The sequence below is a fragment of the Roseibium sp. ROS1 genome (assembly GCF_054658215.1).
The window spans coordinates 287,042-344,712 of sequence record NZ_BAAGIG010000001.1; the positions used below are offsets into that span (position 1 = coordinate 287,042).

Annotated in this window: 42 protein-coding genes (2 of these 42 running past the window's edge); 20 read left to right on the top strand and 22 right to left on the bottom strand. The window is 59.3% G+C overall.

Annotated features, from left to right (window positions below):
• Both ACYQ6M_RS01280 and gndA read left to right on the top strand, forming a co-directional pair.
• Positions 1 to 689 carry the 3' portion of a LysR family transcriptional regulator gene (locus tag ACYQ6M_RS01280; protein WP_460071671.1) on the top strand. 151 nt of this gene lie to the left of the window's left edge, so 689 of the gene's 840 nt are visible here — the last part of the coding sequence; its start codon lies beyond the left edge, outside the window; its stop codon occupies positions 687 to 689.
• 102 nt (positions 690 to 791) lie between these two features.
• Positions 792 to 2,216 (top strand): NADP-dependent phosphogluconate dehydrogenase, encoded by a 1,425-nt coding sequence (gene gndA / locus ACYQ6M_RS01285; protein ID WP_208992384.1) that lies wholly within the window; start codon positions 792 to 794, stop codon positions 2,214 to 2,216.
• A 125-nt stretch (positions 2,217 to 2,341) separates the two neighbouring features.
• On the opposite strand, the gene ACYQ6M_RS01290 is transcribed toward gndA, so the two are convergent.
• The 3 genes from ACYQ6M_RS01290 to ACYQ6M_RS01300 form a co-directional block, all read right to left on the bottom strand.
• On the bottom strand, positions 2,342 to 3,160 hold the full coding sequence (locus tag ACYQ6M_RS01290) for a sugar phosphate isomerase/epimerase family protein (RefSeq protein WP_228871386.1): 819 nt from the start codon (positions 3,158 to 3,160) through the stop codon (positions 2,342 to 2,344).
• 85 nt (positions 3,161 to 3,245) lie between these two features.
• The gene (locus tag ACYQ6M_RS01295) at positions 3,246 to 4,193 is read right to left on the bottom strand and encodes a 2-hydroxyacid dehydrogenase (protein ID WP_460071674.1); all 948 of its coding nucleotides are present in this window, start codon (positions 4,191 to 4,193) and stop codon (positions 3,246 to 3,248) included.
• Positions 4,190 to 4,603: a VOC family protein gene (locus tag ACYQ6M_RS01300; RefSeq protein WP_023003365.1), complete on the bottom strand. Its 414-nt coding sequence runs from the start codon at positions 4,601 to 4,603 to the stop codon at positions 4,190 to 4,192. The genes ACYQ6M_RS01295 and ACYQ6M_RS01300 overlap by 4 nt, the downstream gene beginning before the upstream one ends.
• A 90-nt stretch (positions 4,604 to 4,693) precedes the next feature.
• On the opposite strand from ACYQ6M_RS01300, the gene ACYQ6M_RS01305 reads away from it, so the two are divergent.
• From ACYQ6M_RS01305 to ACYQ6M_RS01320, 4 genes are all read left to right on the top strand, one after another.
• The gene (locus tag ACYQ6M_RS01305; RefSeq protein WP_460071677.1) at positions 4,694 to 5,566 is read left to right on the top strand and encodes a LysR family transcriptional regulator; all 873 of its coding nucleotides are present in this window, start codon (positions 4,694 to 4,696) and stop codon (positions 5,564 to 5,566) included.
• A 478-nt stretch (positions 5,567 to 6,044) separates the two neighbouring features.
• Entirely contained in the window at positions 6,045 to 7,037 is a 993-nt protein-coding gene (locus ACYQ6M_RS01310) for an ABC transporter substrate-binding protein (protein WP_055661242.1), read from the top strand.
• An 82-nt stretch (positions 7,038 to 7,119) separates the two neighbouring features.
• Complete coding sequence (locus tag ACYQ6M_RS01315) at positions 7,120 to 8,004, top strand: ABC transporter permease (RefSeq protein WP_055661243.1); 885 nt, start codon at positions 7,120 to 7,122, stop codon at positions 8,002 to 8,004.
• Complete coding sequence (locus ACYQ6M_RS01320) at positions 7,997 to 9,028, top strand: quaternary amine ABC transporter ATP-binding protein (protein WP_055661244.1); 1,032 nt, start codon at positions 7,997 to 7,999, stop codon at positions 9,026 to 9,028. The genes ACYQ6M_RS01315 and ACYQ6M_RS01320 overlap by 8 nt, the downstream gene beginning before the upstream one ends.
• A gap of 163 nt (positions 9,029 to 9,191) precedes the next feature.
• Here ACYQ6M_RS01320 and ACYQ6M_RS01325 read toward each other — a convergent pair whose 3' ends face one another.
• From ACYQ6M_RS01325 to ACYQ6M_RS01335, 3 genes are read right to left on the bottom strand one after another with little or no spacing between them, the layout of a single operon-like run.
• Positions 9,192 to 10,532, bottom strand: coding sequence for an HlyD family type I secretion periplasmic adaptor subunit (locus tag ACYQ6M_RS01325; protein WP_055661245.1), 1,341 nt, complete (start codon positions 10,530 to 10,532; stop codon positions 9,192 to 9,194).
• Positions 10,533 to 10,583: 51 nt separating this feature from the next.
• Positions 10,584 to 12,770: a peptidase domain-containing ABC transporter gene (locus ACYQ6M_RS01330; RefSeq protein ID WP_023003358.1), complete on the bottom strand. Its 2,187-nt coding sequence runs from the start codon at positions 12,768 to 12,770 to the stop codon at positions 10,584 to 10,586.
• Between the two features lie 9 nt (positions 12,771 to 12,779).
• A complete protein-coding gene (locus tag ACYQ6M_RS01335) occupies positions 12,780 to 14,435 on the bottom strand; it encodes a peptidase domain-containing ABC transporter (RefSeq protein ID WP_460071681.1) in 1,656 nt (551 codons plus the stop codon).
• A gap of 285 nt (positions 14,436 to 14,720) precedes the next feature.
• Here ACYQ6M_RS01335 and ACYQ6M_RS01340 point away from each other — a divergent pair, with 285 nt between their 5' ends.
• Positions 14,721 to 20,882 carry a cadherin domain-containing protein gene (locus ACYQ6M_RS01340; RefSeq protein ID WP_460071683.1) on the top strand — a complete coding sequence of 2,054 codons (6,162 nt, stop codon included), beginning with the start codon at positions 14,721 to 14,723 and terminating at the stop codon, positions 20,880 to 20,882.
• Between the two features lie 54 nt (positions 20,883 to 20,936).
• Here the strand turns inward: ACYQ6M_RS01340 and ACYQ6M_RS01345 are convergent, their stop codons facing one another.
• Together ACYQ6M_RS01345 and ACYQ6M_RS01350 are read right to left on the bottom strand one after the other, a co-directional pair.
• A complete protein-coding gene (locus tag ACYQ6M_RS01345; RefSeq protein ID WP_209010335.1) occupies positions 20,937 to 22,427 on the bottom strand; it encodes a TolC family outer membrane protein in 1,491 nt (496 codons plus the stop codon).
• Positions 22,428 to 22,623: 196 nt separating this feature from the next.
• Positions 22,624 to 24,663 (bottom strand): putative bifunctional diguanylate cyclase/phosphodiesterase, encoded by a 2,040-nt coding sequence (locus tag ACYQ6M_RS01350; protein ID WP_228866408.1) that lies wholly within the window; start codon positions 24,661 to 24,663, stop codon positions 22,624 to 22,626.
• 674 nt (positions 24,664 to 25,337) lie between these two features.
• Here ACYQ6M_RS01350 and ACYQ6M_RS01355 point away from each other — a divergent pair.
• The gene (locus ACYQ6M_RS01355) at positions 25,338 to 26,006 is read left to right on the top strand and encodes a GntR family transcriptional regulator (protein ID WP_055656419.1); all 669 of its coding nucleotides are present in this window, start codon (positions 25,338 to 25,340) and stop codon (positions 26,004 to 26,006) included.
• On the opposite strand, the gene ACYQ6M_RS01360 is transcribed toward ACYQ6M_RS01355, so the two are convergent.
• The gene (locus ACYQ6M_RS01360) at positions 26,007 to 27,050 is read right to left on the bottom strand and encodes a LacI family DNA-binding transcriptional regulator (protein WP_152505564.1); all 1,044 of its coding nucleotides are present in this window, start codon (positions 27,048 to 27,050) and stop codon (positions 26,007 to 26,009) included. It abuts the gene before it with no gap.
• A gap of 249 nt (positions 27,051 to 27,299) precedes the next feature.
• Here ACYQ6M_RS01360 and ACYQ6M_RS01365 point away from each other — a divergent pair, with 249 nt between their 5' ends.
• The 4 genes from ACYQ6M_RS01365 to ACYQ6M_RS01380 all read left to right on the top strand — a co-directional run bounded on the left by ACYQ6M_RS01365 (position 27,300) and on the right by ACYQ6M_RS01380 (position 32,326).
• Positions 27,300 to 28,667, top strand: a complete 1,368-nt coding sequence (locus ACYQ6M_RS01365) for an ABC transporter substrate-binding protein (RefSeq protein WP_023001179.1) — start codon at positions 27,300 to 27,302, stop codon at positions 28,665 to 28,667.
• Positions 28,668 to 28,811: 144 nt separating this feature from the next.
• A complete protein-coding gene (locus ACYQ6M_RS01370; protein WP_055656417.1) occupies positions 28,812 to 30,053 on the top strand; it encodes a carbohydrate ABC transporter permease in 1,242 nt (413 codons plus the stop codon).
• A complete protein-coding gene (locus ACYQ6M_RS01375) occupies positions 30,053 to 31,201 on the top strand; it encodes a carbohydrate ABC transporter permease (protein ID WP_460071688.1) in 1,149 nt (382 codons plus the stop codon). The genes ACYQ6M_RS01370 and ACYQ6M_RS01375 overlap by 1 nt, the downstream gene beginning before the upstream one ends.
• Positions 31,202 to 31,234: 33 nt before the next feature.
• Entirely contained in the window at positions 31,235 to 32,326 is a 1,092-nt protein-coding gene (locus ACYQ6M_RS01380; RefSeq protein ID WP_023001182.1) for an ABC transporter ATP-binding protein, read from the top strand.
• A 283-nt stretch (positions 32,327 to 32,609) separates the two neighbouring features.
• On the opposite strand, the gene ACYQ6M_RS01385 is transcribed toward ACYQ6M_RS01380, so the two are convergent.
• The 5 genes from ACYQ6M_RS01385 to ACYQ6M_RS01405 all read right to left on the bottom strand — a co-directional run bounded on the left by ACYQ6M_RS01385 (position 32,610) and on the right by ACYQ6M_RS01405 (position 37,296).
• A complete protein-coding gene (locus ACYQ6M_RS01385) occupies positions 32,610 to 33,173 on the bottom strand; it encodes a copper chaperone PCu(A)C (protein ID WP_460071691.1) in 564 nt (187 codons plus the stop codon).
• A 26-nt stretch (positions 33,174 to 33,199) separates the two neighbouring features.
• Positions 33,200 to 34,522 (bottom strand): FtsX-like permease family protein, encoded by a 1,323-nt coding sequence (locus ACYQ6M_RS01390; protein WP_460071693.1) that lies wholly within the window; start codon positions 34,520 to 34,522, stop codon positions 33,200 to 33,202.
• Positions 34,515 to 35,195 (bottom strand): ABC transporter ATP-binding protein, encoded by a 681-nt coding sequence (locus ACYQ6M_RS01395; RefSeq protein ID WP_460071695.1) that lies wholly within the window; start codon positions 35,193 to 35,195, stop codon positions 34,515 to 34,517. Before ACYQ6M_RS01395 ends, ACYQ6M_RS01390 begins: the two co-directional genes overlap by 8 nt.
• 9 nt (positions 35,196 to 35,204) lie before the next feature.
• Positions 35,205 to 35,663: a hypothetical protein gene (locus tag ACYQ6M_RS01400; RefSeq protein ID WP_460071697.1), complete on the bottom strand. Its 459-nt coding sequence runs from the start codon at positions 35,661 to 35,663 to the stop codon at positions 35,205 to 35,207.
• Positions 35,664 to 35,793: 130 nt separating this feature from the next.
• Entirely contained in the window at positions 35,794 to 37,296 is a 1,503-nt protein-coding gene (locus ACYQ6M_RS01405; RefSeq protein ID WP_460071699.1) for an alkaline phosphatase, read from the bottom strand.
• A 456-nt stretch (positions 37,297 to 37,752) separates the two neighbouring features.
• Here ACYQ6M_RS01405 and ACYQ6M_RS01410 point away from each other — a divergent pair, with 456 nt between their 5' ends.
• The 7 genes from ACYQ6M_RS01410 (at position 37,753) to ACYQ6M_RS01440 (ending at position 46,596) form a co-directional block, all read left to right on the top strand.
• Complete coding sequence (locus tag ACYQ6M_RS01410; protein ID WP_023001188.1) at positions 37,753 to 38,559, top strand: DeoR/GlpR family DNA-binding transcription regulator; 807 nt, start codon at positions 37,753 to 37,755, stop codon at positions 38,557 to 38,559.
• Positions 38,556 to 39,644: an ABC transporter ATP-binding protein gene (locus ACYQ6M_RS01415; protein ID WP_083660758.1), complete on the top strand. Its 1,089-nt coding sequence runs from the start codon at positions 38,556 to 38,558 to the stop codon at positions 39,642 to 39,644. The genes ACYQ6M_RS01410 and ACYQ6M_RS01415 overlap by 4 nt, the downstream gene beginning before the upstream one ends.
• 67 nt (positions 39,645 to 39,711) lie before the next feature.
• Complete coding sequence (locus tag ACYQ6M_RS01420; RefSeq protein WP_168685256.1) at positions 39,712 to 40,995, top strand: ABC transporter substrate-binding protein; 1,284 nt, start codon at positions 39,712 to 39,714, stop codon at positions 40,993 to 40,995.
• Positions 40,996 to 41,115: 120 nt separating this feature from the next.
• Positions 41,116 to 42,006 (top strand): carbohydrate ABC transporter permease, encoded by an 891-nt coding sequence (locus ACYQ6M_RS01425; RefSeq protein ID WP_460071702.1) that lies wholly within the window; start codon positions 41,116 to 41,118, stop codon positions 42,004 to 42,006.
• A complete protein-coding gene (locus ACYQ6M_RS01430) occupies positions 42,003 to 42,824 on the top strand; it encodes a carbohydrate ABC transporter permease (RefSeq protein WP_055656402.1) in 822 nt (273 codons plus the stop codon). The genes ACYQ6M_RS01425 and ACYQ6M_RS01430 overlap by 4 nt, the downstream gene beginning before the upstream one ends.
• Positions 42,825 to 43,018: 194 nt before the next feature.
• Positions 43,019 to 43,927: a sugar kinase gene (locus tag ACYQ6M_RS01435; protein WP_460071704.1), complete on the top strand. Its 909-nt coding sequence runs from the start codon at positions 43,019 to 43,021 to the stop codon at positions 43,925 to 43,927.
• Between the two features lie 248 nt (positions 43,928 to 44,175).
• Positions 44,176 to 46,596 (top strand): methyl-accepting chemotaxis protein, encoded by a 2,421-nt coding sequence (locus ACYQ6M_RS01440; protein ID WP_460071706.1) that lies wholly within the window; start codon positions 44,176 to 44,178, stop codon positions 46,594 to 46,596.
• 237 nt (positions 46,597 to 46,833) lie between these two features.
• Here ACYQ6M_RS01440 and iolB read toward each other — a convergent pair whose 3' ends face one another.
• The 8 genes from iolB to ACYQ6M_RS01480 form a co-directional block, all read right to left on the bottom strand.
• Positions 46,834 to 47,637, bottom strand: a complete 804-nt coding sequence (gene iolB / locus ACYQ6M_RS01445; RefSeq protein WP_062487170.1) for a 5-deoxy-glucuronate isomerase — start codon at positions 47,635 to 47,637, stop codon at positions 46,834 to 46,836.
• Positions 47,634 to 48,530, bottom strand: coding sequence for a myo-inosose-2 dehydratase (gene iolE / locus ACYQ6M_RS01450; RefSeq protein ID WP_460071709.1), 897 nt, complete (start codon positions 48,528 to 48,530; stop codon positions 47,634 to 47,636). Before iolE ends, iolB begins: the two co-directional genes overlap by 4 nt.
• Before the next feature lie 208 nt (positions 48,531 to 48,738).
• A complete protein-coding gene (gene iolD / locus ACYQ6M_RS01455; RefSeq protein WP_460071711.1) occupies positions 48,739 to 50,580 on the bottom strand; it encodes a 3D-(3,5/4)-trihydroxycyclohexane-1,2-dione acylhydrolase (decyclizing) in 1,842 nt (613 codons plus the stop codon).
• Positions 50,577 to 52,535, bottom strand: a complete 1,959-nt coding sequence (locus ACYQ6M_RS01460) for a bifunctional 5-dehydro-2-deoxygluconokinase/5-dehydro-2-deoxyphosphogluconate aldolase (RefSeq protein ID WP_209170107.1) — start codon at positions 52,533 to 52,535, stop codon at positions 50,577 to 50,579. Before ACYQ6M_RS01460 ends, iolD begins: the two co-directional genes overlap by 4 nt.
• Positions 52,536 to 52,563: 28 nt before the next feature.
• Positions 52,564 to 53,343, bottom strand: coding sequence for an ATP-binding cassette domain-containing protein (locus ACYQ6M_RS01465; protein WP_023003004.1), 780 nt, complete (start codon positions 53,341 to 53,343; stop codon positions 52,564 to 52,566).
• Position 53,344: 1 nt separating this feature from the next.
• Positions 53,345 to 54,472: an ABC transporter permease gene (locus ACYQ6M_RS01470; RefSeq protein WP_229004845.1), complete on the bottom strand. Its 1,128-nt coding sequence runs from the start codon at positions 54,470 to 54,472 to the stop codon at positions 53,345 to 53,347.
• A gap of 169 nt (positions 54,473 to 54,641) precedes the next feature.
• Positions 54,642 to 55,583, bottom strand: a complete 942-nt coding sequence (locus ACYQ6M_RS01475) for a sugar ABC transporter substrate-binding protein (RefSeq protein ID WP_297835314.1) — start codon at positions 55,581 to 55,583, stop codon at positions 54,642 to 54,644.
• A gap of 145 nt (positions 55,584 to 55,728) precedes the next feature.
• Complete coding sequence (locus tag ACYQ6M_RS01480) at positions 55,729 to 56,595, bottom strand: MurR/RpiR family transcriptional regulator (RefSeq protein ID WP_460071714.1); 867 nt, start codon at positions 56,593 to 56,595, stop codon at positions 55,729 to 55,731.
• Between the two features lie 117 nt (positions 56,596 to 56,712).
• On the opposite strand from ACYQ6M_RS01480, the gene iolG reads away from it, so the two are divergent.
• Positions 56,713 to 57,671, top strand: the 5' portion of a protein-coding gene (iolG, locus tag ACYQ6M_RS01485) for an inositol 2-dehydrogenase (RefSeq protein WP_023003008.1). The gene runs 40 nt beyond the window's last position; the window shows 959 of its 999 coding nt (coding positions 1-959); the start codon lies at positions 56,713 to 56,715; its stop codon lies off the right edge, out of view.

Consider the following 57,671-nt stretch of genomic DNA (forward strand, 5'->3'; position numbering starts at 1 on the left):
GCACGACCAGGCAGGTGCGCCTGACGGTGGAGGGCGAGGCCTACCGGGAAAAAGTGCAGCCGGCCTTGCGGGATCTGGAGGAGGCCGGAGAACAGCTGAAATCGGCGCAGGTACCGCAGGGGATGGTGCGTGTGTCCGTCCCGGTCGACCTGCCGCTGGATGTTCTGGCAGAGGCGATGGCCAGCTTCAATTTGCGATATCCGGAAGTCCGGATCGAAGTGCATGTCAGCGATCGCCCCGTTGATCTGACCGGCGAGCGGTTCGACTTCGCCCTCCGCGGCAACCGGGTTGCATCGGAAAGTGTCATCGTCCGCAAGATCGCCTCCAGTTTCCTTGTTCTTGTTGCCCGGCCGGAGCTCATGGAAGAGGCGTCGTTCGGCGAGCTGTTGAAGTCAGGACGGGTGATCGATCCCGCCGAAGTGCTGGAGGAAGCGGGGCAAGGAGGAGGCGCCCCTGTTTACAGGACGCGGAACCTGCAGCTTGCGCTGGCCCTGGTGCTGAATGGCGGTGTGGCGGGTATCTTGCCGAAATCGATGTGTGCCGAATTCCTGGCGGATGGACGCTTGGCCGAGGCTGCGTGTCCGGTCGATCTGCCGGAGCTGCCGCTCTTTGCGGTCCTGCCGTCACGACGGTTCATCCCCAAGCGCGTTCGCCTGCTGGTGGATCATCTGTCAAGTGCTTTCGGCTGATCGGATTTTACACGGTCTTGCCCCAACCAGACATTGCCGTTGGGCAGCTTGTCGGCTATCACCGCCCCACCAGACATTAATCGATTTATGAAAGGCATGTTCATGAGCTCAAACGGCGCGGCCGCGGAAATCGGCCTGATCGGTCTCGGTACCATGGGTGGCAACCTTGCGCTCAATATTGCCGAACATGGCTTTCAGATCGCGGTGTTCAACCGGACCACGGAGAAGACCGACCAATTCATGGCGAAGGCCGGGGAACTCGCGCCGAAACTGGTTCCGACCAAGACGCTGGAAGACTTCGTTGCATCCATCAAGACCCCGCGCGCGGTGATCCTGATGGTTCCGGCCGGTGAAGCGGTCGATGCACAGATCGAGGCTCTGCGGCCGCTGCTCGATGCAGGCGATCTCATCATCGATGCGGGCAATGCCAATTACCACGACACGAACCGCCGCGCGGCGGAAGCCGCCGAAAAAGGCCCTCGCTTCATGGGGATCGGTGTTTCCGGTGGCGAGGAAGGCGCGCGCTTCGGTCCGTCCATCATGGGCGGCGGTGCGAAGGACGCCTGGGATCAGGTCGGCCATATTCTGGAAGCGATTTCCGCCAAACACGAAGAAACGCCCTGCGCGGCCTTTCTGGGTGAAGCGGGCGCGGGTCATCTGGTCAAGACAGTCCACAACGGCATCGAGTATGCCGACATGCAGATGATTGCCGAAGTCTACGGCGTCATGCGCGACGGTTTCGGCATGTCGGCTTCAGAGATCGGGGATGTCTTCGAGAAGTGGAATGGCGGCATCCTGCAGTCCTACCTGATCGAGATTTCCGGCAAGGTTGCCAAGACGGCGGATCCGGACACCGGCAGACCGATGCTCGACATCATCCTGGACAAGGCCGGCCAGAAAGGCACCGGTCGCTGGACGGCCATCGAGGCACTGATGCTGGGCACCCCGGCAAGCGCTATCGAGGCGGCCGTTGCCGTGCGCAACATGTCCGCGCGGTATGAGGAGCGCAAGGAAGGCGAAGCCGAATTTGGCGCGGCTCCGAGCGGCATGGACCGCGAGGCCGTGACGATCGATGCGCTGGAAGCAGCTCTCGTTGCCGGCAAGATCATCTGTTATGCGCAAGGCTTCGGTCTGATCCTGGAAGCGGCCAAACAATATGGCTGGGCAATGCCTCTGCCGGAAATCGCCAAGATCTGGCGTAACGGCTGCATCATTCGCTCGTCCATGCTGAACGACATGTCGTCCGCACTATCCGACGATGCTGAACGCAACCTGATGCTGGCGCCGTTCTTCTCGGCAAAGCTGAAGGAAACCGAAGCGATGCTTCGCCAGGTCGTTGCCCAGTCCGCGCTGCATGGTTTGCCGGTACCGGCCCTTTCGGCGGCGCTGTCCTATTTCGACATCATGCGCACAGGCCGTTCCACCGCAAACATGCTTCAGGGCCAGCGCGATTTCTTCGGCGCGCATGGCTTTGAACGCACCGACAAGGACGGCGGCGGCTACCACGGCCCCTGGGCGATGGGCTGAGGCCAAAAAATCAGACGCTCAGGCTTTCGCCTGGGCGTCATTGCGGCTCGGCGTGCGCCCTGCGAAGCACTTGTCCGCAAAGACGGCGCACGGATATGCGCCGCCTCGCAGTGCCGTCCTGGTGGTTACTGCGCCAATCCAAGTGCCGCCATGTTTGCAATTGATGCCGGCAGGCCGGAATGGTCGCGCAGTTCAATGATCAGGCGCGGATCACTCTCGAGTTTGGAAAGCGCGCCGAACACGGAGTGCCAGTTGATGGTGCCCTGCCCAAGCGTCCAGTGGCGGTCGGCGTATCCATCCGCGTCCTGCAGGTGGATATGGCGCAGACGATTGCCGGCGGCCCTGACGTAGTAATCGACCGGCGGGGCGCCAGTCGTGCCATGAGCATAGTGAGCGTGTCCGGTATCGATAGAGATTTTCACCGCCTGTGAACCGAAGCTCTCGGCAAGCTCTATCCGGGCATAAGGGTCCTTGTCCTCGATGTTCTCGATGACGAGTTCGCAGCCGATATCTTCCGCCCGCTTGACTGCGTCGCTCATGGTCAGGTGACAGAGCTCTATCTTGCGCTGCCGGGCATTTTCATAATTGTCGAGGTTGTTGAAGTCCCAGGTCGTATAGGGGCTGTGCACGACCATATGGGTGCCACCCAGTGCCTCGCAGACTTCCAGCCCCTGCAACAGGCGCTTGCGTACGATCTCGCGGACATCCACGTCCATGCTGTCGACGGTGAAGCCGAAGAAGGGGCCGTGAATGCCGACACGGCCCTGATGGCCGTCCAGCAGTTTTTGGGCCTTCTCGACAATCGGTTTCCAGTCACCGTTCAGCACTTCGGCCGGCCAAAAGTCCTGAAGTTCCAGATCCCGCGGTTTGTCCAGCATCAGATTGCGATGGGTTTCCAGCGCGTCGACTGTCAGCGCGGCACCAAGAATTGGGAGATCGGTCATGAAACACCTTTGAAGGAGACGAAACGGTTGTCGCCTGATTAGAGGCTGATCCTTGACACTATTGCGACGGAGAGCGGATCAAATTTCAGTATCCACGGTCCCGGTCGACGGCTGGGGGAACCGTACCGTCTTCAAAATACCGGCCGATGTTGTCTGCCACGATCCTGGACGCTGTGCTGATGATGGTCGGGGCGGATATGTGCGGCAGCACCGTGACCTTGTCATGATCCCACAGCGGACTTGACGGTGGCAGGGGCTCTTCATCGAAGACGTCGAGAACGGCATGGCCGAGCGGGCCGTTGTCGAGTTTGTTGATGAGAGCGGCAGTGTCGATAATAGGGCCTCGGGCGAAGTTGATGATCGAGGCGCCCTTCTTGCAGGCGCTCAGCTCGTCCTGGCCGAGCAATCCGCGTGTTTCATCCGTCAGCGGCATCAGCAGGACGATGAAATCGGACTGGCCGAGCACCTCCAGAAGCCCGGCGCGACCATGCCGGCAGGCTATGCCTTCAATTGATTTTTCGGTACGGCTCCAGCCGAGCACGTTGAAGCCGTTGGCTTTCATCCGCATGGCGGCGGCTGCGCCGAGCTTGCCAAGACCCAGAACACCAACCGTGCGTTCCTGTGGACGTTCGAGTACATGGTCCTGCCAGACCTTCTGCCGCTGCTGGGCAATGTATCGGGGCATGCTCCTGTGCAGGTAAAGCGTCCAGGCAAGAACCGCTTCCGACATGGTTTCCGCCATTTGCGGATCCGTCAGGCGGACGATTTTCGGACCGTTTGCGGGAAGCTCACCCATCAGGCGCTCCACCCCGGCCCACAGGCTTTGTACCCAGACCAGATTGGGAAGTGCCGCCACATTGGCGGGGTCGGGATTGGCGACGATGGCAACGCGCGCTTCAGATCGTTGGTCTTCCGTCAGGTCTTCGAACAGCTTGACCTCGGCGATGCCGTCGAGCGCCTTCGGCAGTGCTTCGCGCCAGCTCTGGCGCTCATCAGGGCTTGCAGAGGAAACAAAGGGAACGACGGGCCTCATGCGGCGAAAACCCCGGCTTCATCGGCAAAGCCCTTGATTTCGATTGGGTTGCCGGAAGGGTCCTTGAAAAACATGGTGCTCTGCTCGCCGGGTTGGCCCTCGAACCGGACGGTCGGGGCGATGACGAAGGCGAGGTTAGCGTCTGTCAGTTTTTGCGCAAGCGTCTTCCAGGTCTCCATGTCCAGCACCACGCCCAGGTGCGGCATCGGCACCATGTGATCACCGACCTTGCCGGTGTTGGTCGTCTCGAAAGGCTTGCCGAGATGGAGGGACACCTGATGGCCGAAGAAGTTGAAGTCGACCCAGGTCTGCGTGCTGCGGCCTTCCTTGCAGCCAAGCAGGCCGCCGTAGAACGCGCGGGCTTCGTCCAGATCGGTTACGTGATAGGCAAGGTGAAAACAGGGTTGCATCGCTCGGCTCCTTTGAAAACGGATGTTGAGTAGCAGATCCGATTCAAAACATTTAAGATGTTTTTCTGCTTCTGAGCGAAGGAAAATGTTTTGGACACCCGATTTCTTGAAAGCCTGCTGGCCGTTGCCGAAACCGGATCCATTGCTGCGGCTGCGCGGCAGCAGGGGCTCACGGCCGCTGCCGTCAGCCAGCGTATTCGTGTGCTTGAAGCCGAATTGGGGGCAATGCTTCTCAACCGAACGGCACACGCAGCCCTGCCGACCGAAACCTGTTTCCGGCTGTTGCCTGCAGCACGTCGCCTTGTGCGGGACGCGGAGCAGCTGACAAACCGCATAGATGCTGATGGGTTAAGCGGTCCATTTCGGCTTGGGGCGGTATCGACGGCCCTTTCGGACAACGTGCCCGCGGTCATCCAGCAGTTCCGGCAAAAGGCGCCTCAGGCGGTGCTGACCGTTCGGCCCGGCACGTCGGCCGATCTTTACGAAGGATTGCGCAGCGGGGCGTTGGACGCGGCCATTACGGTTGCCGCCCCATTTGAATTGCCCAAGGACATCATCTGCAGAACACTGGAGGCTCAGGCTATCGTTCATGCCTTGCCGCCCGAACGCGATCTATCCAAAACCGAGGCCGGAAAGCTGCCCTGGATTGTCTATGACAGGCAATCGTGGGGCGGCCGCAAACTCTGGGCGGATTTTGGCGCGTTGGTTGGCGAAGAACACATCCTTTGTGAGCTCGATGCTCCGGAAACGATCGCGCAGATGGTGTCTCAGGGAGCAGGACAGGCGATTTTGCCCGTCTGGCAAGGGTTGCGGATGCATGGTCCGGAAATGACCTTGAAAGATCTTCAGGGCGGGGCCGGACGCGAAATGGTTTTCTTGCGAAAGCACACTTGTGCCGCACCGGTACTTGCCGACCTCGTGCACAAGGTGTTGCGCGATCAGGTCATCAGTACATATGGTTAAATTCGGCACTTACTGGTTGATCTTATTGAGTTTAAACACCTTTTAAGGGTGAAAAGAATCACTGTCATAGTAAGAAAATTATGTGTCATGACGAATACCGGCACTAAAATGTCGTTTGCAGGCATGTTCACGAAATTTGACGTATGAATGGTATGGGAATTGCGACTATACTGTTGTGCTAGGAGCCTCTTAATGCAATTGTATTGGTCGTTGGGCCTGAGCTCGGTACAAATACCGAGTATGACCTTCTTCTCAAGTAGAGACGGCGGTCAGGCTTATTTCGAGCAAGAACAACGTATATGCGTCAAATGAAGGCTGAATTAATAAGATTTAATCTAGAAGCCTTCACGGCTCAATTCTGTTCTCAACTCGTTATTCTTTTCCATTGGACGCGCAGGGAGGTGATTGCTTTCACGGAAGCTTTCGCGCGCCGCGCCCAATTCAATCTCAAGCAAACAGACTGCACAGGAGCATCCTCATGAAGAAGTTGTTTGTCTCGGTCGCCGCGACCGCTCTTATCGGCATGGCCTCGTCCGCCATGGCAGAAGAGTGCGGCACGGTCACCGTTGCGGAAATGAACTGGGCGTCGGCAGGTGCTATCGCGCAGATCGACAAGATCATTCTGGAAAATGGTTACGGCTGCGACGTCGAACTGGTCACAGGCGACACGATGCCAACCTTCACCTCCATGAGCTCCAAAGGGAAGCCGGACATGGCGCCGGAACTCTGGATCAACGCCGTGCGCGAGCCTCTCGACAAGGAAGTTGCCGAAGGCTCCCTGATCATTGGCGGTGAAATCCTGAACGAAGGCGGTGTCGAAGGCTTCTGGGTTCCGACCTATATCGCCGAAGAGCATAATATTTACACAGTGAAGGACGCTCTTGCACATCCAGAACTGTTCCCTGGCGCGGAAGACGAAAGCAAGGGTGCCTTCTTCACGTGTCCGACCGGCTGGAACTGCCGCATCACAACCGGAAACCTGTTCCGTGCCTTCGGCTTCGACAAGGGCGGTTTCGAACTGGTTGATCCGGGTTCTGCTGCCGGTCTCGATGGCTCACTCGCAAAAGCCAACGAGCGCAAGGAAGGCTGGCTCGGTTACTATTGGGCACCGACCGCGATCCTCGGCAAGTACGACATGACCCTGCTCGACTTCGAAGTCCCGCATGACAAGGAAGAGTGGGACACCTGCACCGTGATCGAGGACTGCCCGGAGCCTAAGCCGAACTCTTGGGTGAAGTCTGAAGTCTTTACCGTCGTCACCGACGACTTTGCCAACAAGGCAGGCCCGGCCATGGAGTACATCAAGGGCCGCACCTGGGATAACCGGACGGCCGGCAAGGTTCTTGCCTGGATGACCGACAACCAGGCGACCAATGAAGATGGTGCCTACTACTTCCTCGAAAACTTCGAGGATGTCTGGACCAAGTGGGTTAGCCCGGAAACGGCCGAAAAGGTCAAGTCGGCACTCTGAGCCGGCAATAAGTAGAAGGGCCGCCCCAGCAGGTGCGGCCCTTTCCATATGGGGCAAAAAGAATACCATCAGGATTGGTTAGATGGATTGGATTGAATTTCCTTCGTTAAGCAGGGGTACGTTGCGAGACATTCGCGTGACGATCGACGGCACAGTTGACACTTTTCTGGGGGCCTATGGCGAAGCGATCGAACACGCTTTCGATCCCCTGAAAGATTTTCTCATCTGGCTGGAAGACCTACTGATTTCGTCACCTTGGCCAATTGTGCTGGCTGTTCTTCTCAGCATCGTCTTCCTGATGAGCCGGAACTACAAGATCGTTGCCGGATCACTCTTTTCACTCGTCCTGATCGGTGTATTCGGTATGTGGGAAGACACCATGCGGACCATCGCCATGGTCACGGTCTGTACCATGTTGGCTATTCTTTTGGGAATCCCGCTTGGCATTTTGATGTCGCGCTCGGAACGGGTTCAAGGCTGGATCAACCCCATTTTGGACCTGATGCAGACGATGCCGAGCTTCGTCTACCTCATTCCGGTCGTGATGATTTTCGGAATTGGTAAAGTTGCCGGCCTGATCGCGATCGTTGTGTATGCTATCCCGCCGACTATCCGATTGACGAATCTTGGAATCCGCCTTGTCGATCAGGATGTCCTTGAGGCTGCCGATGCGTTTGGATCCAGCCCATGGCAAAAGCTAGTCAATGTTCAGTTGCCCTTGGCGCTACCAACCATCATGGCGGGGATCAACCAGACAATCATGATGGCACTGGCCATGGTTGTTGTCGCGGCCCTGATCGGGGTCAAAGGGCTTGGGCAGCCTGTCCTGAACGCTATCGCAAACCAGTATTTCTTCATGGGGGTTCAGAACGGTCTAGCGATTGTCGCGATCGCTATCATATTCGACCGGGCAACACAGGCATATGGAAAACGCCTTCAAAAACATTCGGAGGTGCTTCATGGCTGAGGCAACGGGTATCGAGATCAAGAATCTCTACAAGATCTTCGGATCGAACGGCAAGGAGATGGTCAAGAAGGTCAAGGACGGCATATCCAAGTCCGAGTTGAACGAGAAATTCAACCATGTGCTTGGCCTCAACGACATCAACATCTCCATGCCGGGTGGCAAGATCCAGGTAGTGATGGGCCTTTCCGGCTCGGGCAAATCCACCTTGATCCGCCATATCAACCGGTTGATCGACCCGACCGATGGCGAAGTGCTTTATGGCAACGATGATGTCTGCAAGATGTCTCAGGCAGAGCTTCGGGAATTCCGCCGCCACAAGACGGCGATGGTGTTCCAGAAGTTCGCGCTGCTGCCACACCGCACGGTGATGAAGAACGCCATCTATGGTCTGGAAATCCAGGGTGTGCCGGTCAAGGAAGCTGAAGAGCGTGCGGCCCGCTGGATTGCCCGCGTCGGGCTGGAAGGGTTCGAGAACCACTATCCCAACCAGCTGTCCGGCGGCATGCAGCAGCGTGTGGGGCTTGCGCGCGCACTCACCAACGATGCTGACATTCTGCTGATGGACGAGGCGTTCTCGGCGCTCGACCCGCTAATCCGCATGGACATGCAGACCGTGCTTCTCGACCTTCAGGAAGAGCTGCACAAGACCATCGTCTTCATCACCCACGATCTGGACGAGGCGCTGCGCCTTGGCGACAGGATCGCGATCCTGCGCGACGGGGCAGTCGTGCAGCAGGGGACCGGGCAGGAAATCGTTCTGAAGCCTGCGGACGCCTACATTGCCGACTTCGTCAAGGAAGTGAACCGTGGCCGGGTGATCCTGGTCGATACGGTCATGGATACGTCCCGGACGTTGGAAAACGGACCGACGATTTCCAGCGGCATCCTGCTGGAAGAAGCGGCCCGGACCTTTGCCGACACGGGCGAGGGCGAGGCAAACATCGTCAACAGCGATGGCCGTCCGATCGGCGTGCTCAACGTGCATGACACGATCTATGCGATGGTGACGCCGGCAACCCACTGAGCCAATGAAGTGTGAAAACATCAAAACCCCGGAGTTCGCTCCGGGGTTTTTTGTATCCTGGGCGGCGACCTCCACTCTTTCTCGGAAGAAGCCTGGGTGTACCTGCAAGAAGAAAAAGCCCCGGAGTGTTTCCGGGGCTTCAGGATTTCCGGAAAACTCGACTTCAGCGCTCTGTGAAGATCGTTCGTGCCGCACGTGTTACAGGGTGCAGCAGGTAAAGGAGGATCGATTTCGATCCGGTGACCACTTGGGCGTTGACCTGCATGCCAGGGCGGATCGGCCGTTCGTGTGAACCGGCGCCGATGACCTGGCCGGGAAAGGCGAGGGTTGCCTTGAAGTAGTATTCGCCGAATTCGTCCTGGAAACTCGAGGCGGAAATGGTCTCCACTTCCGCGGCCACGGTTCCATAGATGTTCGGGTCGTAGCTGGTGATCGTGATGTCGGCCCTGTCGCCGATGTTGATATGGCCGACGTCCTTCGGATTGACCTTCACCTCGGCAACGAGGTTTTCGGACAGGGGGACGATCTCGGCAATCAGATCGCCGGGATTGACGACCGCACCACGACCGGTCGGGCCAAGGCTCTTGACGTAACCTGCCACCGGCGCCTTCACGAACAGGCGGTCCTGCCGGTCTTTCAGTTTGGCGATTTCCTGTTTCAGTTCGTCGCGCTCCTGGGCAATCCTGGCGCGCTCGTCGGCGACATCCCGGTTCACTTCGGCGCCGGCCTGACTGAGGCTGGCCTGGGCTTCGGTCAGCATTTCACGGGCCTGTGCGAGATTGCCGAACAGCTGTTCCAGTGTGACCTGCGACCGCTGAAAATCCCCCTTGGCCTCCAGGAAGCGGCGACGCGACGTGTAGCCGTCTTTCAGCAAACCTTCCTGGATCTGGAATTTTTCCTTTTCCAGTTCGACCTGTGATTTTTGAAGTTCGACCTGTGCCTCCAGGCTGACCACTTCGGCACGCCTCTGGGCGACACGCGCGGTGTAGGCTTCCTGTTCGTCGGCAACCGCCTTGCGGTTGGCGGTCAAGGCAGCCCGTTGCTGGGTGCTCAGGCCATCCACCGACGGGTCCAGGCGCAGGCCAACGGTGTTGGCATCACTGTATTCCTGTGCAAGCAGACGGCGTTCCTCAAGTTCCAGATAGCTGAGACGGCTTTGAATGCGGGCGAGTTCCGTGGTCGTATCCTGTTTTTCCAGGTGGGCGAGTGGGTCTCCGGCCTGTACCAGCTGGCCTTCCTCAACAAGGATCTCCGAGACGATGCCGCCTTCCAGGTGCTCCACTTTCAAAATCTGGCCGGCAGGCGCTATCTCCCCGATCGTGTTGGCCACTTCCCGGATCTGGCCGATGGCAGCCCACAGCAACAGGAAGCCGGTAGCGATGGTCAGTCCCATGAGGAGGCGTGAATAAAAGGCTGGGGGCACGCCGTCTTCCAATTCCAGCGGAAGGCCGACGCGGCCGTAGACCGCCTTGCGGAGTGTGTCGGGATCGTCTTTTGCTGCCATTGGAAAGTCCTCGGCGGTTGTCTTGCGGCGGGCCGGCGGCGGCCCCTTACGTTATTTCGATTGCTGCTTGAGCACGTCTTCAAGGATGTCCTTCGGGGCTCCGGCTATCGCCACCATGCCGTTCTGCATGTAGACGAGGTTGTCTGCCATGCGCATGTGGCTGGGGCGGTAGGTCGTGATGACGACGGTCGACTTGCCGCGAACCTGGTCGATCTTCTTCATCAGGAACTTGTCGCCTTCGAAATCCAGATTTCCGGCAGGGTTATCGAGCAGATAGATCGGGGCAGGGCGCATGAAGGCTCTGGCCAGCAGCAGGCGTTGTTTGACGTTGTCCGGCAGCACTTCGATCAGCTGGCCGGTCAACCGGGTCTCCACACCCTGGGGCAGAAGCTCGCCATAGGCGTTGAGGCCGAATTCCTCGAAGGCCTTGCGAACCTGATCGTTGTCCGCCTGCGGATTGGCCATGCGGAAGTTCTGCGCAATCGTACCGTAGAAGAAATCGTGATGTTCCGGTGCGTAGCCGATGGAGTTGCGCCATTCGCCCGGGTCGAGCTGGCGGATGTCGAGATCGTCGACAAGGACAGCGCCCATCTGGGGTCGATAAAGCCCGAGCACGGCCCGCACGAGCGAGGTCTTGCCGCAACCGCTCGGGCCTGTGATCGCGGTTACGGATCCCTGCTCCATCTGAAGCGAAAAATTGCGCAAGGCCGGTTCCTGGCGGGAAGGGTAGCGCAGCACGACGTTGGAAAAGCGGATCGTGCCCTGGAACTGGCGGTGCAGGCTCGGCAGCCTGCCGGGCTGGCGTTCCATTTCGATTTTCAGAAGGCTGTTGATCCGTTCGATCGTCTGCTGGGCCTGGCCCAGTTGCGATACGCTGAGAAAGGCCTGATGCATCGGGCTGAGCGCACGCCAGGAAAGGGCCATGACAGCAATGAGCGCGCCTTGAGAAAGGTCCTGGTTCATGACCAGAACGGCTCCGAAACCGAGGACACCGATGCCGCACAGGGTCATGAACATCTGCGAGACCACTTGCATGACCTGCGACAGTTGCCTCGTCTTCAGGTTCTTCAGCGCAAAGTCCGCGGAAATCGCCCGGTATTTCTCGACCCAGATGTCGTCGGCGGACAGTTCCCGGATGGCCTTTCGCTTCGACAGGATCTCCACGGTGATGTTCTGCATGCGCGACTTTGCATCGCCGGCCTGATTGATTGCCTGTTTCATGCGCGGAACGATGAGCATGGCCGACAGGACATAGAGCACCAGCAGCCCAGCCGGCAGCAGTGCAAGCGGCCCGCCTATGAAGCCGAGAACCATGACGAAAATCACCGAGAAGGGAAGGTCGATCAATGCATTGGCGAGATTGCCGTGAAAGACGTCACGCACACCGTCGAACTGCTTCAGACGGGTGATCTGCGCTCCGATGGGGGCGGACGAAATCAGGGGGAGCGGCAGATGCAAGAAATGGCGGAAGGTGGTGTTGGCGACCACCGCGTCGAGCCTGGCGCCCAGGTAGGCCTGGAGATGCGATTTGGTGCCTCTGACCATCCAGTCCATGATCAGCACAAGTGCAATGCCGATCAGCAACGTGACCAGCACGGAAACGGATTTGGCGCCGATAGCCTTGTCGTAAACGCTCATGACAAAGAGCGGCAGACCGAGCGCCAGGATGTTCGACAGCAGGCCGACGGTCATGATCGACAGCACCGTGCCTCTGAACTGATGGAACAGGCGGGAAGACCAGTGCTGGAAACCGGCGCTTTCGGTGCTGTCATCCGGCTCGATCACGAAGATCTCGGCATCCTTGAGTTCGCTGAAGGCAATGGCGACCGTGCGATGAGCCTCGCCGCTGTAGGCCTGGAACCGGCCGTCGCTCGTGCGCCCCAGGCCGACCAGTAGATTGTCTCCGTGTTTCACCAGGCAGGGAAACTGTTCCGCGGTCAGCTGCTTTGCGGACCGTCCGGTCGGAGTGACCCGAAAGTTCAGCCGGGTCAGCACGGCGCGAAGGTCGAAGATGCCCTTTATGCCTTCAAGGTGAGGCAGGGCTTCGAAGAGATGGCGTTCCATGCCATCCCAACCGAGAGCTTCCAGCAGGGGCAGCAAACAGGCCTCTGCCGGAGACGCGCGGTCGATCGTACTGCCTGAATGCTGCTGGACACGGGTTTCCAGGTTCATCCGGCTCTCTGCCGGGTTCAGGTTCTGAAAGATCGAGTCCGCGTTTTCAAAAGCCGCCAGGGACATGTTCAGCTCCTAAGCCTGCTTTTTGGTGTCGGCAGGCTCGCGCCGCCGCAATTTGTATCGAGGGGTGTTCGGCGTGTCCGGCAAGGCGCTAATCCGGCCGTGCTCCATCAGAAACTGCTTGTCGGCAATGGCGCGGAAAGAAGGGCGGTGGCTGACGATCAACGTCGTCAACTGGCCTTTGAGCCGCTTCAACGCTTCAACGAGCTGGGCTTCGCTCTTGTGGTCGAGAGCGCCGTTGGCATCGTTGAGGATAAGGATCTTCGGTTCGCCTGCGAGCGCGCGCGCAATGGCAATGCGCTGTACCATGCTGTCGGTGAGATTTTCTTCAATCGCGTTGCCGAGCATTGTGTCGTAGCCCAACGGCAGCAGGTGAATATCCTTTTCAAGGCCGATCAGGTCCGCCGCCAATCGGGCTTTTTGCGGGCTCGCGCGAGATCCGAAGAGAGTCAGGTTCTGCAGGATCGTGCCGGCGAACATCTGGGCGTCGTTGCTGACGTAGGCGATGTGCCGGCACAGATACCGGTGGTCGACACCGTACAAATCCTGTCCGTCTATCATGACCTTGCCGGAGGTCGGTTCGATATCACCGGAAATCAGGCGAGCAAGCGTCGTTCGGCCGCTGCCGTCGCTGCCCTCAAAGGCAACGGTTTCTCCGGCATTGATCGTCAGGCTCAGATTCTGGACAGGTACGATCGCATCGCTGCGCGCGGCGAAGCTGGCATTTTGCAGCTTGATGTTGCCGACAATTGTCAGGTTCCTGTTTCCTGATCGCTCTTCCTTTGGCAAATCGAACAGGGCGCGCGCTTCGCGGAAATCATGTTTGACCCGCTGCATGTCCGTCCAGTGGTTGATGCCGCGCAGCAGGGGCTGCACAACCTGACCTGCCAGCAGGGTGCAGGCCGCAACCGCCCCGACACTGATGAACCCGGACATGACCATGAGGGCCCCGGCCGACACCACGCAGACCGTTGTGAGGACGGTGAAGAACCCGGAGGAATTCCGTGCCCGGTTGGTGAGATCGATATAGTCGTAGCCAAGGCGAGAATTTTGCGTCTGCAGGCGTTCAAACCTTCGCAGGATGACGGGCTCGAAGGCCATGGCCTTGATGGTGTTGAGACCGGACAGGACCTCGAAGATGAAATCGTATTTACGCTGATCCTGCTCTGCGCGTTTTTCAATCAGGCTGTCGATCCTTGTATTTAGAGCGGCGGTTCTCAGGGCAAACAAGGCCAGGAGAACAAGCGGCACGAAGCCGATCGGCCCCCCGATAAGAAACAGGACGGCAAGAAAGAGGAGGCTGGCGGGAAGGTCGATTGCCAGGAGGCGGGCCTGACCACCGTAATGGTCGCCCATTGCCTGCAGTGAGCGCAGCGAGTCCAGGTGTTTGGTGACTGTCGCCTCAGAGTTGATGTCCGCTCTGGAGTGCAGAAGACGTCTGGCTGCTTCGACGTTGGCCTGGTGGGTGAAAGAGGCTGCAAGCCAGCCCGTCAGATACGACCGTGTCGTTTTCAGAACGGCATCGATCACCAGAACGAAACCCAGTCCTGCGATCAGGATGACGAGCGTGTCGGTCGACTTGTTCGGCAGAATCCGGTCATAGACCTGCAAGATGGTCAGTGGCATCGCCAGACCGAGGATATTGATCAGGATGGAAGCGGTTACCACTGAGCGCGGGAGTTTCGGTGTTGATACTTTTTCTCCGGTTTCGGAGGAAAAAAACTCCAGTTGTGGCAGTTTGATACTGGAAAAAGTATCAGTGATAAAAGATGCCATAGTAAGCGCCTCCTTGAATACATTAAGGCGCGTAATTGTTTCAAAATCGTTTACCAAAAATACCACAAATTCTAAATTTACATCAAGTTATACATGTAATTCGAAGATTGAAGTTGGTTTTTATTAAGGTAACCCTGCGTGTGATGACGTTAGGTTTTAACGGAGCACGTGCAAGTCATGGCCGACACCGATACTTCAGCGAATGCAGGCAAGCCCGGCGTTTCTTCTTCAACGGAGACCGCAGCAAAGTCCAACGGCGGATCAGAACCGTCGCCTGCACGCATGGAGGCTCAAGCAGGCGATCCCTACCGCCCGGCCGGTGGCAATGATTATTCCTTGTCCATGGAACCGGAAGATACCGGTGAAGCAACCTTGGCGAACCTTTACCAGGCTGTGCCCCTCGAAGATCGAGGATCTGATGCTTCAACCCAGGATGCCGAGGGACTTGGCGGCGACGGTGGCAGAGATGGCCAGGGTGCGCATGGGGGGCTGGGTCAGGGATTGGGCGGAGCTGGAACCGGTGACACGCTACTGCCGGACGGCGGTACCGAAGTGGCCGAAACCGCCGATGGTGGTCCAAACGATGACGGCGGCCTTGGCGACGGTGCCGTTCCGGAAGCGCGTGGTCTCGACCCGACGTTGTCTCAATTCGATCTGGGCGGCGATGGCATTCAGTCATCGGGCTCCCAGGTTGGTGACGGAACCAGCGGCGGAGGCGGAGGTGCTGGTGAAGGCGGCGATGGTGGGAACACCGAGGTCGGCCCTGTCGAGGACGTCGACAGCACCGACAATTTTGTAACGGAAAACGCCGCAGGGGGTACCGTTGTCGGCGTGGTCGCCTTTGCGAATGATCCGGATGCGACGGATACGGTCACCTATTCCATCACCGATAGTCGGTTCGATATCGACCCGGATACGGGCCTTATTACCGTTGCCGATGGCGCGGTGATTGACCGCGAAACGACGCCCTATATCGATATTGAAGTCACTGCCACCTCGACAGATGGCTCGACTTCGACCGGAACCTTCCGAATTACAGTTGGTGATGAAAACGAGTTCGATATCGGTCCGGTGACGGATGTGGACGGAGCCGACAACTTCGTTCAGGAGAACTCCGTGGGCGGCACCGTTGTCGGTGTGACGGCGTTCGCCGAGGATCTGGATGCGACCGACACGGTCACCTATTCCATCACCGATAGTCGGTTCGATATCGACCCGGATACGGGCGTTATTACCGTTGCCGATGGCGCGGTGATCGACCGCGAGACGACGCCTTTTATCGATATTGAAGTGACGGCGACGTCAACGGATGGGTCAACCTCGACAGGAACCTTCCGGGTCACTGTGGGCGACGAAAACGAGTTCGATATCGGTCCGGTGACGGACGTTGATGGAGCCGACAACTTCGTCCAGGAGAACTCCGCCGGTGGCACGGTTGTCGGTGTGACGGCGTTCGCCGAAGATCCTGATGCGACGGACACGGTCACCTATTCCATTACAGACAGCCGGTTCGAGATCGACCCGGATACGGGCGTTATTACCGTTGCCGATGGTGCTGTGATTGACCGCGAAACGACGCCTTTTATCGATATCGAGGTTACAGCCACCTCAACGGATGGCTCAACTTCGACCGGTATCTTCCGGATCACGGTGGGCGACGAGAACGAGTTCGATATCGGTCCGGTGACAGACGTTGATGGAGCCGACAACTTCGTCCAGGAGAATTCTGCCGGTGGCACGGTTGTCGGTGTGACGGCGTTCGCCGAAGATCCTGATGCGACCGACACGGTCACCTATTCCATCACCGATGGTCGGTTCGATATCGACCCGGATACGGGCGTTATTACCGTTGCTGATGGCGCGGTGATTGATCGCGAGACGACCCCCTATATCGATATTGAAGTGACGGCGACGTCAACGGATGGGTCAACCTCGACCGGGACCTTCCGGATCACGGTGGGCGACGAAAACGAGTTCGATATCGGTCCGGTGACGGACGTTGATGGTGCCGACAACTTCGTCCAGGAGAATTCTGCCGGTGGCACGGTTGTCGGTGTGACGGCGTTCGCCGAAGATCCGGATGCGACCGACACGGTCACCTATTCCATCACCGATGGTCGGTTCGATATCGACCCGGATACGGGCGTTATTAGCGTTGCTGATGGCGCGGTGATTGACCGCGAGACGACGCCTTTTATCGATATTGAAGTGACGGCGACGTCAACGGATGGGTCAACCTCGACCGGGACCTTCCGGATCACGGTGGGCGACGAGAACGAGTTCGATATCGGTCCGGTGACGGATGTGGACGGAGCCGACAACTTCGTCCAGGAGAACTCCGCCGGTGGCACCGTTGTCGGTGTGACGGCGTTTGCTGAAGACCCGGATGCCACGGACACGGTTACCTATTCCATCACCGATAGTCGGTTCGAGATCGATCCGGATACGGGCCTTATTACCGTTGCCGATGGCGCGGTGATTGATCGCGAGACGACGCCTTTTATCGATATCGAGGTCACTGCCACCTCGACAGATGGCTCGACTTCGACCGGCACCTTCCGGATCACGGTGGGCGACGCGAATGAGTTCGATATCGGTCCGGTGACGGATGTGGATGGAGCCGACAACTTCGTTCAGGAGAACTCCGCCGGTGGCACGGTTGTCGGTGTAACGGCGTTCGCCGAAGATCCTGATGCAGCCGACACGGTTTCCTATTCCATCACCGATAGTCGGTTCGATATCGACCCGGATACGGGCGTTATTACCGTTGCTGATGGCGCGGTGATTGACCGCGAGACGACCCCCTATATCGATATTGAAGTCACTGCCACCTCGACAGATGGGTCAACCTCGACTGGCACCTTCCGGATTATTGTGGGCGACGAAAACGAATTCGATATCGGGCCGGTGAGCGACATCGACCCGGCAGCCAACAGCATTTCAGAGACTGCCAATGGCGGTGAATATGCCGGGATCACCGCCTTCGCCGAGGATCCTGATCCGGCGGACAGTGTCTCCTACCAGCTGACTGGTGACGACAGGTTCGAGATCGATCCGGACACAGGTGTCATCACCGTAAAGGATGGCGCGCAGTTCGATGCGGAAATAGAACCTTCCATCGAGATGACTGTCACCGCAACGTCAACGGATGGCTCTTCCTCAACTAAGACCTTCACCGTGGCCGTGACAGATAACAATGAAGCACCGGATCTGATCGTTCATCTGGAAAACGGCTCAGAACAGTTTGTCGTCAACGGCAGCTTCGAAATCTATGACGGGGTTCACGGCGGACCAGCCGGGTCCGGCTGGTACGAAAATCCAACTTCGATCGAGGGTTGGACCTACGACAACGTCGATGTGCATGAGGCGGGGCACAATAGTTACGGCGCGACAGACGGCGGTCATCATCTGGACCTTGCAGCCATGAACAATGGCTGGGCTTCTCAGCAAATAGAGGGGCAGCTTGATGGTCAAGTCTATCATCTGACATTCGACATGAAGTCGCGCGGCGGCGTGGGGGAAAGTGTCGCCGAGGTCTATTGGAACGGCGAGTTGATCGACACGATCGACCCGGCCACTACGGGAACGGGCTGGCAGGCCTATGCCTATGACATCGTTGGCGGATCCGGCGACGGCTCCAATACGCTGACATTCGTTGAGATCGGTTCCGATAACCTGGGTGGTGCGCTGATCGACAGTGTGTCCATTGTTTCCGACAACCGCACTGCGGTCGTCGAGGAATATTACGGCGCTGAGATTGCGCCCTTGTCAGTATTCGATCCGGATGTGGGCGATACGCATACATTCACTGTTTCGGACGACCGGTTTGAGGTGGTCGTTTCCGGCGACCGATACCTTCTCAAATTGAAGGACGATCAGGCCTTCGATTACGAAACCGAAACTCAGGTGACGCTTGAGGTGACGGCAACCGACCAGGGCGGTCTTTCCGACACGGAGATCGTGGTGATCGACGTGATCGATATCGACGACACCAATTCTCCCATCGGTCCGCTCGCCGACATTGATGCCAGCGCAAACCAGGTTCTTGAAAACGCCGCTGCAGGTGCCGTCGTGGGTCTGACTGCCTTTGCAAACGATCCGGATGCAGGTGATAGCGTGAGTTATCAGCTCAGCGGTGACACGCGCTTCGAGATCGATCCGGTGTCGGGGGTGATCACCGTTGCCAGTGGGGCAAGCTTCGACAAGGAAACCGAACCGGAAATCGATATTCTGGTGACAGCTACTTCGACTGACGGATCAGTCTCAACCGAAACCTTCACGATTGCGATTGCCGATGCCAATGAGGCGCCGGACCTCGACTTCGATCCGGAACTTGGGCCGGGTGTTTCCGTGACGCTGACCTTTGTCGAGGAATACGCCGGCCACAGCAATGTGCTTGGTGTCTTCTACGTGGACGGCAACGGCAATCCCATGGCCGGCGAAATCGTCTGGGTCAACCAGAACCAATTGACGCCGGGCGATACGGCGACCCTCTATCTGGAAGGCGTCGAAGCGAGCGAAATCGGCTATTTCCTGATCCCGGATGGTGCAGACACGAACAATGGTCTTCTTGCCGGTGACAAGGTGACGTTCCAGAAAGACGGGCAGGGGAACTGGCAGGCTGTCGGACCCGACGGGACGCTGCTGGTTGGGGCCGAGGCCAATGTTCTTTTCTCTGGCAACGGGTCACTCAATCCGGATGGATACGACTATACGGTGGAAAGCGGCATCAGGATCGGCTTTGAGGACATTGCCGGCGGGGGTGACGAGGATTTCGACGACGTCGTCTTCGACCAGACAACTTTCGAAACCACGGCTCGTGCCGCGGTCTATGAAGAAGATCCGGGGGCGGAGATCGGTACCTTGTCGGTATTCGATCCCGATGTCGGCGATACGCACAGTTTCACGGTTTCCGATAGTCGCTTCGAGGTCATATCGATCAACGGTGAGAACATTCTCAAACTGAAGGACGGTGTGGCGCTCGATTATGAGACCGAGACCCAGGTGAGCGTTGAGATTACCGTTACCGATAGCGGCGGGCTGTCGGACACGGAAACCATCGTGATCGACGTCATCGACGTGGAGCCGGAAGGGCCTGCCGACGACAATGAGCCGATCGGGCCGGTCAGGGATGTCGATACGGCCCAGAATCTGGTTGCGGCGACAGCTGCTGCCGGAATGGTGATCGGCCTGACGGCATTCGCGGAAGATGCTGACGCCGGAGACACGGTGACCTATTCCATCGACGACAGCCGGTTTGATATCGACGCAGACACCGGTGTGGTGACCCTCGCCAGTGGTGCAGCGCTGGTTGCAGGCGAGACCATCGACGTGACGATCACCGCCACATCAAGTGATGGATCCCAGTCGAGCGCGGTATTTCCCGTGACGGTGACTTCGGGTGTGACTGAGAACGCCCCGCCTGATCTGATCGTCGGCAACGCGATCTACCGGCCGGACCAGGGCAACAAGCACTGGGACGATCATCATGATGGCCATTGGGGGCATATCCAGGACGGGGAAACAGGACACTATCATGAAGATGACGGCGTCCACGGTCAGACCTATCACGGCCACGACGACGACTGTACGGGCAACGAGTATCACGTTCCGGAAAACCAGACAGGTGTCGAACTTATAGAGCTTTCGGTAGTGGACCCCGATATCGGCGACACGCACACCTTCACGGTGTCGGATGACCGGTTTGAAGTCGTGAGCAACGGCGACAGTTATCTGCTGAAGCTGAAGGATGATGCGGCAGTCGACTACGAAACGGAGCAAAGCATCACGATAGACGTTACCGCGACGGACAGCGGAGGCTTGTCGGATACCGAGACAATTACCCTGGACGTGGTCGACTTTGATGATGTGCCCCTGTGCGAGGTCGGGACAAGTAATGCCGATACGATTGTTGGGGGCGATTTCGTGGACAGCATTTCCGGACTTGGCGGAAATGACATCCTGCTGGGTCAGGGGGGCAACGACCTCATCTATGGCGGGGCTGGTGACGATGTGATCCGGGGTGGCGCGGGCGACGACGTTCTATCCGGCGGTGACGGGTCGGATCTGTTCGCCTACATGCTCGGCGACGGGCATGACAGCATTTACGGCGGTGCCGGCGGGAGCTGGATCGATATCGTCGATCTGAGCAAGGCCGCCGATGGCACCGATATCGGAACCTATGGTGTCGACTGGTCCATCACCATGACGGAAGGTTCCATCGAGAGCATCGATGCAGCGGCGGGCGAGATCACCCTTTCGCAGGATTCGGGGGGCTACATCGAGTTTGCCGATGGCGGACGCATCGACTTCACGGATCTGGAAGGCGTTCAGTACTGATCAGCAGGAAGGCACAAAAAGCGGGCTTGTTACGCCCGCTTTTTGTGTTGCCGGTTATTGAATCGGAGGCAGTGGTTCTGTCTCGATAAAGACCGTGTCGCTGGTCACGACCTCGACGACGGTCGACTGGAAGACATCGTTTTCCGACGGTCCAAGGCGCAGGTCCCAGGTATTGAACTCAGGCATGAGGCGCGGGACCGGTGCCGGCCGTTCCTCGATGATCCCGAAATGCTGCGGCGCCAGCCGGCCAATGTTGGCCAGCAGGAAGAAGTCCGCAATGCGGCTGTCATAGCGTGCCCGGACATGGTCGACCTTGCTGAGCAATAGTTCGCGCTCGCCGTCCAGAACATCGAGCAGGGACCGCTGACCGCTGTCGAATTCCACCTGCAGGCCCTTGACCGCACGCTGGTTGGCCTCAATCGCGCGCTTTACAGCCTTGACCTTCAGCCTTGAGGCAGCCCGCTGCTTCATCGCGCGGACAACGTTCTCGCGGATGATCTGTTGGGTGTCGTCCAGCTCGTATTCCTGTTGGGCTGCCGTGAAGTTTGCGCGTTTGACCGCTGCAATGTTGCGGCCACCGGTGAAGAAAGGGGCCGTGACGCGCACGCCAAAGCGGAAGTCTTCTTCGTCCTGATTGCCAAGGTTGCCCTGGTAACCTGTTTGCCATTCGCTTTCCAGCGAGACGCGCGGCAGCATGTCGCCGACTGCGGCGCGTGCGGCGTAACGTGCGGCCCTTGCATCTGCCGTTGCGGCGCGGATGGACGGATTGTTCTGCAGCGCGACGTTGATCGCGTCATCCAGACCGGCGGGCTCGATTGTCTGCGGAATGCCAGGCCAGCCGAGCTTGCCCGGCTTTTGTCCGGTCAGGCGCTCATAGACAGCCTCGGAGGCTTCCAGATCGCCGACCGCCTGGTCCGAATTCCCCTGCGCTTCACCGAGACGGGCAAGCGCCTGTTCGATATCGGTGCGCGTTGCGTCTCCCGACTTGTAACGGGCGCGGGCGGCGTTCACCTCCCGTTGCACCACGTTGGTATAGGCCCGCAGGTGAGCGAGGATCGCCCGATCGCGAACAACGCGCAGATAGGCATCAGCTGTATTGAACAGCAGCGTCTGTTCGGCGCCAATGAGCTGGTTGCGACCGGAATTCGCTTCCTCATGAGCCTGGTTCAGCCGATTGACACCCGCAAAACCCTGAAACACCGTCTGGGACATGGAAATGCCCAGCTCGTGGAAGAACGACCTGTCGCTGTTGCCACTGCGCTCGCTGCGGAAGGCGTTCTGTTCTCCCAGGTAGGTGCCGGTAACCGTCGGCAGAAACTCGGACCTGGCGGTCCAGACGTCCTGGTTGGTCGCTTCGTAACGCGACCGTTCCGCCTTGAGGCCCGGGTTGATGGCGTAGGCCGACCCCATGGCTTCTTCGAGCGACTGGGCGGATACAGTTGCGCTGGCGAAGGACAGGCTGATCAGTGACGCGCCTGCCAGCAGACCGGCAAGGCGGGTTTTCAATCCATGCATCAGTTTGGCAGGGGCAGGGAAGGTCGTCATTGCAGCACCGTGATCGTTGTCTGCCCTTAAGGTAAAATTTTATAGTTAATCAAAAGTAAGTTGAGATTAGAGAATATGGCCAAGAGTTTTCAGTAATTACCTAGGGTAATCTTTGTTTGGCGTCACTTCTTTTAGGATATTGATATTAATATCAAGGTTTAATTTGATAATAATTTAAGTTGAATTCAGTGATAAGTCAGCTTCCCGTTCGGTCTAAACTCGGGTGAAACTTTTTGATCTGCGAAGGCAGTAGATGTTTCCCGAATAGAAAGCCCTGCACCTGCAGGCATCCGGCTTGTTGCAGGAATTGCAGCTGTCGTTCCGTTTCGACACCTTCGGCGATTACTGGGATCTTGAAACTATGGCCGAGCAGAACGGCAGAGCGCAGGATTGCTCTGGCATGGGGGTTGGTTTCCAGCGACTGGGTAAAGGCTCTGTCGACCTTGATCTTGTCGAAGGGAAAGGCTTGCAGCGTGTTGAGCGAGGAATAGCCCTTGCCGAAGTCGTCCATGGCAACGCGCACGCCCATTTTGCGCAGCGAGAGGATCGTCTCGTGAACCCGTTCGTGATCCTCGATCGGGGTGGATTCGGTGAGTTCTACTTCCAGGCGTTCCGCCGGCAGGCCTGTCTTCATCAGCACGGTGGAAACGAGACCGGCAAAATCGCAACGGGAGAACTGCAGCGGGGAAGCGTTGACCGACAGCGTTACCGGGTTTTCCCAGCAGGCAGCTTCCTTGCAGGCTGCTTCCAGGACCCAGTTGCCGATATCCAGGATAATGCCTGACCGTTCGGCAATCGGAATGAAGTCCTCCGGCGGAATCGGGCCTTTTTCCGCGTGGCGCCACCTGACCAGAGCTTCGTAGCCAATCAGCTCGCCGGTCTTTGTCAGGTTCTGTTTCTGGAAGACCAGGTTGAGCTGGTTTTCGAGCGTTGCATTGCGCAAGTCAGCCGCCAGGCCCGCCTCCCAGCGATTGGTTTCCTCCATGCCCGTGACATAGGGCTGGATCAGGTTGCCGCCGATCGATTTTGCTTGCTTGGCAGCAAGGTTAGCCCTTTGCACCAGCTTGTTCAGGTCCTTGCCGTCGCGCGGAAACACGGCAAGGCCAATACTGGAGCGGATGGACAGGCGGTAGGAATTCCACTGAACCGGCCTTCGGGCAAGGGAGCGAACCAGACGGGCGAAGTCCACGGCGTCATCCAAAGTGTCGAGCGACGGATTGATGACCAGAAATTCGTCGCCGTAGAAGCGGGAGATGAAGACCCTGTCGCTCAGGTTGTTTTTCAGCGTATTGGCCAGGGTGCACAGGACAGTGTCGCCGACTTCGTAGCCGTGAAGGTCGTTGATGGCCTTGAACTGGTCCAGGCTGATCAGCACGACGGCGCATGTCTTGCCTTCCAGTTCGGCCTTTTCCAGAAGGTCTGCCGCAGCCTTCTGTACAAAATGCCGGTTTGGAAGTCGTGTCAGAGAATCCTGCAGCGACAGGTGTTTATAGGCTCGCCTGGCCGCGTTTTTCCTGTACCGGTCGAGCAGCGCACCAGTTGCAGCCACAAAGGTGCATAGACCGAAAATGACCAGCGACATCACCATCATGTGCCTTTCGGACATGAGCATGATTTCGCGCGGGAAACTGACTTCGCGAAGGGGCGTGGCCGGGGAATGCACCGGCATGTGTATCGAAACTGCCGACAGGAAAAGGAACAGCGTTGCACTTACATATGCGCGCCTGGACTGCAGCTGCGGAACGAAACTCATTGCAATTGCCCCAAGGCACGTTCCGAACAGAAATGTCCAAAGTCCGAAGGCTTCGCTCGTATCAGGTAAACCGGCGATCTCCCTGGCCGTCGTCAGCGTCAGACCCATTCCTGCAATGGCAAGGCCAAAGAGGATGCCGCCAAGTTCCGGTGCGAGCCGGATGTTTCGCCGCACAGCAAGTGCATAACCTGACAGGAGGCCGGCAAAGACGACAAGCAGGGCAAGCAGAGCCGTTTGAAGCCGGTACCCTGATTCCGCGGGAAGCTTTACCGAAGAAAAGGCGATGATCTGGGCCGCCCAGATTGCCGAGGCGCCGACGAGTGCAGACCAGATGAGCCAGATGACCCGTGCAGGGCTTGCATCGCGGTCAACCTTCGCAAGGAGCAGGAAGGAAAAGGCGCATCCGAAGAGACACGTTGCGATCGCAAGTGTCAAAAGAGCATGGTCATGCTCAAAAGACAAAACTGTTGCGACGCGTTCCATAAAAGCTCCCACCGACGGTTGATTTCATGAAAGCTTAAAAAGCATAACAAACTGTGTTTTTTCGGAGTATTTCAAGTATTGCTCTTTGTTTAATCTGGTATTGTTGTAATTGCGCATGAAGTATCCGGTCAATTGGTGGCTATTATTGTCAGTATTGACCTATTTTTCGAGCGGCTTTGGGGTGCATAGGTGCCGCTGCCGGTTTACCTGCGTGCAATTGGAGCGGAAGAGCTGCTTCTGAAGAGCGTGGCAAAACCTGCCCTTTGTCTGAGCCAGGCAATTCGTAAACATCTGCCGCCAAAAGCGCGGCATTTTCAGGAAGTGGCGCGTTCTGCAGCACTGACTTGACGCTTCGGTAACTGGAGCATGTCCTTAAGTCACCGTAATTTTTGACAATATTTTTTCAGCCTCAAGAAAGCCCGAAATTCGTGCAAAATCCAGCAAATGAGCGGATCCGGAAGGTCGCGACTCTGCCCGGGTGCCCTGAGGGCATGGGGATGGATAAAATTCTATCGATATAATTAGCAATACGGCATTGATTTGCTTCCAAAACAGGGCGGCCGCGCCGGAGGGCAATGCCTTCAGCGATCAGAAATGCCGCTCCGGCCTCGAGCGAGAGGTGCGGGACAATGCAAATTGTTTAAGACACGTCAGGAGAACGGGTGCATCCCGCAATGCCAACGAAAGCCAGATCCACTCGCGTCGACAACGCTTATGAACGCTTGAAAACCGAGATCCTGAACGGGCAATTGCCGCCCGGATTTCAGGCGCCGGAACCGGACATCGCGACACGGCTGGGCATGAGCCGGACGCCGGTTCGCGAAGCGCTTATCCGGCTGGAGGCTGACGGTCTGGTGGACCTCGTGCCCCGCCGGGGAGCAAAGGTTCTGCCGATTTCGCTGCAGGACATCTGCGAGATCTACCAGATCCTTTCGGCGCTTGAAGCCCTCGCCGCAGGCACCGCTTGCCGCAAGGCGGGCGACGAGACGCTCGCGGAAATCGAAGAAGTGCTCAACGAGGCCGATGATGCGCTGGAACGTCAGGATATCGAGGCCTGGGCCGTTCACGATGACAGGTTCCACAGGCTGATGGCCAAGGCGAGCGGCAATCTGCGTCTGGAAGCGGAAATCGAGGGGTTTCTCGATCAGGTCTACCGGGCCAACACCGTGTTGCTGCGCCTGAACAAGGCACCGGCCTCAAATGCAGCCGATCATCGCAAGATTGTGCAGGCGATCCGGGACGGCGACACCGACGGCGCCACGGAGACGGCGCGATTACACCGTCTCAACGGAATGCTCAGGATGAAGGATGTGCTGCAGGACTGCGGTCTCAGCCACGTTTGATCATTTTGGCGCAGCTGGGGCCGGGCCGGTGGACTGTCCGATGATCAGCTCCGCGTCCAGATGCAGGGAAGCCGGTTTGCTGGCCGGATTGGAAATCATGTTCAGGAGCAGCTCGGCAGCCTTTTCCCCGGCGTAGCGAACCGAGGAGCGGGTGCAGGTGAAAATTGGCACTTCGCCGCTGTTGGGCAGGAAAGACAGGGCATCGTCATGGGTGATGATGGACACGTCCCTGCCTGTCTTCAATCCGCACTGGCCGACAGCGCGGGCGACGCCGATCGCTGATATCATGGACGAAATCAGGAAGGCGGTCGGCGGATTGTCGCTCTTCAGCATCTCCATCGCATTGTCGCAGCCGTAGGGTTCGGTCATGTCCGCACTGCGCATCAAGGCCGGGTCCGGTGTCAGGCCCCGTGCTGCCAGCGCTTCCTCGAAGCCGCGCCGGCGCCGGTTGGCGAAGTCCATATGTTCCAGACCGTTCAACAGTGCGATCCGGGTGTGGCCGAGGTCCAGCAGCAGGTTCGTCGCCCGTTCGAAGGCGCGCCGGTTGTTCATGTCGATCCAGGAGGTTTCGTCCTCGGCGCCGGGAATGCGCCCGTGCACGACGAAGGGCAGATTGAGTTCTTTCAGAAGCCTGTGCCTGCGCTCGTCATTTGCGGGGCCGTGAATGATCACGCCGTCGGCCTTCTTGCGTGAGGCGATCTGCCGGTAGGCGTCTTCTTCCTTGGCATCGTCGACGACGGAGATGATCATGTCGTAGCCGTGGCGCGAATAGGTCTCCCCGGCGCCGGCTATGAACTCCAGAAAGATCGGGTTCATCATCTCGTGAATTGAGCGCGGTATGACATGGCCGATGGCCATTGCGCGGCCGGTTGCAAGCCGCCGCGCCTGGCTGTTGGGCGCGTAGCCGAGCTTGTCGGCCATCTCGGTCACGCGTTTGCGCGTTTCTTCGCTGACTTCCGGATAGCCGTTGAGTGCGCGGCTTACCGTGGTCTGAGACAGGTTCAGCCGTTGCGACAGTTCTTTCAGGTTTACGCCATTGCTCATTCTGGCCCAAAACGCTTTGAAAGCGCCCTCCCAACAGGCTGTTATTGAAATGCAACATTAATTCGCGAGTTGCGCGCTTGACAAGGCCGAAGCCTGAAGACATGGTTAGGGCCAAATCCAAAGCGGTTTGGATAAAGGGTTCTGGTAGAATTGCCGACCTGGAAAAACGGGTAGGTATTGCTGCAAGGTGGCGAGGTATGCCACCTTGGGTGGAGTGTTCCAGCATAGGGACAATCTGGGAGGACAGATATGAAACTACGTTTGAAAGCCTGCACGGCAGGTCTGGCGCTTGCCATCGGGCTTGGCGCGGGCTCTGCATCCGCGGCTGACCTGAAATTCGCTCCGGGCGAAGGCCCGTTCAACTGGGACAGCTACAACGCATGGGCTGAGAGCGCGCCTGACCTGAAGGGGCAGACCGTGACGATCGCCGGCCCGTGGCTGCAGCCGGAAGACGGCTATTTCCGCAACGTGCTAGCCTATTTCACCGAAGCTACCGGCGCTGAAGTCATTTACACCGGTTCGGATTCCTTCGAACAGCAGATCGTGATTGATGCCGAAGCCGGCGCCGCACCGAATATCGCTGTCTTCCCGCAGCCGGGCCTTGCCGCCGACATGGCTGCGCGCGGCCTGCTGAAGCCGCTCCCGGAAGGCATGGCCGACTGGGTCGCCAACAACTACGGGGCCGGCGAAAGCTGGGTGAACCTCGGCACCTACAAGGATGCCGACGGCCAGGATCAGCTGTTCGGCTTCTTCTACAACGTCAACGTCAAGAGCCTTGTCTGGTACGTGCCGGAAAACTTCGAGGACGCCGGCTATGAAGTGCCGACGACCATGGAAGAGCTGAAGGCGCTGACCGAGCAGATCGTTGCCGATGGCGAAACACCCTGGTGTATCGGTCTGGGTTCAGGTGCTGCCACGGGCTGGCCGGCAACCGACTGGGTCGAGGATCTGATGCTGCGCACGCAGCCGGCTGACGTCTACGACCAGTGGACCACCAACGAGATCCCCTTTGACGACGAGCGTGTCGTTGCCGCGATCGAGGAATTCGGCTGGTTCGCTCGCGACGATGCCAAGGTCGCGGGAGGCGCGGGAGCCGTTGCTTCTACCGATTTCCGTGACAGCCCGAAGGGTCTCTTCTCCTCGCCGCCGCAGTGCTACCTGCACCGCCAGGCATCCTTCGTGCCGGCCTTCTTCCCGGATGGCGTCGAGTTCGGCACCGATGTCGACTTCTTCTACTTCCCGGCCTACGCGGAAAAGGATCTCGGCAGCCCGGTTCTCGGTGGTGGCACGCTGATGGCGATCACCAATCCGTCCGACGCGACCAACGAACTGATGAAGTTCTTCGAACTGCCGCTCTCGCATGAAGTGATGATGGCCCAGACCGGCTTCCTCACGCCTCACAAGGGTGCCAACCCGGCAGCCTACAAGGACGACACGCTGCGCGGTCAGGGCGAGATCCTGGTCAATGCCAGCACCTTCCGTTTCGATGGCTCCGACCTGATGCCGGGTGCCGTTGGAGCGGGCACGTTCTGGACCGGAATGGTCGACTATACCGGCGGCAAGGACGCAAAAGCCGTCGCCGAGGAAATCCAGAAAAGCTGGGACGCCCTCAAGTAATCCTTCAGGCGGCCGGTCTCCCCAGGGAGGCTGGCCGTTCTTCTGACGGATCGGCGAAAACGTCCAAGAAACAAAGTTCCTAAACGCAGGAAGCCCCCGGTCTTCCGGGTGCCTCCCCATAATCAATAATGGGAGGGAACGGCCATGCTATCGGACAATCCGGCACTGTTAGGGCTCTTTACCATCGTCGTTGGCGTTGGAGCCTGCCTTGCCTATTTCTTCTTTTCGAATGTCTTTCTCGACAAGGTCCTGTTTCCGGCGCGCGGCCCCAATGCAGGAAAGAACATCAACCGGGCCAACATGATCCGGCCCTGGCTGTTCCTGTTCCCGGCCTTGTTCGCGCTGACGCTGTATCTTGCCTATCCGGTCTTCGAGACCTTGCGGCTGTCGCTGACAGACCGCTCCCAGGGAGGGGCTTTTGTCGGCCTTGCCAACTATCGCCAGATGATGAACGAGGCGAAGTTCTGGGAAGCGGTGCGCAACAACATGCTGTGGCTGATTGTCGTGCCGGCTGCCTCGACGGCTTTCGGGCTGCTGGTCGCCCAGCTCACGGACCGGATCAGATGGGGCAACTTCGCCAAGTCGCTGATCTTCATGCCGATGGCGATCTCTTTCGTTGGCGCATCGGTCATCTTCAAGCTGATCTACGATACGCGCGCCGCCGATCAGAACCAGATCGGCGTTCTGAACGCGATCTGGCTGAAGTTTGACGGTGGCATCGGCTCCGTTGTCTTTCTTCAGCTTCTGCCGACCCTTCTCCTGCTGGCATTCGCTGTTGTTGTTGCCTATGTGGCCTGGACCTTCGTGCGCGGCATTGTCGCCCGGGGGGAGGACAAGTCGATCTGGCTTCTGCCCCTGCGCCTTCTGGTCGCCGTTGGCGGGATCTGGCTGATCTGGATTTCGCTGAATTCCGCGCTCGGTGTCTGGATTGCCGAGGTGCCCTACGGCGAACCGCAGACCTGGCTGACCTTGCCGCTGTGGAACAACTTCTTCCTGATGGTGGTGCTGATCTGGATCCAGACCGGCTTTGCCATGGTGATCCTGTCCGCGGCCCTGCGCGGCATTCCGGAGGAAACCGTGGAAGCTGCGATCGTTGACGGTGCCAATCCGTTCCAGATCTTCTTCAAGATCAAGGTGCCGCAGATCATGGGGACCATCGTGGTGGTCTGGACCACGATCACGCTCACCGTGCTCAAGGTGTTCGACATCGTTTTCGCGATGACCAACGGCCAGTGGGAGACGCAGGTTCTGGCCAACTACATGTACGACAAGCTTTTCCGTGCCAACGATTGGGGAGTGGGGTCGGCGAGTGCCATCATCATCATGCTGCTCGTCACGCCGATCCTCGTCTGGAACGTTTACAACGCCCGGAAGGAGATGAAGTGATGGCCAGTATTGCTGGGAAAAAATCCGGCCTGACCTGGGCCGTTCAGATCTCCGTCGCAGCGCTCGTTCTGTTGTGGCTGTTCCCGACCGTCGGGCTGTTCGTCTCGTCCTTCCGGACCGCGGACCAGATCTCCAGCTCCGGCTGGTGGGCGGCGCTGTTTCCGGCGGAACAGAACGAGGTCTACCGGACTTCGGATCCGGACGAGACCCGTGTTGCCGACGGAGACCTTTTCACCGTGTCGGGCAACATCTTCGAAGGCGAGCCGCGCGAGATCCGCTCGTGGGGCGTCTCGTCCAGAGACGTGTCTGCTTACCAGTCGGGCGAAACGGCGGATATGGGCGATGGCGAAAGCCTGACGCTCCAGGCCGACGGGTCCTATGTCTGGAAGGGCAATGACAAGCAGATCTCCGGGCGTGGCCAGCGTGTTTTCGTGACCGCGACCGTGCCGCCGGAATTCACGCTGGAAAACTACCAGACCATCCTCTTTTCCGGCACCGGACAGGACAACATAGGCAAGGCGTTCTTCAATACGCTGACGGTCACCATTCCGGCGACGATCATCCCGATCGTCATTGCGGCTTTCGCAGCCTATGCGCTTGCCTGGATGGAATTTCCCGGCCGCGCCCTCTTGATCGCCGCCGTCGTGGCGCTGCTCGTCGTGCCGTTGCAACTGGCGCTCATTCCGCTGCTGCGGCTTCATCTCGCCGTCGGTATCGGCAAGGGATACATGGGGGTCTGGCTGGCCCATACGGCCTTCGGCATGCCGCTCGCGGTCTATCTGCTCAGGAACTACATGGTCGGATTGCCACGGGACATCATCGAGAATGCCAAGGTGGACGGGGCGACGGATTTCCAGATCTTCACCCGCATCATCCTGCCGCTCAGCTTTCCGGCCCTGGCGTCCTTCGCCATCTTCCAGTTCCTGTGGACCTGGAACGATCTGCTGGTGGCCAAGGTGTTCCTGATCGATGCCACGGGCTCTACCACGGTGATGACCAACCAGATCGTCGAACTCCTGGGAACGCGCGGCGGCAACTGGGAAATTCTCGCGACGGCGGCTTTTGTGTCCATCGCCGTGCCGCTCTTCGTGTTCTTCGCGATGCAGCGCTACCTCGTACGCGGCCTGTTGGCCGGGTCTGTGAAATAACATGAACAAAATCAACAATCGGGAGCAGCCGGCATGACATCGTTGTCCTTGAAGAATGTCAGCAAGTCCTATGGATCGGTCGAAGTTCTGCGTAACATCAACATGGAGATCAACGCAGGCGAGCTGATCGTTTTCGTCGGTCCGTCCGGGTGCGGAAAGTCGACATTGCTGCGGATGATCGCAGGACTTGAAAAGATCACCGGCGGAACGCTGGAGATCGACGGCGTGGTCGTCAACGATGTGCCGCCGGCACAGCGCGGCATTGCCATGGTGTTCCAGTCCTATGCGCTTTATCCGCATATGACGGTCTACGACAACATGGCCTTCGCCCTGAAGCTGGCGGGCAAGTCGCGCGACGAAATCGACAAGGCTGTGCGGGCGGCTGCGGACAGACTGCAGCTAACTGCCTATCTCGACCGCCTGCCGAAAGCACTGTCCGGCGGTCAACGCCAGCGCGTTGCCATCGGCCGCTCGATCGTGCGGGATCCCAAGGTATTCCTGTTCGACGAACCGCTGTCGAACCTTGATGCCGCCTTGCGTGTTGCCACCCGGATCGAGATCGCACAGCTGAAGGAGAGCATGCCGGAAAGCACCATGATCTACGTCACCCACGACCAGGTGGAAGCGATGACCCTCGCGACCCGGATTGTCGTGCTGCATGGTGGAGACGTGGAACAATTCGGTGCACCGCTGGACCTTTACGAGCGTCCCGCAAACACGTTCGTTGCCCAGTTCATCGGCTCTCCCGCGATGAACCTCGTCGATGCCAAGGTGACGGCGACCGGCCAGATGACATCTGTCCAGATGTCCGATGGCGGTCACGCGGATGTGCCAATTGCCTCGCTCGATAGCGACAAGGGTGCGCGCGTCAAGCTGGGCGTGCGTCCGGAAGATCTCAGCGTTACCGAAGGTGACGATTATCTGGTCGCGGCGAATGTCGAAATCGTGGAAGCCCTCGGCGAGACAACAGTGCTCTATTTCGCGCCGAGAGAGGGCCACGATGCTTTCATTGCCAAGATCCCGGGTATCTACAAGGTCGAAAAGGGCACGGAACTGCGCCTGACGGCCCCGCCGGAAAAGCTGCATCTGTTCGATGGCGAGGGGCGGTCGTTCCTTTACCGTTGATATTCCCGGCAGGGTTGGGTGTTTTTGGTAACGCTGTTGCCCCCCCCCACCCCTAACCCCTCCCCACAAGGGGGAGGGGGACTAATGCTTTACCGCGCCACTATGTAGGTGCGCTGAAACCCGCTGTCCCTTTTCAGGTATTCGGGAAGACAAGTGAGATCTTTTCAATCTGCACGGACTGATCCCCTTCCCCCTTGTGGGGAGGGGTTAGGGGTGGGGGTAATCATCGACTGAAGCTTGGGATACCAACCCCACTTAATCCCTGCCTCTAATCCCGGCAGATCTAATGCTGATGCCCGGCGTGGCTGTGCCGGGTTGCATTGATGGATTCGACCTGGGCCTGCATCTCGATATGGCCGAAATCGAATTCGATCTCGATTTCGAATTCCTCTCCTTCCCGGAAAGGGCGGGTAAGGCCGCCGAGGCGCAGGGCCAGGGCGTTGGGAGCAAGAACGAGGGACTTGCCAGGCTGGATCGGAACGGGCGGCAAGGGATCGTAGCCGGATTCACCGTCCTTCAGGGCAAAGCCGACCAGTTCGACCTTCGAGGCGATCTCGGTGTGACCGCCAACCAGCTTTACCTGCCGTCCGGAGGTGTTCTCGATGTTGACGAAAAGCAGCGCGGAGTTGGCCGAAGTCTCGCGGATCCAGGCGTGGACAGCACGCACGCCTTCAGACGTGCCTTCGTGGCTGCCTTCATCCTCATCATGATGATGTTCGGCTTCGTCATGCGTTTCGTGTGCTTCTGCATCGCCATGCCCTGTTTCGGAGGCAGTATGTGTGCCGGACGCCAAAGCAGAGTGAGGCAGGCAGAGCAGCAGTAGCAACAGGACGGCAAGGGCGCGCATATCGGGAAGATCCTTCAGGCTTCAGGTTAGGCGCGCAAATCAGTAATGATATTACGTGACATTGCCATGAAGGCCGGCAGAAGCGCGAGCAGAACCGTCAGACTGACGAAACCGGCGATGAGGTGAAACTCCGGCCAATCGAGCGTTGCCGTCACCAGAATGTCCGTTCGGGTGGTGACGATTGAGGAGATGACATCGACCGCGATCCAACCTACGCCCAGCCCGACGGCCGAGCCCAGGACAATCAGGGTGGCGGCATAGGACCAGACCACGGCAAAGACGAAGCGTCCCGGTGCCCCGAGAGCCCGCAAGAGTGCCAGACGCCTGGCGAACAACCGGGCAAGGGCTATCAGCCCCGTCAGGACACCGGCGGTCACCAGCACCTGGGTCAGCACCGCCATCACCGACATGATCTGACGGATGTCCCCCATGAGTGCATGAAGTTGCGCAAGCACCGCGCCGGGGAAGAACGCCATGGTGTCGTCGCGGGTGAACTCGGACCGCAGGGCGTAATTCGCCCAGAGCTCATTGGCATGAACGAGTATCGCCGGTGTTCCCGGGAAATAATCGGCGTCAAACGGCGGGCCGATCTGTGTCTGTCGTTCCGGGCCATGGCCATTGGTCAGCCCGTGCACTTCCCAGACGCTTTCCACCGGAACGAGAATGGCCTTGTCCCACGGGCTGCCGGTGGGCGGCATCCTGCCGACGATGGTGAGCGCGTGGCCGGCGTGGGCATCTTCTTCCGCGCTGTCACCAATGCCGTGCGCGGGTTCGAATGTCTCGCCAAGCTTCAGGTTGACCCGCGAGCCGGCAACCGCTTCCCCGCTGCCGGCAAAGAGCCTGCCTTCGGCAAGGTTCCCTGCCAGATGCGTGACGAACTGCGGCGTGGTGCCGACAACGGGTGACGACAGGTAGCTGTCGCCGAAGGCAATCGGGGCGGCAAGGTCGACGTCGTCATGGGTGGCAATCTCGTTGTAGATCTCGCCTCCCAGAAGCGGCACGTCGCTTGGCTGCAGATAGACGGCGGCAAACATCATGGTGATTTCGCTGCCGGGGGCTGCGACGATCAGATCGAACTTTTCCGCTGCCCGTGCCGTTCCCTTTCTGAGGCCGCGTTCCTGGGCTATCAGGCCAACGCCGATACCGATGGAAATGGCGATCAGGAAAACGAAGGTCAGATTGGTCCAGCGGAAGCGCCAGAGCAGTGCTCCGACCAGCGCCTGTGGCCGGAAGCCCCAGATCACGATCAGGCCGGTTATCACGGCTGGGAGCAGAAGCAGCACGAGCCACAGCGTGTCCTGGGCAAGCGGCGAAAGGTCTTGCCAGCGGTCTGCGAAAAAGTCAGGCACCGACGGCCTCCGTCTGCAGGTGGCCGTCCGTCACTTCGACGACCCTATCCATCCGGTCCAGCAGATGCTGGTCGTGGCTGATGGCGATCAGCGTCTTGTTCCGTGCGCGGGTCAGGCTGATCAGGTCTTCGATCAGGGCATCGGCTGTCTTGCGGTCGAGGCTTGCCGTCGGTTCGTCCGCGAGAATGATCGCGGGGTCGTGGGCCAGCGCGCGGGCGATCGCAGTGCGTTGGCGCTCGCCGCCGGAAAAACTGTCTACGGTCCGCGCTTCTGCCGGCACCTTGAGGCTCTTGAGAAAATCCCGTGCGGTGTCGGTGATCGACCGGCGCTTCACTGCCGGGTTGAACGCCGTTGCAAGGGAGGCGTTGCCAAGGGCGCTCAGTTCTTCAAACAGCAGGAAGTCCTGGAAGATTAGCCCGACATGGCTGCGGCGGAACGCGGCGCGAGCGGCGTCGTTCAGCTGCACCAGATCGGCTGCACCCCAGCGGATATGACCTGTCATGGCCGGGTGCAGTCCGGCGAGCGCGTAGAGAAAGGTCGATTTCCCGGCACCTGAGGGGCCACGCAGGCCGATGGTCGCGCCTGGTGTCGCTTCAAAGTGATCGCAGGACAGCAGCACCCGGCCACCGGGTGCCCTGACGCGGAGATCGTCGACTTGAAGAGCAAGATTCATGAGTAGTTGTCAGCTGCGTTCATAGACAGCATCGACCAGTCTTGCCCGGCTGACGAACCCGGTCTCGGGATCCTTGAAGGTTCCCAGTTCCAGAACGCCGCGTGTCACGATCTTGCTGTTGAAGGCGACCACGTCGACAATGCGCTTGGTGTAGATGGCGAGAATGTCCCGCGGCCATTCCGCCTCGGTTTCACAGAACGGGCAAACTGCCATCGGAATCTTGGTGAGTACGAAGAACTGGCTGTCGGCCTTCAGGGGTGGGGCCATGTAGCCGCCGACCGATACCCTGGTGCCTTCCAGTGAATGGGCGAGGTCGGAAAAGCTCCGGTCCTTGTTGTAAAGCGTGCGCAACTTGAGGGGGGCATCTGCCGCACAGGAGGTGTTCGGCAGCAGAATTCCGGCAAACGGAGCGAGGCCAAGCCCGGCGATAAGCTGTCTGCGGTTCATGACATCCCTGGTTCTGGCCAATTCATGCTCCTAACTTATCCGGCTAACATGACAAACAGGCAAAGGCCTGCCGGGCGGCAGGCCTTCAGGATCCCTGGCCGGTATTCGACCAGGGATCCCGCTGAGCGCTTGTTGGACGCTGACTGAAGGCTTATTGGGCGTTCACAGCGTGGTTCATGACGTGGAAGATAACGTTCTGCTCGATGGTGCCATCGACCAGGTGTGCCCACGGGCCCTTTGCGTAGACCGCAACATCTTCACCCGAATGGGTTTCGGAGGACTTGGGGATCAGCGCCTGCTGGACGTAGTCCAGATCGGTGGCGGTTTCCTGGTCCAGGTCCGGGCGCGAGCCGGTGTAGTCGTTTTCGCCTTCGCCCTTCTTCAGAACCGAACCGGTGCCGTTCAGGTAACCGATCACGGTGTACGGCTTGCCGTCATCCGCGGTCAGAACCTTGTCGGAATGCTTGATGCCCACCTGAGCAACGTCATAGCAAAGGCCGAGGATGGCCGAACCGCGGCCGCAATAGCCGTTGAAGGCGATGGCATGTTCGTGGTCGGCGGTGACGATGATCAGCGTGTCTTCATCGTTGGTCAGCTCGTCAGCAATGGCAACGGCTTCTGCAAAGGCGACACCGTCGCGCATGGCGCGGGCCGCATTGCCGTCATGGTTGGCGTGGTCGACGCGTCCGGCTTCGATTTCCAGGTAGTAGCCGCCTTCGTTCTTGGACAGATATTCGATGGCTGCCTTGGTCATGTCGGCCAGGGACGGCTCGTCATTGTCGGCGCGGTCGGCCTCATATTCCATGTGGCTGTTGTTGAACAGGGCCAGTACGGGGCTGGAGCCGTCAAGCTTCAGCGACTGGAAACCGGCGGTGTCGGATGCGAACTGTGCACCCAGTCCGGTTGCACGCTCAACCAGGTCGACATTGTCTTCGCGGCGGCCCTTCAGCCCACCCATTTCCTTGTCCTTCGGCAGGAAGTAACGGCCACCGCCGCCCATTGCCAAATCAACGGTGCCGGCTTCCATGGCGTCGATCAGCTGGGTCGCGATGTCTTTCTGTGCGGTGCAGCCTTCCGGCACGGCGTCTTCCCAGTTGCGGTTGGCGGTCTTGGCGTAGACAGCAGCCGGAGTTGCGTGGGTCAGGCGGGCGGTGGAGATGACGCCGACGGACTTGCCGGCTTCGGTCATCATTTCGGAGAATAGGGCAAGCTGGTTGCCTTCGACGGTGGAGCAATCGTCATGGATGGCTTCTTCGCCGAGGTTGATCAGGTTGAAGCGCTGCTTCACGCCTGTGTTCATCGAGCCGGCGGTCGGAGCGGAGTCCGGCGTCTGGGCGTTGATGTTGTAGGTCTTGACCAGGGCGCTGTAGAACTCCGGAGTTTCGTACGGGAGAACGTTTTCCTCGCCCAGCATGCCTTTCTGCTGACCGTCGAAAAGGCGCGTGGCGTAGTTGGTGCCGACACCGTTGCCGTCTGCGATCAGCAGGATCACGTTCTTGGCGCGGTTGGTGTTCGGCTGACGGTCCAAAATGGCCTGAATGGCGGCTTCGCCATCCTTGTACCACTGGCTGGAGGCTTGCGGCAGGGCGTCCTGAGCAAAGGCGACGGAGCCGGTAAGGGCCAGCGCCAGCGAAGTGCAAACGATCGTTTTCATGATATCTCCCGGAGGTGAGGGTGCATCCCGGGAGCTACTTAAAAACGCTGCATGACATCTGATTGACAGTTGGATGACGAAACAGATTTGTTATTTTATTACATAACCTCCACGATTGAATTCAATTCTTCTACTTTTGCGCCGTCTTGTCTCTTCTTCGGTAGCGTCTTGTCATCGAACCGCAGGGTTGGTCCCCGGCCGGGTAATCGGCCTGGCAGCTTCGTGAAAAGCCCGGGCAATTACAGATAGAAAAATGGAGTCCTGAAATCTGAGGACGCTGTCGCGTCCTGTGTTCCTGGGCTGCCCGCTATCCCCTATTGTCACATCATTTTCATATGAGCGTCGAATAAGGTTCATATGAAAATGTTTTAACGGGCTTCGAAGTCAGGCTTTTTCGAGTCAACATGATGCCTTTGGAGCAACTGGCCTTCTGCATCTGCAGGAGGAGAGGGGACGATGGCGGATCAGAAGAACATGCTTGGGCAAATAGACATTTCAAAGCGTCAGGCCGAAATCGCGGATCTGGTACAAAAGGCAGGGTTTGCGTCCGTCGAGGAACTGGCGGACCGGTTCGAGGTGACCACGCAGACAATTCGCAGGGACGTCAACGGTCTTTGCGAACTGGGGATCCTGCGCCGGACCCACGGCGGCGTCGAGCCTCCGGCACCGGCGTCCAACATCCACTATTCCACCCGGCAGATTCTCAATCTTCCGGAAAAGCAGCTGATTGCGAAACTGGTGGCCGGCCACGTCGGCAACAACCAGTCGATCGCGTTTTCCATCGGCACCACCCCCGAGATCGTGATGCAGGCCCTGGTTGGGCATGAGAAACTGGCGGTTTTCACGAACAATCTGAACGTGGCCTTCACGGCTTCGGTCAATCCGTCGTTTCAGGTGACCATCACCGGCGGGCGGTTGCGTCATGGCGACCGCGACGTGCTGGGGTCCGCAGCGCAGGCGTTCTTCTCCAACTACAAGGTCGATATCGGCATTTTTGGTGTCGCAGGTGTCGATGAAGACGGCACGCTGCTGGATTTCCATGAGGACGAAGTGGCGGCCCGCCAGTCGATACTCGCCAATTGCCGCCGGTCCTATCTGGTTCTCGATCACAGCAAGTTCGGCCGGAACGCCCATGTGCGCGGCGGTCAACTCAGCGATGTCGATGCGATCTTCACCGATTGCCCGGTGCCGGATGTTTTCCTGGCATCGCTGGAAGGCACGAAAACGGAAGTGTTCGTGGCCGACGACGGGGATGAGGCGTGACATCAGATCCGCATATCCCGGGTGCGAAACCCTCTGGCGCCGGCAAGCCGATCGTTCTTGAGACGGTGTCGCGTACCTGGGGTGAGACGGTGGCCGTCGATGGCCTGTCGATCGATATTCCGGCGGGCTCCTTCACGGCACTTCTGGGACCGTCCGGCTGTGGCAAGTCAACGACATTGCGCATGATTGCGGGTCTCGAGAATGTCAGTAGCGGACGCATCCTGATCGGCGGAGAGGATGTCACCGGCCGTCCGTCGGCCAAGCGTGACCTTGCCATGGTGTTCCAGTCCTATGCGCTGTTTCCGCATCTGAACGTTGGCGAGAACATCATCTTCGGCCTGAAGGTCCGCCGGGTTGGCAGGGCCGAGCGGGACCGGCGTCTTGCACGGGTTGCCGATCTTCTGGGCCTTGGCCAGTTGCTGGAGCGCAAGCCGGGTCAGCTTTCGGGCGGTCAGCAGCAGCGTGTCGCCCTTGGGCGGGCAATCATCGGCGAAAAGCCGATCTGCCTGATGGACGAGCCGCTGTCCAATCTCGACGCCAAGCTGCGCCATGAAATGCGGGTGGAGATCCGCGCGCTGCAGCAGCAGCTCGGCTTCACGATGGTCTATGTCACGCATGATCAGGTCGAGGCCATCACCATGGCCGATCAGGTGGTGCTTTTGAACGGTGGCCGGCTGGAGCAGGTGGCGAGCCCGCGGGATCTTTACGAAAAACCGGCAACGCCTTTTGCCGCCCGTTTCATCGGCACCCCGCCAATGAACCTCTTTCCGGCCAATGCCTTCAGGAAGCTGTGCACCGCGCCGGACTTCAAGCTCGGCCTGCGCCCGGAGGCAATGCATCTGGAAGACGGCGGCCCGGTCAACGCGTCTGTTCGTGCCGTCGAGTATCTGGGGGCGGATGTGCTGGCCGATTGCGAAGTTGCCGGCACCGGTTTTCAGGTGCGCCTTCCGGCCAGCCGGGCCTTCACGCCCGGCCAATCCGTGCAGCTCGGCTTTTCGCCGGATGATCTTCATGTTTTCGACGCCGATACCGGCCGCCGCCGGGACGATCTCATTTCCGAGTTCGGAGCCTTGTTGCGCTCCTGACCTGCTGCGCACGCCCGCGTAGACCGACCGCAGACCTGCGGATTTTCGAACCTTAGGAAGTAAACTGATGTTGAAGTCCACTTTCCTGAAAGCCGTTGCGGCAACGGCGCTTTCCTTCAGCACCTGGGCCTCCGCTCAGGCTGTTGATTTGCAATTCTATTTTCCGGTCGCCGTTGGCGGCAAGGCTGCTGACACCATCCAGGAACTGACCGACGCCTATGTTGCGCAGAACCCGGACGTTACAATCGACGCCGTTTATGCCGGCTCCTACCAGGACACCGTCGCCAAGGCGATCACCGCTTCGCGCGGCGGCAACCCGCCCCAGCTTTCGGTGATCCTGTCTGCCGACATGTTCACCCTGATCGATGAAGATCTGATCCAGCCCTTCGACGACTATCTGACCAGCGACGAAGACAAGAAATGGGTCGAAGGTTTTTATCCGGCATTCATGGAAAACAGCCAGACCGGCGGCAAGACCTACGGCATTCCGTTCCAGCGCTCCACGCCGGTGCTCTACTGGAACAAGGAAGCCTTCGAAGCGGCCGGGCTTGACCCGGAGATCGCTCCGGCAACCTGGGACGAAATGGTCGAGTTCGGCAAGAAGCTGACGAAGAAAGACGACAGCGGCAATGTCACCCAGTGGGGCGTGCGTATTCCGTCTTCCGGTTTCCCGTACTGGCTGTTCCAGGGCCTTGCCATCGAAAACGGCGCGATCCTGGCCAATGCCGACGGCAACAAGACCAACTTCGACGATCCCAAGGTGGTCGAGGCGCTGCAGTATCTTGTCGATCTCAGCACCAAGCACGAAGTGATGGCTCCGGGCATCATCGAGTGGGGGGCAACGCCGAAAGCCTTTTTCGAAGGCCAGACGGCCATGATGTGGACCTCCACCGGCAACCTCACCAACGTTCGTGACAATGCCCCGTTCAAGTTCGGCGTTGCCATGCTGCCGGAAAAGGCACAGCGCGGCGCACCGACTGGCGGTGGCAACTTCTACCTGTTCAAGGGCGCTTCAGACGAACAGAACAAGGCTGCCGTCAAGTTCGTGCAGTGGATCACGGCTCCGGAACAGTCCGCGAAGTGGACCATCGCAACAGGCTACGTCGCTCCGCGCGCCGAAACCTGGGAAACCGACACGATGAAAGCCTATGCGGCTGATTTCCCGGCTGTCCTGGTTGCCCGCGACCAGCTGGACTTCGCCAAGGCTGAACTGGCGACCTACCAGAACCAGCGCGTGACCGGCATCTTCAACGATGCGCTTGCTGCTGCCATCACCGGCCAGAAGGATGCCGAAACGGCTCTGAAGGAAGCTCAGGCGCAGGCTGACGAGATCCTGAGCGAATACCGCTAACGCCATTCGGGGCGGAGCGCCGGGTCCCACTCCGGTGTTCCGTCCCGTTCTCCAGACCTTTCGCCGTCCTAACCGCAATTTGCTTTAGGTCGGGTTTTTCTCCTTATCGGGGCCTAGACCATGAAGCGGGGCATTGCCTTGAAACGCGACTGGATCCACGGCTGGCTGCTGTTGCTGCCGGCGATGGTGTTCTTGTTTGCCTTTACCCACATCCCCGCGGTCACGACGTTCCTGAACAGCTTCTTTTCCACCCCGCGCGGACGCCGCCCGGCCAAGTTCATCGGCCTATCCAATTATGAGCGCATGCTGGATGACCCGGTGTTCTGGAAAGTGCTCTGGAACAACGTCTGGTTCGCCTTTGGCACCATTCCGGTCTCTGTAGGCCTGGCCATCGTCATGGCACTCTGGGTCAACGACAGGCTGGTTGGCAGAAGCTTCGTGCGCATGGCCTATTTCACGCCGACCGTTCTGCCTCTGATCGCCGTCGCCAACATCTGGATGTTTTTCTACACGCCCGGCTTTGGCCTGGTCGACCAGATCACCGGCGCCCTGTTTGGCTGGCCTGCCAGCAACTATCTCGGCAACCCGGACACCGCGCTCAACGCCATCATCGTGGTCACCGTCTGGAAGGAAGCCGGCTTCTTCATGATCTTTTACCTTGCGGCGCTGCAGGCAATTCCGGTCACGCTGAAGGAGGCTGCGCAGATCGAAGGCGCCGGGCGCTGGACGATCTTCTGGCGGATCACCTTTCCACTCCTGATGCCGACGACCCTGTTCGTCTGCGTCAACGCGGTCATCAATTCCTTCCGCCTGATGGACCATATCTTCATTCTGACGGACGGCGGGCCGGACAACGCTTCGGCACTGCTGCTGTTCTACATCTACGAGGTCGCCTTCCGCTTCTGGGAAACCGCCTATGGCGCAACGCTTACCGTCGCTCTTCTTGTGCTTCTGTCGCTGCTTGCCATCGGCCAGTTCTTCTTCTTCGACCGCAAGGTGCATTACAAATGACCGGCGCCGGCTTTTCCTTCGACAGGGTGCTCAACACCTTCGCTGCCTGGGCATTGGCACTGTTGTGGGTGCTGCCGCTGGCCTATGCCATCTGGACCGCTTTTCATCCGGCGGCCTATGAGGCACGGTTCGAGCTTCTTGCACCGCTGACACTCGACAATTTCGCAAAGGCCTGGGATGCGGCACCCTTTGCCCGTTACTTCCTGAACACCTTCCTGCTGGTGTCGATGATCCTTGCCGGGCAGTTTTTCCTCGGCACGCTGGCCGCCTTTGCCTTCGCCCGGTTCCAGTTTCCCGGGCGCAATGTCCTCTTTACGCTTGTCTTGCTGCAGCTTCTGGTGATGCCGGACATCCTGATGGTGGAAAACTATCAGACCATGCGCATGCTCAATCTGGTGGACACCATCCCTGCCATCGCGCTGCCCTACATCGCGTCCGGCTTTGGCATCTTCCTGCTGCGGCAAACCTTCATGACCATCCCGAAGGAACTGGACGAGGCAGCGCGCATCGAGGGTGCTTCGGTTCTGGGCGTGTTGTGGCGGGTCTATATTCCGCTCGCAAAGCCGACCTATCTTGCCTATGGCCTCGTTTCCGTCAGTCACCACTGGAACAATTTCCTGTGGCCGCTGATCGTGACCAACTCGGTGGACACCCGCCCGGTTACCGTCGGTCTCAGCATCTTCTCGGCCATCGACAGCGGGGTGGAATGGTCGGTCATCAATGCCGCGACGTTGATGACCTCCGGGCCGCTGCTGATCGCCTTTCTGCTGTTCCAGAGGCAGTTTGTCCAAAGCTTCATGCGCGCCGGCATCAAATAAAATTAATCCGAGAAACAGCAGAAACCGGGGATGAATGACCATCGTCCGGACGGCCAAACCGCTTTGGCAAGGGGCATAGACCTTTGTGCCACTTTTTAAGGCATGGACTTTTATGCTAATGGATTTAAATCCCGGTTTTCTGCGGGGTTTTTGCCTTAAGTTTTTCTGATCCCCGAGCATCGAGGAGCCCTGCCGTGTCACTCAAATTCCTTGCCATTGGCGAATGTATGGTCGAGATGGCACCAACGGGTGAGGGCACCTATGCCATGGGGTTTGCCGGCGACACGCTCAACACCGCCTGGTATGCGCGCAAATGCCTGCCTGCCGACTGGACCGTCGGCTATTACACTGCGGTTGGCCGCGATCAGGTGTCGGAGCAGATGCTTTCCTTCCTGAAAGAATCCGACCTGGAGACGGCTGCCATCCAGAAGCGGGACGACCGGACCGTCGGCCTCTACATGATCCAGCTGAAGGACGGCGAACGCAGCTTCGCATACTGGCGTTCGCAATCGGCAGCCCGGTGTCTTGCCGCGGACGGGACACATCTTGCATCTGCGCTTGGTGGTGCGGGGTTGATCTATTTCAGCGGGATTACCCTTGCGATCCTTCCATCGGAAGACCGGGCAAAATTTCTGGACGCACTCAGAACCGCGCGAAAAGCCGGTGCCAAAACGGCGTTCGACCCGAACCTGCGTCCGCGTCTTTGGGAAGATGCGGACACCATGCGGGCAAGTGTTACGGAAGCTGCCGGCTGCTGTGATTTCCTGATGCCGTCCTTCGAGGACGAGCTGGCCCATTTCGGTGATGCAACGCCAGACGTCAGCGCCGACCGCTATCTGGCTGCAGGGGCAGGCATGGTCGTGGTCAAGAACGGGCCGGAAGAGGTGATCTGCGCGGATGCCGGTTCCCGGCAGGCTTTCCAGCCTGCGCCGGTTTCCAGCATTGTCGATACGACTGCGGCCGGCGACAGCTTCAACGCTGCGTTTCTGGCGAAATATCTTTCGGGCGGCGACGTCCCGGCAAGCGTTGATGCCGGTGCAAGTCTCGCCGGCAAGGTGATCCAGCACCGTGGTGCCCTCGTTGCCTGTCTCGAAACTGCCTAAGGGTAAGTGCGTATGATTCGACTGGTGATTGATTGCTTCAAGAAGAGGCGTTCAACCCACAAGAGAATATATTGCGATTATTGACAGTATAATTTAGGAGCGGCTCCGAATCCTTTCGCCAATATTTGCCTGAAAATAACTTTATGCGATGAAATTAAGCTTTCATTCGCTCCTTGTCCTTACCCTACGTTCGGTTTTGATCGTTGGCTGAACGGGCCATCTGATGGGGGGTGCGAATGTTCTCAGGCATGCGTTTGTCGAAAAAGATTCCGGCGCTGGTTTTGGGCGCCGCTGCGGTGGTTGGCATCGGTGTCGGTGTAGAAAGCTACCTCACGTCTTCTGTGATCGTGAAAGAACTGACGAAGGAACGCCTTCAGACGGCTGCCGAGACTGGCGAAAAGGAAACAGTCGCCTATCTGCAGGCGATCGAACGCGAGCTCATTCTGACGGCTGAGCACCCTGGCACAGCAGCCGCTGTCCAGGAGTTCGCCTCTGTTTGGGATTTCTGGGAAATGTACGGCGGCAATCCGCAGGAAGAACTGCAAGCTGCGTATATCACCGGCAACCCGCATCCGACCGGCGAGAAACACAAGCTCGACCGGGCCGAGACCGGGTCGGCTTACGACGAAGTGCACGCCAAGTATCACCCCTGGTTCCGAAAACTGCAGCAGGACCAGGGCTATTACGACGTGTTCCTGTTCGACGCCAAGGGCAACCTCGTCTACACGGTCTTCAAGGAACTGGATTACGCCACGAATTTCGAAAAGGGTGGTGGCCAGTGGGCCGATACCGACCTCGGCGAAGTCTATCGCAAGGCGATGGCGATCACCGCCGAGGACGAAGTCGCCTTTGAGGATTTTGCCGCCTATAAACCGAGCTTCGACGCCCCCGCCAGCTTCATGGCGCACCCCATTCACGTGAAGGGTGAAACGGTTGGCGTAGTGGCCTTCCAGATGCCGATCGACAAGATCAATTCTCTCATGAGCAGTGGTCTCGGGCTTGGAGAAACCGGTGAATTGGCTTTGATCGGCGAAGATCGCATGATGCGCAACGATACGCCGCTCACTGCCGACAAGAACGATATTCTGGCTACGGAACTGAGTGGGCCCGTCATCGACAAGGCCTTCGCGGAAGGCAGCGCCTTCGGCATGTCTACCTACTTTGGTGACGAACTGATGGACGTTGAAGCCGAGAAGTTCACCTACCAGGGCAAGAACTTCGCCATCGTCGCCATGCAGCCTTATGCAGAAGCCGTTACCCCGCTGACAGATATGCGCAACCGGATGGTCCTCGCCGGGCTCGCCTTGCTTGCGATTGCCGCTGCCCTTGGCTTCTTTGCAGCGCGCTCCGTAACAAAGCCGATCAACATGGTGGTTTCCGCCATGAACCGGCTTGCCGATGGGGACACGCGCGTAGAGACGGACGGTTCCGAGCGGGGCGACGAGATCGGCGACATGTTCAAGGCTGTGGCGATTTTCAAGGAAAACGCCATTCAGCGCCGTCATCTTGAAGATCAGGCCCGCAACGAACGTGACAGGGAACGCCAGCGCCAGGCTTTCCTGGAAGGGGTGATCACGGACTTCAAGTCGATCATGACTGATCGCCTGGCAACCGTGTCCGACCAGATGGAACGGATGCGGGGTGCTGCCACAACGTTGGAAGACCTGGCATCAAATGCGAAGTCTGAATCCGATCAGGCAGGCCACGCCTCCATCAGTGCTTCTGAAAACGTCGCCGCCGTTGCCGCCGCAACAGAAGAAATGACGGCCACGGTTCAGGAAATCGCCAACCAGACCGAAGCCACCACCCGCATCGTTCTGGAGACCGTGGAAGCGGCGGAACAGACCAACCGCAACGTTCAGACGCTGTCGGAAGCTGCCGAACATATCGGCAGCGTGGTCAATCTCATTCGCGATATCGCAGAGCAGACAAACCTTCTGGCACTCAATGCCACGATCGAGGCAGCCCGTGCGGGGGAAGCCGGTCGCGGTTTTGCGGTCGTGGCATCGGAAGTCAAACAGCTTGCAGAGCAGACTTCCAAGGCGACGGACGAGATTTCCGGCCGGATTTCAGGCATCCAGTCCTCGGTCCGCGATGCAGCGGGTGCCATCGAGCACATTGCCGAGAAGGTGTCCGACATCAAGAACCTGACCAGTTCCGTGGCAGGGGCTATCGAGGAACAGCGGGCGGCAAACCAGGAAATCGCGCGCTCGGCCCGTTCGGCCAGCGACAGCACAGGCAATGCAGCCAGCAGCATGTCGTCTGTTTCCGGTGCAGTTGAACAAACGTCGACGGAGGCCGGATCGGTCAACACTGCGTCCGACCTGGTTTCGGAGGCAAGCGACAGCCTTGCCCGCGAGGTCGAGAAGTTCCTGGCGGACGTCACGAAGGACGTCGAGGACCGGAGACGTTCGGTGCGCAAGGCGATTTCCGAGGATGTTGCCATTACCTTCGCGGATGGCCGCAAGCGTGCCGCGCAGCTGATCGACGTCAGCGTCACCGGCGCGCAGATCCTGGATATGACCGATCTGCCGATCGGCGAACGGATGACGCTGGAATTCCTGGATGGCACCGTGCTGCAAGGCAAGGTCGTGCGCCAGACAGGAGCAGGCTGCGGCGTGGAATTCGCCGAACAGCTAGCAGAAAGCCACATTCTCATCGCCGCATAAGACGGCAATCTCAGGAAACGAAAAGGGCGCCTGTCGGCGCCCTTTTTTGTTGACGAAAGCCCTTGCGCCCCGATCCCGGAACTTCGCTTCGCTGCGTCCGGGATGACGGATGAGGGGGAAAGGAACGGTGCCGTTGGCGCCTTTTCCCTGTCCTCACCATGCACGATCCTCATCCTGAGGAGGGCCAAAGGCCCGTCTTGAAGGATGGGCCACTTGCTCAGTCTCAGCTGCTTGAGCCTACCCAGCGTCCCGTTGGGCAATCCAGTCGTGATCCGGATGGTTCTGGAAGCGCCACTTGCGCATCGGGCCGGCCATGACGTTCAGATAATACATCTCGTAGCCGTAGGGTGCGCCGCAGGGGTGATGGCCCTTGGGGACCAGCACCACGTCGCCATCGGCAACAGCCATCGTCTCGTCCAGCTCGCCGTCCTCGGTGAAAACGCGCTGGAACCCGAAACCCTGTTTCGGGTTCAGGCGATGGTAGTAGGTTTCTTCCAGATAGGTCATGTCCGGAAAATTGTCTTCGTCGTGCCGGTGCGGCGGGTAGGACGACCAATTGCCCTGGGGCGTGAACACTTCCGTCACCAGCAGGCTGTCGGCGATATCGCTTTCTTCCATCGCAATCGGGTGGATATAGCGGGTGTTCGCTCCCTTGCCGCGTTCCACCTGGCCGATGTCCGTGATCACACGGGCCTTGTAGTTGCCCTTGCCGGGGGCGGTGCAGACCGCCAGAACGCAGTCGGTTGTCGCCGTTGCGGACCAGCTGCTGCCGTTGGGCACATAGACGCAATGCGGCTTCTTGCGTTCGAAAACGCTCATCCGGTCGCCCAGTTCACCAAAGCTTTCATCTGCAGCGGAAATCGACGCCTTGCCTTCCACGAGGACAAGGATGACTTCCTTGTCACCGGTTTCTTCCGATGCCGACTGTCCCGCTTCCAGATGATACAGGCCGAAGCCGACATAGCCCCACCTGGCGCTTTCAGGCGTGATGTCGTGCACCTTGCCGGAGGTGCCGGACGGTTTGACGAGAAGATGGCTCATGTCAAATCCACTTCCTTTGCGAGTTGCTTGAGGGTCTTGAGGCCGAGGCTCTGATACTGGAACGGATTGCGGACTTCCGGGTCCTGCTCTGCCTCGATAACGATCCAGCCTTCGTAGCCGGTGTTCTTCAGGATCTGGAGAAGTGGTTTGAAATCAACGCCGCCTTCCTCGTCACCCGGTACGGTGAAGACGCCGGCACGGACGCCGTCCATGAAGGACTTCTTGTCTTCGCGGATATCCTTCATCACGGCAGGCCGAACGTTCTTGGCATGGAAATGCTTCACGCGGGCAGCGTGTTTTTCCAGAACCGGCGCCGGATCCTGACCATCGCTGCCGAAATAGCAATGACCGGCATCGAACAGCAACTTGGTCGCCGGGCCGGTGGCATCCATGAAGGCGTCGATTTCCGCCGGTGTCTCGACCACAGTGCCCATGTGGTGATGGTAGACAAGGTCGATGCTCTGGCTTGCGCAGAAGGCCGCGAGTTCCTCGATCTTGGCGCCGAAGGCTTTCATCTCTTCTGCGGTAAGAACCGGGCTGGTGTTGATGTCGACCTGAGAGCCCTGAATGGTGTTGGAGGTCTCGCAGGCAATGCAGACCTTGCAGTCATTGTGCTTCAGCTTGTCCAGATGCGGCTGGATCGCCTTCTTTTCGGCCTCGACCGACTGGGCAAGCAGGTTGAGCGAGTACCAGCCGGAAATGAACTTGAGCCCATGGCCGCCCAGAAGCTGTTTCAGTTCTTCCGGATCGTTGGGCCAGCGGTGGCCGTTCTCGATACCGTCGAAGCCGATTTCGGAAGCTTCCGACAGGATCTGCTCGGTCGGAATATGTGCGCCAAGGGTCTGGTCGTCATCATTGGCCCAGGCGATCGGGTTGGTGCCGTAAAGGATCATGGCTGTAGTCCTTGTCCGCCGAGGCGGAGTGTTGGGTTCGATATCTGTGTTTTTCTCGACCTCATCCTGAGGAAGCGCCTCGGCGCTGTCTCGAAGGATGGGCCACTTGTTCGGTATATGCCGCCCATCCTTCGAGACGGACCTGACGGTCCTCCTCAGGATGAGGTGTGACTGGGTGGAAAAGCTGGGTTGGTGTTCTGCATTCCCCTCAATCGACCAGGTTCTGGTGCTTCAAAGCGTCGACATAGCCCTCACGGGCCTTGTTGACTTCGGTCCGCTCAGAAACCTCCGGCACGGCGACGTCCCACCAGTGACCGCCACCGTCCTCGCCCGGCCCATGCATCGGGTCCGTGTCGATGACGATTACCGTCGGAATGGCCCGGTCCTTCGAGGCGAGGATCTGCGCTTCCAGATCGGCGATGTCCTTTGCCTTTACCGCGTGGGCTCCCATGGCGGCCGCGTGGGCGACGAAGTCGATCGCCGGCTGCGCCTCGACATTGCAGTCCTTGTAGAGATTGTTGAACTGGTTGCCGCCCGTGCCCATCTGCAGCCGGTTGATGCAGCCGTAACCGCGGTTGTCGGTCAGCACCACCGTGAACGGCACCCGCCGCATGACGGCGGTCGCAAGTTCCGAGTTGGCCATCATGTAGGACCCGTCACCGACGAAGCAGACGACATCCCGTTCCGGCTGCGCCAGCTTGATTCCAAGAGCCCCCGCAATCTCGTAGCCCATGCAGGAATAGCCGTATTCCATGTGATAGCCACCCTGCGGCGCCTGCCACAGAAGCTTGAGAGCGCCAGGCATGGTGCCGGCGGCGCACATGGCGATAGTCTTCTCGGTCGAGGTGCGCTGAACCGCGCCGATAACCTCTGCATCGAGCGGCAGGTAGCCTTCCGGCACATCGGTGCGCGCGCTGCAGTGGGCATCGACCTTCGCCAGCCAGTCAAGACGGGACTGCGGATTGAAAGTCGATTTTGTCTCTGAGCCAAGGGCCGCTGAGATCTTCTCCAGAGACACCTTCGCATCGCCGATGACGCCGACGGCGCCATGCTTCAGGGCGTCGTAGCCCTGGACGTTGATGGAGACGAGCTTGCGGCCCGGTTCCTTGAAGAGCGCCCAGGAGCCGGTGGTGAAGTCCTGGAAACGGGTGCCGATGCCGATGACGAGGTCCGCGCTTTCGGCAATCTCGTTGGCGCAGGCCGAGCCGTCGACCCCGGCAGTGCCGAAGTTCATCGGATGAGATTGCGCCAACGCCGACTTGCCCGCCTGGGTCTCGATCACCGGAATGCCGTGCCTGGTCGCAAACGCGCCAAGGGTTTCTTCGGCCTGCGAATAGACAACACCGCCGCCGCAAACCAGAACCGGGTTCTTTGCGGATTTGATGAGGGCGACAACATCGGCGATGTCCCGGCTGTCCGGTTCCGGGCGTCGGATGCGCCAGACCTTCGGCTCGAAGAAGCTTGCCGGATAATCGAAGGCTTCTGCCTGCGTGTCCTGGCAGAACGCCAGGGTCACCGGGCCGCAATTGACCGGGTCGGTCATCACGCGGAAGGCGCGCGGCAGGGCCGTCAGCAGGTGTTCCGGGCGGCTGATGCGGTCGAAGTAGCGCGAGACGGGACGGAAGCAGTCATTGGCCGAAACCGTGCCGTCGTCGAAATCCTCCACCTGCTGCAGGACCGGGTCGGGTGCCCGATTGGCAAAGACATCGCCGGGGATCAGTAGAACGGGAAGGCGGTTCACATGGGCAAGGGCTGCGGCGGTCACCATGTTGGTGGCGCCGGGGCCGATGGACGAGGTGACGGCCATCGCCCGTGTGCGCTTCTTCGCCTTGGCATAGGCGATGGCCGTATGGGCCATGGTCTGTTCGTTCTGGCCGCGCCAGGTCGGCAGGGCATTGCCGGCCTGCTCCAGCGCTTCGCCCAGACCGGCAACATTGCCGTGGCCGAAGATCGCCCAGATGCCGTCGATGAAACGCTCGCCGTCCTCGGTCATCTGCGCGGAGATATACCGCACCATGGCCTGGGCGGCGGTGAGACGGATCGTGCTCATGCGGAAATTCCCTGGAGTTCGTTGACGTGTGCCTCGGTTCCGGCTTCTGCGCGCGCCGTGTCCCAGATGCTGCACAGGCGGGCGAAGCGGCTCACCATGTCGGCGACGGCAGCTTCGTCTGTCAATTCACCTGCCAGCCATTTGCGGGCTGCTTCGGCAAAAATCGTGCGGCCGACCGCAAAGCCCTTGACCAGCGGGAAGCGGGCCGCTTCGGCAAAGCTCGCGGCCAGTTCCTCTTCCGGGGCATCAAGACCGAGCACCACGATGCCGCGAGTGTGAGGGTCGTTTTCGGAAATCGCGTCGCAAGCCTTCGCCCATGCTTCTGCCGAGGTCATGGGTTCCAGCTTCCACCAGTCCGGATAGATGCCGATCTCGTAGAAACGGCGGATGATATCTGCCGTGGTGTCGGCATCAACCGGACCAACCTTGGAGGGGATGATCTCCAGAAGCATTTCAAGCCGGTTGCGGCGGCAGGCGGCAAACAGCCGCTTCAGGACATCTTCCTGCTCGGCCTTCATCGCGTCGGTGTCATGCGGATGATAGAAGCACAACACCTTGACCACATGCTCCGTCGGCCATTCGGCCAGGCCGCCGAAATCCGGACCGATTTCCGGTTCCAGTGTCAGTGGCCGGGAGGTAGGCCACTCCACCGGATGACCGATCCAAAGCCCGGTTCCGGCGGCCCGATAAAGCGCCTCGCGGCCGTGACGGCTGTCGCACAGAATGCCATAGCCCGGCTGGCCGTCCGCGACCGAAAGGGCCGCGTCGAGGCAGAGTTTCTTGAACGATCCGATCCGCTCGTGACCGGCGTTGGCCGTATCGGCCATCTGTTCGAGCTGAATACGGTGGTCGAAGGCAAAAACACGCATGGTCGACCAGTTGCCACCATGCAGCCGGTGCCGGTTTGTGGACCAGTGGATCTGTTCCAGTTCCGGATCCTTGCGCAGGGCCTTATCCTTCACGCCCCGTTTCAGGAAGAACTGCAGCTCTTCCCAGCTCGGATAGGCCGGTGTGCAGCCGTGCCGGGAGACGGCAAACGCGCCGCATGCGTTGGCATAGGTCAGGGCCGTGACCCAGTCCTCGCCGGTGATCCAGCCTTTCAGCAGACCGGACATGAAGCCGTCGCCGGCCCCCAGAACGTTGAAGACCTCAATCGGGAAGCCAGGGCCGGAAATGCCGTCGTCGAGGCTGTCGGGGATCGCGCCTTCGAAGGCGGTTGCCCCCATTGGCCCGCGCTTGCAGACCAGCGTCGCACCCGACACCTTGCGCACGTTGCGCAGCGCCTCGACCGTGTCCGTGGTTCCACCGGCAATGTGGAATTCTTCTTCCGTACCCACGATCAGGTCGAACAGATGCAGGCTCGATTGCAGCTTGGCCGTCACCTTGTCGGAGGCAATGAAGCGGTTCTCGCCGTCGCCGTGCCCCGACAGGCCCCAGAGGTTGGGGCGGTAGTCGATGTCGAGCGCGGTACGGCTGCCGTTTTCGCGGGCAAGCCTCAATGCCTTCAGAACGGCAGCTTCCGTCTGCGGATGGCTGAGGTGCGTGCCCGTGGCGACCACGGCCTTGGCTGACGCAATGAACGCGGGATCGATATCATCTTCGCCAAGAGCCATGTCGGCGCAGTTTTCGCGGTAGAAGATCAGCGGGAACTGTTCCTGGTCGCGGATGCCGAGCAGCACGAGCGCGGTGAGCCGCTCCTTGTCGGTGATCACGCCTTGTGTGTCGACACCGTGCCGTTCCAGTTCCTCGCGGATGAAACGGCCCATGTGTTCGTCTCCGACACGGGTGATCAGCGCGGATTTCAGGCCGAGCCGAGCCGTGCCGCAGGCCATATTGGTGGGCGAGCCGCCGATATACTTGTTGAAGGACGCCATGTCCTCCAGACGGCCGCCAGCCTGGGCTCCGTAGAGGTCGACCGACGAGCGGCCTATCGTGATGACATCGAGTTTCTTCACGTGCACATTCCGTTTTTGATTCAGCCCGTCAGATGGTGCCGCCGAGGGAACCTTCCAGTTCCGCCAGTTCCTGGCCACCGGCCATCAGGTCCTGAAGTTCTTCCGCTTTTATGTCTCCGCGCTCTGCGGTGCCAAGCGTCTTGCCGCGGTTGAGCACCGTGAACCTGTCGCCCACGGCCATGGCATGGCGCACGTTGTGGGTGATGAAGACAACGCCGATGCCTTTTTGGCGGACCTTGTCGATCGTCGCCAGCACGTTGGAGGTCTGGCGCACACCCAGGGCAGATGTCGGTTCGTCGAGGATCAACACCTTGGCCCCAAAGAAGACGGCGCGCGAGATGGCGACCGTCTGGCGTTCACCGCCCGACAATGTGCCGACCGCCTGGTCAGGCGAACGCAGGTGAATGCCCATCTTGGCCATCTCGGTCATCGTGACTTCGTTGGCTTCGGAAAAATCGAAGAACTTGAAGGGGCCGAAGCGCCTTTGCGGTTCGCGGCCCATCCAGAAGTTCCGGGTCACCGACATCAGCGGGATCATCGCCAGGTCCTGGTAGACGGTCGCGATGCCGGCTTCCATGGCGTCCCGCGGGCTGTTGAAGCTGACTTCCTTGCCTTCCATCAGGATCTTGCCCTTGGTCGGCTTGTGGACGCCGGACATGGTCTTGATGAAGGTGGACTTGCCCGCGCCGTTGTCGCCCAGAAGGCAGTGGCATTCGCCGGCCTTGACGGACACGGAGACACCGTTGAGGGCGATCACCGGGCCGAAGTGTTTTTCGATATCGACGAGTTCGATAAGGTTGTCGGACATCTTAGCGTTCCCCCGTGATCATGCGGCGGATGTAGGTGTTGAGGATCACGGCGAGCAGCAGGATAACGCCGAGGAAAACCCGGAAGAGCGAACTTTCGACCCCGGCGAAGAAGAGGCCTTGCTGAACAACGCCGAAGATCAGTGCGCCAAGCGCCGCGCCTACCACCGAACCGTAGCCGCCGGTGAGAAGTGCGCCGCCGATCACCACGGAAATGATGGCTTCGAATTCCTTCAAGAGGCCGCGGTCGGCTGCGGCCGAGCCGAATTCCATCACCTGACAGGTGGCGAAAATAGTGGCGCAGAAGGCGGAGAACATGAACATCAGGATCTTGACCCGGTTCACGGGTACGCCGACATAGCGCGCTGCCTGGGCGTCGCCACCGGCTGCGAAGATCCAGTTGCCGAAGCGGGTGCGGGTGAGCAGGATATGGCCGAACACGATCAGGATGATTGCCCAGATCATCAGCATCGGAATGCCTTCGACCACCGGCAGTCCTGCTTTCGGACCGGCAACGAACTTGCCGACAATGCCGAGATCGGCCAGCCAGACAAAGAGGCCGGAAAAGACCTTGCCGCCGAAGAGCCAGGCGATCGGGTCACCTTCCGCCGCTTCACGCACGCCGCCGATGATGGTCTTGCGGGTGGTGGCGATGGAAATGAAGATTGTCAGGCCGCGCAGAATGTAGAGAAAGGCGAGGGTGACGATGAAGGAAGGCAGGCCGGTCTTGATGACCAGGTATCCGTTGAGCCCGCCGATAGCCAGCGCCATGGCAAATGCGACCAGGATACCGAACCACGCAGGGAACCCCCACTGAACAGTGAAGAGCGCGATGATGACGCCGGAGAAGCCGATCATCGAGCCGACGGAGAGGTCGAATTCGCCTGCGATCATCAAAAGGCAGGCGCCGACGGCGATGATGGCGAACTGGGCAGAGACTGTGCCCCAGTTGATGATGCCTTCCGGGGCAAACATGCCGCTGTCGCTGGCGATGCCGAGGAAGAACATGAATACGAGAATAGTGCCGCAGATCGCGCCCAGCTCCGGGCGGATCAGGGCCTTGCGCATGGGCGACATTTCGCGGATGCGCTCGTCTTTCTGAGGGGCGGCTGCCGATTGTGTCTCAGCCATAGGTCTCCTCCTGCGTGCCGGGGTGGCCGGCCGCGTCCAGTATGCGGCCCGGCCGCAGAACAGTGTTCTGGAATTCAGCGCTTACCCTTCGGGGTGCGCGAGCGTGTCAGTTGCAAGGGAGAGGCGGAAGGCCGCCTCTCCACAGGGCCGCGCCTGGCGGCCCTTCAGCTTAGCGGTATTCGCCGGCGTATTTTTCCACCAGGGCAATGTTGCCCTTGGTCACGAAACCCGGGCCGGAGTTGATGGAGTTGCCCGGAACCACGCCGTAACGAGCCAGGTTCGTCAGGATGACGACCGGCAGGTAGCCTTGCAGGTAAGGCTGCTGGTCGATGGCAAAGGCAATCACGTCACCCTTGATGGCTTCAGCGATTTCGCCGGAAAGGTCGAAGGTGCCGAAGTGGATGGTGCCGGACTTGCCCATGTCTTCCAGCGCAGCCAGCGTCGGATGCGCAGAGGTCGGGCCGAGGGTCAGGACGCCATTGGTGTCCGGGTTGCCCTGCAGATAGGCCATGACCTTGGACTTGATTTCAGCCGGGTCCTGGCCGCTGTCGATCATCTGGCCGCCCAGTTCGACGCCCAGTGCATCAGCATAGCCTTGGCAACGTTCAACAGAAGCCGGGTTGGTGATGTAGTGGTTCACACAAAGGAAGCTGGTGACGCCGGCCGCCTTGGCCTTTTCACCTGCGCCCTTGCCGGCATCGTATTCCGGCTGGCCGACATGCATCAGAGCGCCGATTTGCTTGGACTGCTCTTCAGTGCCGGAGTTGATGGTAATGACCGGAATGCCCTTGGCAACCGCGTTGGACAGCGGGCCGCTCAGAACGTCGTAGTCGGCGATCGTCGCGATGATGCCGTTCGGGTTGGACGCAGCAGCCTGTTCGATGATGCGAGCCATGTCGGCAAGATCACCTGTCGGCGGGTTGCGGTATTCCACTTCAACGCCCATCTGGCCACCGGCAACGGTGATGGCGTTCTTGATCGTGTTCCACCAGCTGTCGCTGTCCGGAGCATGGCTGACCAGAACGAAACGTTCGCCTTCAGCGGAAGCCGGAGCGGCAATGCCGGTAAAGGCAACGGCGGCAGCCGCCATTGCAATAAGTGTCTTCTTCATGGTGTTCCTCCCAGAACGTGGACCGCGGGCCTCGAACAATCCCACCCGCGTCATCAGAAGTCTGTGGCGGCTCGGGATCGCCGTTGCCGCATTTGGAATATAAATTCCATTTTTATCGAAGCGCAACAGATTTTTTCCAGAAAAATCACAGCCTGTTCCGTTGAGCCCCTACGGAAACGGCCAGGGCAATGGCCAGCGAGAGACTTGCGGACAGCGCCCGGAACGCGCCTACGTCCAGTTCCGAGACCAGTAGCTGGATTGCTTTCAGGCGTGCGAGCGGGCTGGTCACGACATCCGTAATCGCGACAATGTCAGCGCCGCTGGCACGGGCCTTGGTGGCCATGTCGATGGTCATTTCCGTGTACGGGGCGAAGGTCACCGCGATTACCGCGTCGTTCGGCCGGATCAGGTGTTCCATGTTGATGTTGGCGATGCCTGAATGGAGAACCGCCGGCACGTCCATCTTTTCGAAGGCATAGGCAAGATACGACGTGACCGGGAAGGCTCTGCGGAAGCCGATCATGTGAATCGTCTCGGCACGGGCCAGCACATCGACCGCCTGTTGAAGTGCGGTCGGGTCGACGGTTGTCAGCAGGTTTTCCAGTGAAGAACGGCCAACCTCGACGAATTCGGCCAGGAGGGCAGAAGGGGACTCGGTGCCGTGCTCGCGCAGTTTGGCGAGGCGGGTGGCGTAGTCAGGCCATTTCTGGGAATAGTCCGAGCGGAACAGTTTCTGCATTTGCGAAAAGCCGGAAAAGCCCATTTCCTGGCAGAAACGCATCACGGCGGATGGCTGAACTTCGGCGCCTTCGGCAAGTTCGGCAACCGTGGATACTGCCACCTTGTCGGGATTGGCGGCGATGTAGTTCGCAAATTGTTTCAGGCGCTTGGGCAGTCTTTCCGCGGTGCCGCCGAGCCGGGCAAAAAACGCATCGATCGATTGCGGCGGCGCAAGGATTTCGGCTGTGGCGAGATTGGGTTCATTTTCTGGATCGGGCGAGGCGTCATTCATTGTCTTCTTCTTTTCCGGCTTGACACATTCCGTCGAAAATGATTTTGGAATTTTTATTCTAAATTGGCAAGCGCTGGTTCAAACCGCTCTGCCACATGTCATCCGGGAGGAAGTATCATGGCCGTCAATGTCGCCCTGCTTGGGGCTGGACGTATCGGTAAAGTGCACGCAAAGGCCGTTGGTGCGGCCGCCGGTGCGACGCTCGTCGCTGTTGCGGACGCCTTCCCGGAAGCCGCCGAAACGCTTGCAGCCGCCTATGGCGCCCGTGTCAGCACGATCGACGAGATCGCCGCCGCCGGCGATGTCGACGCGGTGATCATCTGCACGCCGACCGACACCCATGCCGATCTGATCGAAAAGTTTGCACGCGCAGGCAAGGCAATCTTCTGCGAAAAGCCGGTCGATCTGTCGCTGGACCGGGTAAAAGCCTGCCTGAAGACGGTAGAAGACCTTGGCGCAACCTTGATGCTGGGGTTCAACCGCCGTTTCGATCCGCATTTCCGCGCCGTGCGCGCAGCCATTGACGAAGGGCGGATCGGCGACGTGGAAATGGTGCAGATCACCTCGCGCGATCCGGGTGCGCCGCCGCCATCCTACATCACGTCGTCCGGCGGCATCTTCCGTGACATGACCATCCATGATTTCGACATGGCCCGGTTCCTGCTCGGCGATGAAGTCACGACCGTCTACGCGACGGCGTCGGTTCTGGTCGATCCGGAAATCGGCAAGCTCGGCGATTACGACAGCGCGATGGTGGTGCTGACGACGGCGTCCGGCAAGCAATGCTCCATCTCCAATTCCCGCCGGGCAACCTATGGCTACGACCAGCGCATCGAAGTGCATGGCTCCAAGGGTGTGGTGAGTGCGGAAAACCAGCGTCCGGTATCCATCGAAGTGGCAACCGAAGCCGGGTACACCCGTCCGCCGCTGCATGATTTCTTCATGACCCGCTACACGGAAGCCTATGCGGCTGAAATCACTGCTTTCGTCGAGGCTATCGAAACCGGTACTGCGCCGTCACCGAGTGGCGAGGACGGATTGAAGGCACTCGCCCTGGCTGAAGCTGCCCTCAAGTC

Bases quoted from the DNA above. Each gene is read 5' to 3' on its own strand.
- gndA (WP_208992384.1), top strand. From the start codon at position 792: ATGAGCTCAAACGGCGCGGCCGCGGAAATCGGCCTGATCGGTCTCGGT.
- ACYQ6M_RS01290 (WP_228871386.1), bottom strand. From the start codon at position 3,160: ATGACCGATCTCCCAATTCTTGGTGCCGCGCTGACAGTCGACGCGCTG.
- ACYQ6M_RS01295 (WP_460071674.1), bottom strand. From the start codon at position 4,193: ATGAGGCCCGTCGTTCCCTTTGTTTCCTCTGCAAGCCCTGATGAGCGC.
- ACYQ6M_RS01300 (WP_023003365.1), bottom strand. From the start codon at position 4,603: ATGCAACCCTGTTTTCACCTTGCCTATCACGTAACCGATCTGGACGAA.
- ACYQ6M_RS01310 (WP_055661242.1), top strand. From the start codon at position 6,045: ATGAAGAAGTTGTTTGTCTCGGTCGCCGCGACCGCTCTTATCGGCATG.
- ACYQ6M_RS01315 (WP_055661243.1), top strand. From the start codon at position 7,120: ATGGATTGGATTGAATTTCCTTCGTTAAGCAGGGGTACGTTGCGAGAC.
- ACYQ6M_RS01320 (WP_055661244.1), top strand. From the start codon at position 7,997: ATGGCTGAGGCAACGGGTATCGAGATCAAGAATCTCTACAAGATCTTC.
- ACYQ6M_RS01325 (WP_055661245.1), bottom strand. From the start codon at position 10,532: ATGGCAGCAAAAGACGATCCCGACACACTCCGCAAGGCGGTCTACGGC.
- ACYQ6M_RS01330 (WP_023003358.1), bottom strand. From the start codon at position 12,770: ATGTCCCTGGCGGCTTTTGAAAACGCGGACTCGATCTTTCAGAACCTG.
- ACYQ6M_RS01340 (WP_460071683.1), top strand. From the start codon at position 14,721: ATGGCCGACACCGATACTTCAGCGAATGCAGGCAAGCCCGGCGTTTCT.
- ACYQ6M_RS01345 (WP_209010335.1), bottom strand. From the start codon at position 22,427: ATGACGACCTTCCCTGCCCCTGCCAAACTGATGCATGGATTGAAAACC.
- ACYQ6M_RS01350 (WP_228866408.1), bottom strand. From the start codon at position 24,663: ATGGAACGCGTCGCAACAGTTTTGTCTTTTGAGCATGACCATGCTCTT.
- ACYQ6M_RS01355 (WP_055656419.1), top strand. From the start codon at position 25,338: ATGCCAACGAAAGCCAGATCCACTCGCGTCGACAACGCTTATGAACGC.
- ACYQ6M_RS01360 (WP_152505564.1), bottom strand. From the start codon at position 27,050: ATGAGCAATGGCGTAAACCTGAAAGAACTGTCGCAACGGCTGAACCTG.
- ACYQ6M_RS01365 (WP_023001179.1), top strand. From the start codon at position 27,300: ATGAAACTACGTTTGAAAGCCTGCACGGCAGGTCTGGCGCTTGCCATC.
- ACYQ6M_RS01370 (WP_055656417.1), top strand. From the start codon at position 28,812: ATGCTATCGGACAATCCGGCACTGTTAGGGCTCTTTACCATCGTCGTT.
- ACYQ6M_RS01375 (WP_460071688.1), top strand. From the start codon at position 30,053: ATGGCCAGTATTGCTGGGAAAAAATCCGGCCTGACCTGGGCCGTTCAG.
- ACYQ6M_RS01380 (WP_023001182.1), top strand. From the start codon at position 31,235: ATGACATCGTTGTCCTTGAAGAATGTCAGCAAGTCCTATGGATCGGTC.
- ACYQ6M_RS01385 (WP_460071691.1), bottom strand. From the start codon at position 33,173: ATGCGCGCCCTTGCCGTCCTGTTGCTACTGCTGCTCTGCCTGCCTCAC.
- ACYQ6M_RS01395 (WP_460071695.1), bottom strand. From the start codon at position 35,195: ATGAATCTTGCTCTTCAAGTCGACGATCTCCGCGTCAGGGCACCCGGT.
- ACYQ6M_RS01405 (WP_460071699.1), bottom strand. From the start codon at position 37,296: ATGAAAACGATCGTTTGCACTTCGCTGGCGCTGGCCCTTACCGGCTCC.
- ACYQ6M_RS01410 (WP_023001188.1), top strand. From the start codon at position 37,753: ATGGCGGATCAGAAGAACATGCTTGGGCAAATAGACATTTCAAAGCGT.
- ACYQ6M_RS01420 (WP_168685256.1), top strand. From the start codon at position 39,712: ATGTTGAAGTCCACTTTCCTGAAAGCCGTTGCGGCAACGGCGCTTTCC.
- ACYQ6M_RS01425 (WP_460071702.1), top strand. From the start codon at position 41,116: ATGAAGCGGGGCATTGCCTTGAAACGCGACTGGATCCACGGCTGGCTG.
- ACYQ6M_RS01430 (WP_055656402.1), top strand. From the start codon at position 42,003: ATGACCGGCGCCGGCTTTTCCTTCGACAGGGTGCTCAACACCTTCGCT.
- ACYQ6M_RS01440 (WP_460071706.1), top strand. From the start codon at position 44,176: ATGCGTTTGTCGAAAAAGATTCCGGCGCTGGTTTTGGGCGCCGCTGCG.
- iolB (WP_062487170.1), bottom strand. From the start codon at position 47,637: ATGAGCCATCTTCTCGTCAAACCGTCCGGCACCTCCGGCAAGGTGCAC.
- iolE (WP_460071709.1), bottom strand. From the start codon at position 48,530: ATGATCCTTTACGGCACCAACCCGATCGCCTGGGCCAATGATGACGAC.
- iolD (WP_460071711.1), bottom strand. From the start codon at position 50,580: ATGAGCACGATCCGTCTCACCGCCGCCCAGGCCATGGTGCGGTATATC.
- ACYQ6M_RS01465 (WP_023003004.1), bottom strand. From the start codon at position 53,343: ATGTCCGACAACCTTATCGAACTCGTCGATATCGAAAAACACTTCGGC.
- ACYQ6M_RS01470 (WP_229004845.1), bottom strand. From the start codon at position 54,472: ATGGCTGAGACACAATCGGCAGCCGCCCCTCAGAAAGACGAGCGCATC.
- ACYQ6M_RS01475 (WP_297835314.1), bottom strand. From the start codon at position 55,583: ATGAAGAAGACACTTATTGCAATGGCGGCTGCCGCCGTTGCCTTTACC.
- ACYQ6M_RS01480 (WP_460071714.1), bottom strand. From the start codon at position 56,595: ATGAATGACGCCTCGCCCGATCCAGAAAATGAACCCAATCTCGCCACA.